56 protein-coding genes and 1 riboswitch are annotated in these 54,230 nt (G+C 47.2%); of the genes, 7 read left to right on the top strand and 49 right to left on the bottom strand.

What is annotated here, in order from left to right:
• From AC3WQ3_RS14345 to AC3WQ3_RS14225, 25 genes are all read right to left on the bottom strand, one after another.
• On the bottom strand, nt 1-2,952 hold a 2,952-nt coding region (locus AC3WQ3_RS14345), incomplete at its 3' end, for a collagen-like repeat preface domain-containing protein (RefSeq protein ID WP_492472594.1).
• Nucleotides 2,953-3,151: 199 nt separating this feature from the next.
• Complete coding sequence (locus tag AC3WQ3_RS14340) at nt 3,152-4,549, bottom strand: ATP-binding protein (RefSeq protein ID WP_492472593.1); 1,398 nt, start codon at nt 4,547-4,549, stop codon at nt 3,152-3,154.
• Between the two features lie 55 nt (nt 4,550-4,604).
• The gene (locus tag AC3WQ3_RS14335; RefSeq protein ID WP_017687664.1) at nt 4,605-5,321 is read right to left on the bottom strand and encodes a response regulator transcription factor; all 717 of its coding nucleotides are present in this window, start codon (nt 5,319-5,321) and stop codon (nt 4,605-4,607) included.
• Between the two features lie 142 nt (nt 5,322-5,463).
• Nucleotides 5,464-6,726, bottom strand: coding sequence for a cytochrome c biogenesis protein CcsA (gene ccsA / locus AC3WQ3_RS14330; RefSeq protein WP_492472592.1), 1,263 nt, complete (start codon nt 6,724-6,726; stop codon nt 5,464-5,466).
• Entirely contained in the window at nt 6,723-8,396 is a 1,674-nt protein-coding gene (resB, locus tag AC3WQ3_RS14325) for a cytochrome c biogenesis protein ResB (protein ID WP_492472591.1), read from the bottom strand. Before resB ends, ccsA begins: the two co-directional genes overlap by 4 nt.
• A gap of 14 nt (nt 8,397-8,410) precedes the next feature.
• Complete coding sequence (locus AC3WQ3_RS14320) at nt 8,411-8,938, bottom strand: redoxin domain-containing protein (RefSeq protein ID WP_336780719.1); 528 nt, start codon at nt 8,936-8,938, stop codon at nt 8,411-8,413.
• A 132-nt stretch (nt 8,939-9,070) separates the two neighbouring features.
• Nucleotides 9,071-9,820 carry a pseudouridine synthase gene (locus AC3WQ3_RS14315; RefSeq protein WP_095290531.1) on the bottom strand — a complete coding sequence of 250 codons (750 nt, stop codon included), beginning with the start codon at nt 9,818-9,820 and terminating at the stop codon, nt 9,071-9,073.
• A 230-nt stretch (nt 9,821-10,050) separates the two neighbouring features.
• Nucleotides 10,051-10,869: a S1 family peptidase gene (locus AC3WQ3_RS14310; RefSeq protein ID WP_492472590.1), complete on the bottom strand. Its 819-nt coding sequence runs from the start codon at nt 10,867-10,869 to the stop codon at nt 10,051-10,053.
• 66 nt (nt 10,870-10,935) lie between these two features.
• On the bottom strand, nt 10,936-11,469 hold the full coding sequence (locus AC3WQ3_RS14305; RefSeq protein ID WP_336780717.1) for a spore maturation protein: 534 nt from the start codon (nt 11,467-11,469) through the stop codon (nt 10,936-10,938).
• 7 nt (nt 11,470-11,476) lie between these two features.
• Nucleotides 11,477-12,082, bottom strand: a complete 606-nt coding sequence (locus tag AC3WQ3_RS14300; RefSeq protein ID WP_492472668.1) for a nucleoside recognition domain-containing protein — start codon at nt 12,080-12,082, stop codon at nt 11,477-11,479.
• Nucleotides 12,083-12,178: 96 nt separating this feature from the next.
• Nucleotides 12,179-13,366 carry a D-alanyl-D-alanine carboxypeptidase family protein gene (locus AC3WQ3_RS14295; RefSeq protein ID WP_492472589.1) on the bottom strand — a complete coding sequence of 396 codons (1,188 nt, stop codon included), beginning with the start codon at nt 13,364-13,366 and terminating at the stop codon, nt 12,179-12,181.
• Nucleotides 13,367-13,497: 131 nt separating this feature from the next.
• Complete coding sequence (ytfJ, locus tag AC3WQ3_RS14290; protein ID WP_095359243.1) at nt 13,498-13,983, bottom strand: GerW family sporulation protein; 486 nt, start codon at nt 13,981-13,983, stop codon at nt 13,498-13,500.
• Nucleotides 13,984-14,140: 157 nt separating this feature from the next.
• Nucleotides 14,141-14,878, bottom strand: coding sequence for a DUF2953 domain-containing protein (locus AC3WQ3_RS14285; RefSeq protein ID WP_492472588.1), 738 nt, complete (start codon nt 14,876-14,878; stop codon nt 14,141-14,143).
• 192 nt (nt 14,879-15,070) lie between these two features.
• Complete coding sequence (scpB, locus tag AC3WQ3_RS14280) at nt 15,071-15,736, bottom strand: SMC-Scp complex subunit ScpB (protein ID WP_492472587.1); 666 nt, start codon at nt 15,734-15,736, stop codon at nt 15,071-15,073.
• Entirely contained in the window at nt 15,705-16,505 is an 801-nt protein-coding gene (locus AC3WQ3_RS14275; protein ID WP_095290518.1) for a segregation and condensation protein A, read from the bottom strand. The genes scpB and AC3WQ3_RS14275 overlap by 32 nt, the downstream gene beginning before the upstream one ends.
• Before the next feature lie 102 nt (nt 16,506-16,607).
• Nucleotides 16,608-17,075 carry a 6,7-dimethyl-8-ribityllumazine synthase gene (ribH, locus tag AC3WQ3_RS14270; RefSeq protein WP_095290516.1) on the bottom strand — a complete coding sequence of 156 codons (468 nt, stop codon included), beginning with the start codon at nt 17,073-17,075 and terminating at the stop codon, nt 16,608-16,610.
• Nucleotides 17,076-17,162: 87 nt separating this feature from the next.
• Nucleotides 17,163-18,401 carry a bifunctional 3,4-dihydroxy-2-butanone-4-phosphate synthase/GTP cyclohydrolase II gene (locus AC3WQ3_RS14265; protein ID WP_127537963.1) on the bottom strand — a complete coding sequence of 413 codons (1,239 nt, stop codon included), beginning with the start codon at nt 18,399-18,401 and terminating at the stop codon, nt 17,163-17,165.
• Nucleotides 18,402-18,440: 39 nt separating this feature from the next.
• A complete protein-coding gene (ribE, locus tag AC3WQ3_RS14260; protein ID WP_095290513.1) occupies nt 18,441-19,109 on the bottom strand; it encodes a riboflavin synthase in 669 nt (222 codons plus the stop codon).
• Nucleotides 19,110-19,155: 46 nt separating this feature from the next.
• Nucleotides 19,156-20,259 carry a bifunctional diaminohydroxyphosphoribosylaminopyrimidine deaminase/5-amino-6-(5-phosphoribosylamino)uracil reductase RibD gene (gene ribD / locus AC3WQ3_RS14255; RefSeq protein WP_492472586.1) on the bottom strand — a complete coding sequence of 368 codons (1,104 nt, stop codon included), beginning with the start codon at nt 20,257-20,259 and terminating at the stop codon, nt 19,156-19,158.
• Between the two features lie 361 nt (nt 20,260-20,620).
• Nucleotides 20,621-20,785, bottom strand: a riboswitch (FMN riboswitch).
• A gap of 155 nt (nt 20,786-20,940) precedes the next feature.
• Nucleotides 20,941-21,372 carry a peptidylprolyl isomerase gene (locus tag AC3WQ3_RS14250; protein ID WP_095290511.1) on the bottom strand — a complete coding sequence of 144 codons (432 nt, stop codon included), beginning with the start codon at nt 21,370-21,372 and terminating at the stop codon, nt 20,941-20,943.
• Nucleotides 21,373-21,586: 214 nt separating this feature from the next.
• Nucleotides 21,587-22,918: a diaminopimelate decarboxylase gene (lysA, locus tag AC3WQ3_RS14245; protein WP_153979219.1), complete on the bottom strand. Its 1,332-nt coding sequence runs from the start codon at nt 22,916-22,918 to the stop codon at nt 21,587-21,589.
• 107 nt (nt 22,919-23,025) lie between these two features.
• Entirely contained in the window at nt 23,026-24,693 is a 1,668-nt protein-coding gene (locus tag AC3WQ3_RS14240; protein ID WP_492472585.1) for a spore germination protein, read from the bottom strand.
• A 26-nt stretch (nt 24,694-24,719) separates the two neighbouring features.
• Entirely contained in the window at nt 24,720-25,148 is a 429-nt protein-coding gene (locus AC3WQ3_RS14235) for a stage V sporulation protein AB (RefSeq protein WP_164764228.1), read from the bottom strand.
• A complete protein-coding gene (locus AC3WQ3_RS14230) occupies nt 25,129-25,785 on the bottom strand; it encodes a stage V sporulation protein AA (RefSeq protein ID WP_492472584.1) in 657 nt (218 codons plus the stop codon). The genes AC3WQ3_RS14235 and AC3WQ3_RS14230 overlap by 20 nt, the downstream gene beginning before the upstream one ends.
• A 516-nt stretch (nt 25,786-26,301) precedes the next feature.
• On the bottom strand, nt 26,302-27,213 hold the full coding sequence (locus AC3WQ3_RS14225; protein ID WP_492472583.1) for a helix-turn-helix domain-containing protein: 912 nt from the start codon (nt 27,211-27,213) through the stop codon (nt 26,302-26,304).
• Between the two features lie 108 nt (nt 27,214-27,321).
• Here AC3WQ3_RS14225 and AC3WQ3_RS14220 point away from each other — a divergent pair, with 108 nt between their 5' ends.
• A complete protein-coding gene (locus AC3WQ3_RS14220) occupies nt 27,322-28,269 on the top strand; it encodes an EamA family transporter (protein WP_492472582.1) in 948 nt (315 codons plus the stop codon).
• A gap of 73 nt (nt 28,270-28,342) precedes the next feature.
• Here AC3WQ3_RS14220 and sigF read toward each other — a convergent pair whose 3' ends face one another.
• From sigF to AC3WQ3_RS14160, 12 genes are all read right to left on the bottom strand, one after another.
• On the bottom strand, nt 28,343-29,098 hold the full coding sequence (sigF, locus tag AC3WQ3_RS14215; RefSeq protein WP_127537957.1) for an RNA polymerase sporulation sigma factor SigF: 756 nt from the start codon (nt 29,096-29,098) through the stop codon (nt 28,343-28,345).
• A gap of 11 nt (nt 29,099-29,109) precedes the next feature.
• Nucleotides 29,110-29,565 carry an anti-sigma F factor gene (gene spoIIAB, locus AC3WQ3_RS14210; RefSeq protein ID WP_095290499.1) on the bottom strand — a complete coding sequence of 152 codons (456 nt, stop codon included), beginning with the start codon at nt 29,563-29,565 and terminating at the stop codon, nt 29,110-29,112.
• Nucleotides 29,562-29,915 (bottom strand): anti-sigma F factor antagonist, encoded by a 354-nt coding sequence (gene spoIIAA / locus AC3WQ3_RS14205; RefSeq protein WP_036663380.1) that lies wholly within the window; start codon nt 29,913-29,915, stop codon nt 29,562-29,564. The genes spoIIAB and spoIIAA overlap by 4 nt, the downstream gene beginning before the upstream one ends.
• A gap of 143 nt (nt 29,916-30,058) precedes the next feature.
• Nucleotides 30,059-31,180: a D-alanyl-D-alanine carboxypeptidase family protein gene (locus AC3WQ3_RS14200; protein ID WP_261780046.1), complete on the bottom strand. Its 1,122-nt coding sequence runs from the start codon at nt 31,178-31,180 to the stop codon at nt 30,059-30,061.
• 254 nt (nt 31,181-31,434) lie between these two features.
• Nucleotides 31,435-31,656, bottom strand: coding sequence for a hypothetical protein (locus AC3WQ3_RS14195; RefSeq protein WP_154895559.1), 222 nt, complete (start codon nt 31,654-31,656; stop codon nt 31,435-31,437).
• Between the two features lie 184 nt (nt 31,657-31,840).
• Nucleotides 31,841-32,665: a purine-nucleoside phosphorylase gene (locus AC3WQ3_RS14190; protein WP_095359253.1), complete on the bottom strand. Its 825-nt coding sequence runs from the start codon at nt 32,663-32,665 to the stop codon at nt 31,841-31,843.
• Between the two features lie 182 nt (nt 32,666-32,847).
• A complete protein-coding gene (locus tag AC3WQ3_RS14185; RefSeq protein ID WP_127537953.1) occupies nt 32,848-33,738 on the bottom strand; it encodes a tyrosine recombinase in 891 nt (296 codons plus the stop codon).
• Nucleotides 33,739-33,812: 74 nt separating this feature from the next.
• Complete coding sequence (locus AC3WQ3_RS14180; protein ID WP_127537952.1) at nt 33,813-34,055, bottom strand: DUF4227 family protein; 243 nt, start codon at nt 34,053-34,055, stop codon at nt 33,813-33,815.
• Nucleotides 34,056-34,221: 166 nt separating this feature from the next.
• Nucleotides 34,222-34,689, bottom strand: a complete 468-nt coding sequence (gene fur, locus AC3WQ3_RS14175) for a ferric iron uptake transcriptional regulator (protein WP_024630961.1) — start codon at nt 34,687-34,689, stop codon at nt 34,222-34,224.
• Between the two features lie 108 nt (nt 34,690-34,797).
• On the bottom strand, nt 34,798-35,427 hold the full coding sequence (gene spoIIM, locus AC3WQ3_RS14170; RefSeq protein ID WP_127537951.1) for a stage II sporulation protein M: 630 nt from the start codon (nt 35,425-35,427) through the stop codon (nt 34,798-34,800).
• Nucleotides 35,428-35,560: 133 nt separating this feature from the next.
• Nucleotides 35,561-36,778 (bottom strand): endonuclease Q family protein, encoded by a 1,218-nt coding sequence (locus AC3WQ3_RS14165; RefSeq protein ID WP_261780029.1) that lies wholly within the window; start codon nt 36,776-36,778, stop codon nt 35,561-35,563.
• Nucleotides 36,778-37,362, bottom strand: coding sequence for an NUDIX domain-containing protein (locus tag AC3WQ3_RS14160; RefSeq protein ID WP_095290485.1), 585 nt, complete (start codon nt 37,360-37,362; stop codon nt 36,778-36,780). Before AC3WQ3_RS14160 ends, AC3WQ3_RS14165 begins: the two co-directional genes overlap by 1 nt.
• A 119-nt stretch (nt 37,363-37,481) precedes the next feature.
• Between AC3WQ3_RS14160 and AC3WQ3_RS14155 the strand changes: the two genes are divergently transcribed.
• Nucleotides 37,482-37,616 (top strand): Z-ring formation inhibitor MciZ, encoded by a 135-nt coding sequence (locus AC3WQ3_RS14155; protein ID WP_095290484.1) that lies wholly within the window; start codon nt 37,482-37,484, stop codon nt 37,614-37,616.
• 131 nt (nt 37,617-37,747) lie between these two features.
• Here AC3WQ3_RS14155 and AC3WQ3_RS14150 read toward each other — a convergent pair whose 3' ends face one another.
• Nucleotides 37,748-38,881, bottom strand: coding sequence for a M20/M25/M40 family metallo-hydrolase (locus AC3WQ3_RS14150; RefSeq protein ID WP_492472581.1), 1,134 nt, complete (start codon nt 38,879-38,881; stop codon nt 37,748-37,750).
• Between the two features lie 85 nt (nt 38,882-38,966).
• Here AC3WQ3_RS14150 and prli42 point away from each other — a divergent pair, with 85 nt between their 5' ends.
• On the top strand, nt 38,967-39,068 hold the full coding sequence (gene prli42, locus AC3WQ3_RS14145; RefSeq protein ID WP_095290480.1) for a stressosome-associated protein Prli42: 102 nt from the start codon (nt 38,967-38,969) through the stop codon (nt 39,066-39,068).
• A gap of 25 nt (nt 39,069-39,093) precedes the next feature.
• On the opposite strand, the gene lipB is transcribed toward prli42, so the two are convergent.
• The 5 genes from lipB to lpdA form a co-directional block, all read right to left on the bottom strand.
• Complete coding sequence (gene lipB, locus AC3WQ3_RS14140; protein WP_492472580.1) at nt 39,094-39,801, bottom strand: lipoyl(octanoyl) transferase LipB; 708 nt, start codon at nt 39,799-39,801, stop codon at nt 39,094-39,096.
• Between the two features lie 117 nt (nt 39,802-39,918).
• Entirely contained in the window at nt 39,919-41,322 is a 1,404-nt protein-coding gene (locus tag AC3WQ3_RS14135; RefSeq protein WP_336780705.1) for a dihydrolipoamide acetyltransferase family protein, read from the bottom strand.
• A 72-nt stretch (nt 41,323-41,394) separates the two neighbouring features.
• Complete coding sequence (locus tag AC3WQ3_RS14130) at nt 41,395-42,381, bottom strand: alpha-ketoacid dehydrogenase subunit beta (protein ID WP_095290475.1); 987 nt, start codon at nt 42,379-42,381, stop codon at nt 41,395-41,397.
• 2 nt (nt 42,382-42,383) lie between these two features.
• Entirely contained in the window at nt 42,384-43,412 is a 1,029-nt protein-coding gene (locus tag AC3WQ3_RS14125; protein WP_095290473.1) for a thiamine pyrophosphate-dependent dehydrogenase E1 component subunit alpha, read from the bottom strand.
• A gap of 140 nt (nt 43,413-43,552) precedes the next feature.
• Nucleotides 43,553-44,977, bottom strand: a complete 1,425-nt coding sequence (gene lpdA, locus AC3WQ3_RS14120; RefSeq protein ID WP_492472579.1) for a dihydrolipoyl dehydrogenase — start codon at nt 44,975-44,977, stop codon at nt 43,553-43,555.
• 230 nt (nt 44,978-45,207) lie between these two features.
• Between lpdA and AC3WQ3_RS14115 the strand changes: the two genes are divergently transcribed.
• Both AC3WQ3_RS14115 and AC3WQ3_RS14110 read left to right on the top strand, forming a co-directional pair.
• A complete protein-coding gene (locus tag AC3WQ3_RS14115) occupies nt 45,208-45,525 on the top strand; it encodes a DUF2627 domain-containing protein (RefSeq protein ID WP_095290469.1) in 318 nt (105 codons plus the stop codon).
• Between the two features lie 154 nt (nt 45,526-45,679).
• Nucleotides 45,680-46,027 (top strand): potassium channel family protein, encoded by a 348-nt coding sequence (locus AC3WQ3_RS14110; protein ID WP_095359262.1) that lies wholly within the window; start codon nt 45,680-45,682, stop codon nt 46,025-46,027.
• An 8-nt stretch (nt 46,028-46,035) separates the two neighbouring features.
• Here AC3WQ3_RS14110 and AC3WQ3_RS14105 read toward each other — a convergent pair whose 3' ends face one another.
• A complete protein-coding gene (locus tag AC3WQ3_RS14105; protein WP_492472578.1) occupies nt 46,036-46,248 on the bottom strand; it encodes a hypothetical protein in 213 nt (70 codons plus the stop codon).
• Nucleotides 46,249-46,426: 178 nt separating this feature from the next.
• Here AC3WQ3_RS14105 and AC3WQ3_RS14100 point away from each other — a divergent pair, with 178 nt between their 5' ends.
• On the top strand, nt 46,427-47,020 hold the full coding sequence (locus tag AC3WQ3_RS14100; protein WP_095290464.1) for a thymidine kinase: 594 nt from the start codon (nt 46,427-46,429) through the stop codon (nt 47,018-47,020).
• A gap of 179 nt (nt 47,021-47,199) precedes the next feature.
• Here the strand turns inward: AC3WQ3_RS14100 and AC3WQ3_RS14095 are convergent, their stop codons facing one another.
• The gene (locus AC3WQ3_RS14095; protein WP_336780703.1) at nt 47,200-47,676 is read right to left on the bottom strand and encodes a hypothetical protein; all 477 of its coding nucleotides are present in this window, start codon (nt 47,674-47,676) and stop codon (nt 47,200-47,202) included.
• A gap of 538 nt (nt 47,677-48,214) precedes the next feature.
• Nucleotides 48,215-48,853 carry a hypothetical protein gene (locus AC3WQ3_RS14090; RefSeq protein WP_492472577.1) on the bottom strand — a complete coding sequence of 213 codons (639 nt, stop codon included), beginning with the start codon at nt 48,851-48,853 and terminating at the stop codon, nt 48,215-48,217.
• 200 nt (nt 48,854-49,053) lie between these two features.
• On the opposite strand from AC3WQ3_RS14090, the gene AC3WQ3_RS14085 reads away from it, so the two are divergent.
• Nucleotides 49,054-49,827, top strand: coding sequence for a FlxA-like family protein (locus AC3WQ3_RS14085; RefSeq protein ID WP_492472576.1), 774 nt, complete (start codon nt 49,054-49,056; stop codon nt 49,825-49,827).
• An 88-nt stretch (nt 49,828-49,915) separates the two neighbouring features.
• Here AC3WQ3_RS14085 and AC3WQ3_RS14080 read toward each other — a convergent pair whose 3' ends face one another.
• The 3 genes from AC3WQ3_RS14080 to spo0A all read right to left on the bottom strand — a co-directional run bounded on the left by AC3WQ3_RS14080 (nt 49,916) and on the right by spo0A (nt 54,101).
• Nucleotides 49,916-50,953 (bottom strand): NAD(P)/FAD-dependent oxidoreductase, encoded by a 1,038-nt coding sequence (locus AC3WQ3_RS14080; protein WP_336780700.1) that lies wholly within the window; start codon nt 50,951-50,953, stop codon nt 49,916-49,918.
• Nucleotides 50,954-51,105: 152 nt separating this feature from the next.
• Nucleotides 51,106-53,082 (bottom strand): AraC family transcriptional regulator, encoded by a 1,977-nt coding sequence (locus AC3WQ3_RS14075; RefSeq protein WP_492472575.1) that lies wholly within the window; start codon nt 53,080-53,082, stop codon nt 51,106-51,108.
• Nucleotides 53,083-53,282: 200 nt separating this feature from the next.
• Entirely contained in the window at nt 53,283-54,101 is an 819-nt protein-coding gene (spo0A, locus tag AC3WQ3_RS14070; RefSeq protein ID WP_095290453.1) for a sporulation transcription factor Spo0A, read from the bottom strand.
• Nucleotides 54,102-54,230: the final 129 nt, after the last annotated feature.

Genomic DNA, 54,230 nt, shown 5'->3' with positions numbered 1-54,230 from the left:
GACCCCAGTCAATCCAGTAACTCCAGTAACTCCTGTCGCCCCTGCTCCCGCCAATAACGTATAGTCTGGGGATGTCCCCGGTGTTCCCGTTGGGGCTGCAACATTCGTAATATACGTGCTGCCGTTAAACGTAACTACCTGACCTGCTGGATATGTTGGTGCCACCGCCGGATCGAATGATACTACTCCGCTCAAACCGATACCCGTTGCACCCGTTATCCCCGTGATCCCTGTTGCTCCAGTTTCACCTGTAACTCCAGTTACTCCGGTCACACCTGTTGCCCCAGCTCCTGCCAACAACGTGTAGTCTACAGATGTGCCCGGTGTCCCAGTCGGTCCGGCAACATTGGCAATATACGTACTTCCGTTAAACGTAACCACTTGACCCGCCGGATACGTTGGAGCCACGGCTGGATCGAATGGTACCACTCCGCTCAAACCAATACCCGTTGCTCCCGTGATTCCTGTGGCTCCTGTTACGCCGGTTACCCCAGTTTCGCCTGTACCTCCGGTTGCTCCAGTTAATCCGGTAACACCTGTTGCACCAGCTCCTGCCAACAATGTGTAGTCTGCAGATGTGCCCGGTGTCCCAGCCGGTCCGGCAACATTCGCAATATACGTACTTCCGTTGAACGTAACTACCTGACCTGCTGGATATGTTGGTGCCACCGCCGGATCGAATGATACTACTCCGCTCAAACCGATACCCGTTGCTCCCGTCACCCCCGTGATCCCTGTTGCTCCAGTTTCACCTGTAACTCCAGTTACTCCGGTGAAACCTGTTGCCCCAGCTCCCGCCAACAACGTGTAGTCTGCAGATGTGCCCGGTGTCCCAGCCGGTCCGGCAACATTGGCAATATACGTACTTCCGTTGTACGTAACCACTTGACCTGCCGGGTACGTTGGAGCCACAGCCGGATCAAATGGTACTACTCCACTCAAACCGATTCCTGTTGCACCCGTGATCCCTGTTGCCCCAGTTATACCAGTGTCTCCGGTAATACCTGTGACCCCAGTCAATCCAGTAACTCCTGTCGCCCCTGCTCCCGCCAATAACGTGTAGTCCGGAGACGTTCCTGGTGTTCCTGTTGGGGATGCAACAGTAGCAATATACGTACTTCCATTAAACGTGACCACCTGACCTGCTGGATATGTTGGCGCAACGGCCGGATCAAATGGCAAGATCCCGCTTAATCCTACTCCTGTCGATCCTGTTGGACCTGTAGCTCCCGGACTTCCTGTGCTTCCTGTTATACTCACACCCGTTGCTCCAGTAACTCCTGTCGCCCCTGCTCCCGCCAATAACGTGTAGTCCGGAGACGTTCCTGGTGTTCCCGTTGGGGATGCAGCAGTAGCGATATACGTACTTCCGTTGAACGTGACTACTTGACCGGCGGGATATGTCGGAGCAACGGCTGGATCAAATGGCAAAATCCCGCTTAGTCCTACTCCTGTCGATCCTGTTGGACCTGTAGCTCCGGGATTTCCTGTACTTCCTGTTATACTTACGCCTGTTGCACCAGTAACTCCTGTAGCTCCTGCTCCTGCCAACAACGTGTAGTCTGGAGATGTCCCTGGTGTCCCCGTTGGGGATGCAACAGTGACGATATACGTACTACCATTAAAAGTAACGATCTGACCGGCTGGATATGTCGGGGCAACGGCCGGATCAAACGGCAAAACGCCAGTTAAACCTATTCCTGTTGCTCCCGTTGGACCCGCTGAACCAGTAGGTCCGGCACCCGCAAGCAATGTATAATCTGGAGAGGTATTTGGCGTTCCAGTCGGAGATGCCACATTCGTAATATAAGTACTGCCGTTAAACGTAACCACCTGACCTGAAGGATATGCCGGAGCCGCAGCAGGGTCAAATGGCACCGATCCTTCCAAACCTACGCCTGTTGCTCCAGTCGTGCCAGTTACTCCTGCACTCGCAAGCAATGTATAATCCGGAGAGGTATTTGGCGTTCCAGTCGGAGATGCCACATTCGTAATATATGTTCCACCTGCATAGGTTACAATTTGCCCGGAAGCATACGACGGAGCAAGCGCAGGATCAAAAGGAACGATGCCTGTTAATCCTGCACCTGTTGCTCCCGTAGCACCAGTTGTTCCACCCGATAACAATAATGTAAAATCTGGCGAAGTTCCCGGGATACCCGTTGGGCTATTTACATTAGCTGCATATAAATTCCCATCATAACTGACAACTTGGCCTTGAGAATAACTTGGACCTTGTGTTGGATCATATGGCGTTACATTATCAAACCCTGCTCCCGTTGGTCCTGCTGGACCCTGAGCACCTTGTGGTCCAGCGGGACCAATCGGACCTACTGGACCTGCTGGGCCTGCTGGGCCTACTGGACCTGCTGGACCCGCTAAGCCCGCCTCTCCAGGAGGCCCTGCCGGCCCCTGTACTCCAGGCACACCGGGCACTCCGGGTACTCCGGGCACCCCCGGTGGACCAGCAGGTCCGGTTATCCCGGACGAACCAATTCCTATGGTTGAACGGCTAAGTGATATAGACGTATTCCGAATCAATCCTACAAGCTTATCTTTCTCTGGCGGGGGTACCTCAAGCAACAAAGTCACACTCAACAGATCATCAAGCAGGTTCTGCAGATTGCCAGACAAGTTGACTAACGCAACAGGTACGACCTCTGAAGCTGCAATGGTTAATTCCAATACAGCTTGAAGCTCGGCTTTTACGCCAGCACGAAAACCTGACTCGTTCACAAAAGTAAGTACATTCCGTAATCCTGACTGCAGCGCAAGTATGTTAGCAGATGTAGGCTGACTAACTGCAGCGGGGATGGTGATTGCCAACGATTGAAGTAACGTTTCAAATTGCTCCTGCTCACCTGTTGTTATAGGAATGAAGGGCGATCCCGCCCTGAACGATCTACCTTCCAAAAAAGCTTTGATATTTACCCGTTTACGCCTATCGGACATGCTTTATCCAATCCTCCTTTAACTACCTTGTTTTTCAAGCTTATGTCACGTTGGAGGGAAAATTATCTTGGACAATAGAATTGTTTCGTTAATTTATCAACTTTTATATGTTCCACGTTGAACAAGATTAAACGGTACACTTCAACAAAAAAACACCCTCCTCAGGAGGGTGTTTCCACAATTTTCGTATGAAATCCGGCTATTTCGGGGAATTCACCGGAAATTGTAATATAAACTCTGTACCTTCGCCAAGCGTACTGTTCACATGAATGATACCATGATGTGCATCAACGATATTTTTCACGATCGCCAGACCCAGTCCAGTACCCACACTTTCTCCACGAACCCGAGCCTTATCCGCTTTGTAGAATCTTTCAAAGATAAATGGCAGATCGGAAGTAGGGATACCTGCACCCTCATCCTTAATCGACACTTTAGCCATGGACGTTCGATGATCTCCAGCCAATGTGGCCGCAATAATGACATTTTTGTCGGGAGGTGTATGACGAAATGCATTATCAAGCAGATTGGTAAATACCTGCTCAAGACGATCCTCATCAGCCTGCTGAAGCATAATGCTTGACTGACTACATTCAAAATGAAGCCGGATATCCTGTTCTTTGGAGCGTACGGAGAATTTCCGATACACCCGTTCCAGAAGTTCCACCAAATCGACTTCCTTCATCGCCATATCCGTATGCCCCGCTTCCATCCGGGCCAGATCCAGCAGATCCTTAACCAGTCTGCCCATCCGTAGGGATTCATCATGAATGACCTGAATCAATTCTTCACTTTCCTCGGGTGAAGCTGCCATGCCATCCAGAAGAGCTTCACTGTAACCTTGCATCATGGATAACGGCGTTCGTATTTCATGAGACACGTTGGCGACGAAATCACGACGCATTTTCTCCAAACGAACCTCTTCAGTCACATCACGCAAAACGGCAACCGCACCTCGAACAACACTATCTGCATATAGAGGTGTCATCTGAACAGACCACACTCCCTGCTGAACATGCACATTCGAGCTCTGATCGCCGCCATGCTCCATAACCAGTTTGAACAAAGGAATCAGTGGTTCGGGAACTTCCCGTGAAGACACACCCCCATTGTTTACTTCCTGCCCCTCTTCGTCCTGTGCCCAATCCAGGTTACACCAAGCCTGCATGATCTTTTCCCCTGGAGGATTCGTCAGAATAACCTTACCTTCACCATCAAAAGTAACAACGGCATCCGTCATGCTACGAAGCACACTCGCCAAATGCTCCTTTTCATGGTTCAGGTTCCGAATGTTGTCCTCCAGTTGAGCCGCCATGTGATTGAATGTGTTAGCCAGTTCACCAATCTCGTCGCTAGTCACGAGAGAGAGCCTAGTCCCATAATTTCCTTTGCGAATTGCGTTGGCTGCCTGAATCAGCTGCTGCATCGGCTGAGTGATCTTCGTGAACAAAAAGAGGGCGAAGAATGTCGTTAAACTGAACCCGATGATACAGACATACGTGAACAGGCGCTTGATGTCCCTGGACTCCGATTCCGCAAAGTTCGTATCGATATACGGTAGCAAAAAAAGACCCAGCGCGATGAGCACACAGCCCACGAGACATATAATCGTAATCCATAACTTCCCGACCAGTGATCTCCAGAAATTGAAACTATTTCGGTACTTCCAGTTTATAACCCACACCCCAAACTGTCGTAATCATAGCCGCCGATTCAGGCGACACCTTGTTCAGCTTTTCACGAAGACGCTTGACGTGTGTATCCACGGTGCGGAGATCACCGAAAAACTCATAATTCCAAACATCCTTGAGCAATTCCTCTCTGGAGAACACTTTGTCCGGAGAGGTCGCCAGGTAATGTAATAACTCATACTCTTTTGGTGTAAGACTTATCTCTTCCCCACCTGCAGTTACCCGATGAGCGTCATGCTCAATAACCAGATGAGGGAATACGATATTGTTGCTTGAGTTACTTTCTTTGGACAGATATGCAGTTGCCGAAGAACGACGCAGGATTGCCTTCACCCGATAAATCACTTCACGTGGGCTGAAAGGCTTCACCACATAGTCATCTGCGCCTACTTCAAATCCTTGAACACGGTTAATTTCTTCACCTTTTGCAGTAAGCATTAATACCGGAGTCGATTTCACCTGACGAAGACGAGTGCACACTTCTACACCATCCATGCCAGGCAGCATAACATCGAGCAAAATCAGGCCATAATCTCCAGCTGTTGCTTTTCGCAATGCTGTCTCGCCGTCTTCCGCTTCATCAATTTCATATCCTTCTTTTTCAAGATACATTTTCAAAAGTCTGCGGATCCGTTCCTCATCGTCCACGACCAGTATCCGGTTCTCATGTTCTGCCATTCCACTCCAGCCCCTTTGCAATAACTCCAATCACTTCTATTATGTTCGATCTGGCGAACAATATTTGAATGCCCACTTTTAATGCAGGGGCAATGCATGGTTTCATGGATTTTTCTCCAATACTTTAGCGAAACTGCCTATCCTAGTCGGATCCTGCATAAGAGTGCAGTCCGGCAATGATCAAGTTCACACCTACCAGGGTAAACATGACAACAAGGAATCCGAGCACGGCAAGCCAAGCAGATTTTCGGCCCTGCCACCCTTTGGATAAACGCAAATGCAGGTACACACTATAATAAAGCCATGTAATCAATGCCCACACTTCTTTGGGATCCCAGCCCCAGAAACGGCTCCAGGCAATCTGAGCCCAAATCATGGCAAAAATTAATGCCCCTAATGTAAATATCGGAAAACCGATGGCGATTGCACGATAACTGATTTCATCCAAATCATCAGCATCAATGCCGTCCAGCATAGGTTGCAGAGCTTGTCCGAGCGGTCTTCTTACGATTAATCGTATAATTCCGTAGAGAATCAAACCTACAATCAATGACCAGACTACCGTATTCAATTTGCGTCCGGCGTTAACTCCGTTCATCCAGGATGGCGTCTCAAGTAGAGGTTCCTTCATCCCAAGAAACGGTGTCATACTCTCCACTTCACTCTGATAAGGTGCAAAAATTGGAGGCATGCGATAAATCACTTTCTCTATTGTACTATCTTCCTGTACCTCTGTGTCAATGCTGGCCGTTTTCTGGACAAAAACCGTCTCGTACCCCGTCGCACGAAAGGCAAATACGGTTCCAATAAACCCGATTACAACGACAATCGTAACGAAGGTAAACTCCACCCAGCCGCGCTGACGTCTGGACGATTTGTCTTTCCCACTGAAATCAACGGTACGGAGCAAATACATGAAGCCTGCTGCAAACCCAACCGCGAAGAAGGCTTCACCTAGAGCAGCAAGCGTTACATGGATTTTAAGCCAAATCGATTGCAATGCGGGGATTAAAGGCTGTACTTCCTGTGGGAATACGGCGGCGTATGCCATAATAATAATGGTAAGTGGTAATGCAAACAGTCCAAGCAATGATTTTCGATAGATGGCATATACCACAATAAATGCGACCATGATCATCATGGATAAAAAAGTCATGAACTCATACATGTTACTGACAGGAATATGGCCTGCTCCAGCCCAGCGCGTAAAAAAGAAAACGAAATGCGCCGCGAGTGCAACGATCGAAGCGATAAATGCTCTTTTCCCCCATCTGGCTACATGAGCCAGAGGATCTCGATTACTCCACTTCTTGCCCATAACAGCAATAGCATATAACAAAAATGCAGCACAATAGAGAAAAAAAGATACAATAAATGCGTCGCTGCTGAAATCCAATAAACTCATCCTTGGTTCCCCCCGTTATCCAACGACTTCTCATCCACTTCAAGATTCATCTGTTTTAACACGGCTGATACTTCACGCCTGAAGCCAAACCAGTTTTTGTTGGTGTGTCCTCCCAGCGTGAGCTGACCATCATCAATTCGGATCCAGATACGACGGTGATGCCAGTAGAAGCCCATGACCAATCCCAACATCACAATTCCGGCTCCAACCCAGACAAATGGCATGGCCTTATCTACACGTATATTCAGATAACTTACGGATTGGATAATATCAACCTTATCCATGCTGTCCACTTCAAGCTGCAGAGGAATTTCTCCCCCTATCAGCTGCTGGTTTATTGAATCCTGTCTAAAACGCTGTTTATCCACCTGTTTTGCGAAATAAAGATATTGAATCCCTTCTTCAGGCAGCTCCGGGCCTTTAATTACAAATAAAAAGGCTGGAGCATTAGGTGAAGGGGACAAGGATTTGGGCTGACCGTTTTCATCAAGTCCAAAATCCATAAACTTGTCTTTTACGGTAAGTGAATATGGACCTACCTCGAAGGAGCGCTCTGTATCGACCATGTCAATCTGGAATGAACCGTACTTCTCCCCCGTTTTGGCATCGACCAAATCAGGAGTTACAGAGCGAATGGTAGGTGTAAGATCGTAATCGAACTGATACGCTTTCAACCCATGATAGTTTAATGGATGATTCACCTTTACATCATGACGGGCAACCTCATTTAATTGAGGCTTCTTGGATAGATCCGAGCAATCGGCGGTGCACTCATACAACACGACTTTGGTTTCGAACAGTTTTGGAACAATTTTGTTCAAATTTCGAAACTGCTCGGGAACTTCCTCTTCACTGTAAAATTCAACATTGAACTGTTCGTTTTTTAAGTACATAGAGGTATTAGGGATTTTCTTAATCTCGCCTTCCGGAAAGGCAACATGCTCGTCCAGATTAAGTCCGGGAAGGCCACGGGCCAACACAGCCAGAAGAAAAATAATTAAACCAATGTGAATAACATAGGGTCCCCACCGGGCGAATCGTTGCTTCTCGGCCAGCAGCGCACTTCCCTCTGTATGCACTCGATATCCCTTCTTTTTAAGCGGCGTAACCGCTTTCGTAATCCATTCTTCTGCCCCCTCTTCAATGGGACCTTGATATACCAGACGCTGCCTCGTTAGAAACTGCATGTGTTTACGGATTTTTTGCTTGTTGAGTGCCTTATAGAGCGGAAGCACCCGGTCTAAACTGCATATGACGAGTGAAGCCCCGATCATAACAAGCAATAGGATGAACCACCAGGATTCGTATGTATGGGACAGACCCAGCAGGTAATAGATATGGCCCAACTGTCCATAGGTTTCTTTGTAATACACAGATGGATCAATGTTGAGAAACGTACTCTCTTGAGGGTAGATGGTTCCCAACATGGACCCTACAAGGGTAAATACAATCAGATAGACCGCAATCTTCACGGATGAAAAAAAGTTCCACACACGATCAATGATATTCGGGTTGCTGCGCTGCGAACGACGGGCCCTGCCATCATAGCGCATTTCCAGAACTTCTTTCGATTTAGCCTCAGCTTCGAGCAGCGGTTTACCACATGCTTCACAGAGTACGGTACCGACCGGGTTCTGATGTCCACATTCACATTTGGTATTCTGGAACACGACTAGACCTCCTGTCAGGGCTGCTTCGCCAGTTGTGAAATTTGAGCGTCAAGCGTATCCAAATCAAGTTGACCGATATGAATGGTAGAGATTTTGCCCGTATTCGATACGAAAAAGGTTGTAGGCATCGGCGAGATTCCGAAATCCCGAATCGAAGTTTTGTCCTGGTCGAGCATAATCGGAAAATTGACGCCCACCTGACGAACAAAATTATCCACGGTCATCTGATCTTCTCCAGCATTAATGCCGATAAATTGAACACCCTGATCTTTCCACTTGTCTGCTTGAGCTTGAAGCGCTGGCATCTCTTTCACACAGGGCTCACACCAAGTGCCCCAAAAATTGATCACCATGGCCTTACCTTCATATTCTTCAGACGTATGCACTTGACCATCCAGGCCCAGCAATTCAAAAGAAGGAGCCTTGTCCCCTTCTTTCGGCTTGCCATTCGAGCCGGATACCGATGTGGTGATCGCATATCCGCCCAACACCAGGATCAATAACAAAATGACGATTTGCACCGTTCTTCTTGATTTCCCCATGTGCTGCTCCCCTTTGCAGTGACTGATTCGTAATTGTTCATCGTCTCTCCCAACTGTGAACATCCTATGAACAATTATAGCGAATTTCGTCACAAAACTGCGGCGGTTTTATGAAAATTATGTGTCCTCAGATTACCTTTTTTTCATTTTTTTGGCGGGTTCCGATTTTGCGAGTGTAATCAGGTTATTGACTTCCTCTTTCGTTAAATTACGAGTTAGTCCCCGTTTCAGGTTTTGCAGCAAAATACCTCCAAATGAAATCCGTTTCAAGCGAGTTACTGGGTGGTTAATCGCCTCAAACATACGTCTTACCTGGCGGTTACGACCTTCGTAGATGGTAATGGAAATGACAGCTTCATTGTTAGCTGTGTCCACATCCTTGTACTCCACCTCTGCCGGAGCCGTCATCCCGTCATCCAGCATAATGCCTGTCTTTAATTTCTCCAGGGCAGTACCATGCGGAACGCCTTTGACCGTTGCCAGGTACGTTTTGGGTACATGGTGTTTTGGGTGCGTCAGCAAGTGAGCGAACTCACCATCATTGGTCAAAATGAGCAGACCCTCTGTGTCGTAGTCCAGTCGTCCCACCGGATATACACGTTCTTTGACACCTTTAAGATAGTCGGATACAATTTTCCGTCCTTCCGGGTCAGATGCACTCGTGATCACACCTTTGGGCTTGTTCAACATCAAGTACACTTTCTTTTCACTGCGAATCGGTTTTCCATTAACCGTAATCATATCCTCTTCGGGGTTCGCTTTTGTACCCAGTTCGGTTACGACCTCCCCGTTAACTTCCACTTTGCCGGACAGGATCAGTTCCTCGCTCTTACGGCGAGATGCAATACCTGCCTGTGCGATAATTTTTTGTAATCTTTCCATGTTTGTCATGTCACCTCACACTAATGATACCCATCAAGGCGGGAAATCACAAGGATAATCCAAGGAAAATGTAAACAGGAGGCGATAATGCCCTTTTTCAGCCACGATCTCGTGCATATTTAATTAAAAAAGGCCCATCTTCCCATTTCCTGCACCATGACAGGAACTACGAAGATGAGCATGTTTAGTTTTGTGAATATGTATATTCACTTGACGTTAACGACGAAGAATTAACTGGTTACCTTGCCTGCGACAGCAATCTGTTTCTTGGCAGGTGATGTGGTTTCTTTGATGAAAGACTGCAATGTTTTCGACGTAATATAATAGGTTTTTCCGCCATATACAAATGTCATCATACCAATGACCCGATTATTCTGATCGAGTACTGGCCCTCCGGAATTGCCTTGTGCCATGGCTTTCACAATACTGCCAATTCCCTTTTTGCCCGGCACATCCGAAGCTTGGCTGCTGTATACCCGGCTTTTGGCAATCGTATTATAGGTTGAAGGAAACTCTTCGTCCAGCAGCACCAGATCACCGGCAGGATTCTTCGGAAATCCAATCGTATATACAATCTGGTTATCCCTCGCGCTTGCAAACGTAACCGGCTCAGCATCCATATCCTTGTCCAGCTTCAGCAAGGCCATATCAGTTACGGGGTCTGTCTTGATAATCTTTGCTTTAATGGGGCGTTCCAAGTGACCTGGACTCGCTACGGTTAACGTACCTTCGTCTCCATCCATTAGTTCAGCAAACTCCTGAACGACATGGTAGTTGGTCAGAACCTCATCCTTGGAAATCAGTATGGAAGTTCCCACGTCATAGTACACCATATCCGGCTCATCCTGCTTGACCAGACGAACGTTCACCACAGGGAATGAATCTGCAGTAACCGCCATTTGTGCACGCAGTTGTTTGTCAAAGTAACCTGTAAAATGAATCGTATTGACCGCCTGAGCAGCCGCCATGCCTGTCTGTCCAGCAAGCAAAGAAACAGCAATGATGCTTGACATACCTAAGCGGAGCATTTGTTTTATCCTTTTATGCATGTGTCACTCTCCTCCTCCGCTATCATTCTAGCATATCTAGTATATCGGAAGGAGAGTCGTTATATTTTAACCAAAGACAATCAAACAAATAGCCAGAGCAGCAATAAATCCGACCAGGTCAGAGAACAATCCGACTTTGAGTGCATATCGGCCATTTCGTATGCCAACGGCTCCAAAATATACCGTCAGTACATATAAGGTTGTATCTGTGCTCCCTTGGATTGTGGAAGCCATACGTCCGATCATAGAATCCGGGCCATATGTTTTGATTAAATCCGTTGTAAAAGCAAGAGAGCCTGTCCCGGTTAACGGACGTAATATGCCGAGTGGCAGTACTTCTCCGGGAACGCCCATCCAGGATACAAGCGGAGCGAACAGACTGATAACATAATCCAGTGCGCCTGAAGCCCGGAAAACACTGATTGCTACCATCATTCCCACCAGATGCGGGATAATGGTGATCGCCGTGGAAAATCCATCTTTTGCTCCATCAACAAAGGATTCATATACCGGAACTTTTTTAGTAAACGCATATAAGGGAACGAACGCGATAATAACCGGAATGGCCCAGACGGAAATCCAGTTGATGAAGGTTAACATGATGGATTCATCCTTTCATGCTGGAATTACCGCTCTTTACAACACGTGGCGGTCTGTTTAAGGTCCTGTTCCTATACCAGCGATCTGCCAAAATGGCGGCGAGCGTGGCAATAATCGTTGCCATCAGCGTGGTGCCCACAATCTCTGTTGCATTGGCTGAATGGTAGTTCAAACGAATGGCGATAAGGGTGGTCGGGATAATGGTTATACTTGCCGTATTTAGTGCGAGCAATGTACACATTGCAGGGGAAGCTGTTTGTTTATCGGGATTCAGCTCCTGCAGCTGCTGCATGGCCTTGATTCCCATTGGCGTTGCCGCATTGCCGAGACCAAGCAGATTAGCGCTCATGTTGGACAAAATATAACCCATAGCTGGATGATTTCGGGGCACATCAGGAAACAAAAAGGCAACGACTGGACCCAGCAGTTTGGCTATTTTGCCAAGCAATCCCGCATCTTCTGCCATTTTCATCATCCCCATCCAGAACACAAGCACACTTATTAATCCAAAACACACGGTTACACCCGTTGCTGCCCCATCAAAAGCAGCCTGGGTAACGACTTCAATATTTCCTTTCGCGGCTGCAAAACCAAACCCGACAACAATCATCATAAGCCAGATTACGTTAATCAAGACGTTAAAACCTCCTCTGGAAGCACAATACATCATGCTGTACCACATGAATGACGTACTCATGCTTCCTGATGATTATGGAGATAACAAATGACTCAGCACCGCCCGCCATGCAGTTACCCAGGTTGAAACTTTACCGATCTCGCCAAGAGCTGCGTCATCTGACTTCGGCTCAGGTGGAATGTAGCTGCCTTTGCGATACACCGGGATTGAACCAATAAACTCCCCTTTGAGCTCCAGATCAATGCGCCCAGCGAGGCCGAAGGATGGATCCAGTTGCTCCTCATTCTTTTCGCCTCTTGTCTCTGCTGGATTGGTCGTTAACACCAGCCTTTTGGTTACGCCCGACTTCTCACTCTCCGCAAGTGGATACGTAAATCCACGCCCCGTAATAACATCCGTGTTAGCCACTGGCTGCTCTTTTTGAGCAATCTCCACCAAAGGGAAATTCTCAAATCCAAAATCAAGCATGCGCGCATGATCATTCCAGTCATTTCCATCATTTAACGTGACAGCAGCCAGCTGCTGACCATTCCGGGTTGCGGAGCTAACCAGGCACCTAAACGCCTTTTTGGTATATCCGGTTTTCACCCCATCAGCGCCTTCATACAATCGCAGCATTTTATTTTTGTTGTGCCAGGAGTACTCCCAACTCTCATTCGGATTAGGCGCTGATTTGTCCTCGGTAGCAACGATTCGTTTAAAAACAGGATTGTGCAGTGCATAAGCCGTTAAACGGGCCAAGTCATTGGCTGTGGAATAGTGTCCATCTGCATCAAGACCGTGTGGATTCATAAAATGGGAATGCTTAAGTCCAATTTCCTCTGCCTTTTGGTTCATTAACAGGACGAAGCCTTCTTCTGATCCACCAACATGCTCTGCGATAGCAGAAGCCGCGTCATTCCCTGACCTCAGCATTAAACCGTATAACATGTTTTCCAGTGTCATTTCTTCTCCCAATTTGAGATAAAGGGATGACCCTTCCTTGGCAAAAGCAGTTGAGGATACTTTTACTTTGTCATCAAGTTTCCCTTGTTCGATGGCGACAATGGCTGTCATGATTTTGGTCAAACTGGCAATGCGCAGTTCCTTATCCCCGTCCTTGCTGTATAGGATTCTTCCAGAAGTCACATCAATGAGCGCTGCGCTCTGCGCATGGGTTGATGGGCCAGGGATCGTTCCTTGTGCTTCAGCAACCTGTATGAAAGGCAGAAGCAGCAATGGTACAAGCAAACTAATCATTACTTTCTTAAACATTCGCATCAATTCATTCCTCCGGGTCACTGGAATCTTGTACTAACTTATGTTCGGACAACCTAAAGTATGTCCCATCTTTCCAAACAGCAAAAATCCCTCTCACAAAGATCTGTGATAAGGGATCCAGATAAAACGGCTTAGCTGTAAGTGGTATGATCTGGTGTAACACGTACGCCAGAGTCATCATTCTGCGAAGTATTACGCTGGAACATCCCCTGTATTCTGTCAAGAACATAAGGTGTAGAATCAATGAGTTTCTCAAACAGATGAGTGGAGTTGTCCAGTGGCACGATGTGCACGCCTTGTTTTCCAACAACAAGGAAGGCAATCGGACGGATGGATACGCCGCCACCACTACCTCCACCGAATGGTGAAGCAACGTTGGCTGAATGAGCACTCTCAGTCTTTGCACCAGGAACGGAGCTGCCTTCTTTGCTCTTTCCATCATTCACATGAAAATCGCTGCCTCCAGCGGCGAATCCAAAACCGACTTTACTGATCGGCAGAATAACCGTGCCGTCTGGTGTTTCGACCGCATCGCCAACAATGGTATTAACATCCACCATGGCCTTGATATTCTCCATTGCGGTTTCCATTAAGCCTTGAATTGGATGATCTGACATCTTGAATTCCCTCCAGTTTCAATTTAAACTAGGTTTGATCTAACCATATCATCCCCAAACTTGATCAGACTATGTAAGTCTCAGTGCAGAACAAGCAAGGAAACAGCACCCAACATTCTTGGAGGACTCATCAAACAAAAGCAACCGAAATAGCATGTTACTGGGTTTGCCCGCGTTCAACCTTGCTGTTTTTTAATTTTTGCTTATGTCTGCGCCGTTGTTCCCGCAGTATTCTCAGCCACATTCGCCATCCGCCATCCACTTCAAGAACCCGTGTCATCAGCCTCACTCCTGCGAGCATAACCGCCGTAATGCGAATTCTCATTCTGCAGTTCAGCTCGGTTTGAAACTCCATTTCATCTTCCCAAACGGGAACCACTTCAAGCATGGGCGGACGTTTAAATTGAATCTGATACGACAAAAAACCGATGATAATCGACTTGATGCTCCATACCCAGCCCGTAAGAATAGCGGTGTGCGCTGCATCTCCGATACCTATTCGGGTTGACCAGGACAGCTGGGTCATATGTACACGGCTTAGCGTTTGTTGAACCCAAATTTTAAGCGCATCCGTAGCCCTCATCATGATTTTTACTTCTTTTGCCCACTTTTGGACTTTACGTTTGTTGACACGCTCGTGACCCTCGGCTTCTCCGTGCTTATGGTTCACATGCTGTTCGGTTTTTACCAAAAAACCTTCTTTCATATTACGAAAGACGATGCTTGGTATTTCATAGTTAATTCGCACAATACCGTAAAGGAGACGAACATTAATCCGAGCGTAATCATCACTTTTATGTTTACGGAACGTAAAATGCACATGAACATTCGAGATGAGAACAGCGGCAAGCAGCAGTGCGGCGAACAAGCCGATTCCTCCAAGCCAAATCCACACAGGCCTTACCTCCAAGCCCTCAATTCTTTACACGTCTAGTATGACACTCTATATAGGAAATAATTCACGGCTGACCTGAAAATTCCATTCATAGTTGAAATTCCCCACGTTTGCTAAGGGTTCATGGTATGCAAAAAAACCGCCACCTTATCAGGCACCGGTTTATTACTGTTTCCTATGGACAATTCGAGCTTACGAGTCCAGATCCTCGTCATGAACCTCATAATTGTTATCCATATTTTCATGGTCAAACTCATTCTGATCCGTGCTTCCCGAGTCCACCTGTTGTCCATCCAGCTTGTTGAACAGCATCTGTGTCTCTTCTTCCAGATTCTCAGAATCTTCAAACAAACCCGGTTCAGGAAGATCTTTAAGTGAAGCAAGTCCAAAATAGTCAAGAAACGATTTGGTTGTTCCGTACAATATAGGTCGTCCAATCGCCTCAGCTCGTCCTACTTCTTCAATTAAATCCTTATTGACCAGTGTATGGATGGCCCGTTCGGATTTCACACCGCGAATCTCTTCGATCTCGACCCGTGTAATGGGCTGACGATACGCCACAATGGCTAGTGTTTCAAGTGCAGCCTGAGATAATGAGGTCCGTGCAGGAGAGTAAGCCAGCTTTTCAAAGTACGCAGCATGCTCCGGCAGCGTTCCCAACTGGACCACTCCCGCAATTTTGAGAATTTGAACGCCTCGCCCCTGGTTCATGAAGTCAGCGATCATTTCCTCTACGGCATCTGATACCAGTTCTACCCGCTGATCCACGATCTCGGCAATTTGTTTGATGCTTAGACCTTCCTCTCCGGACAAAAAGAGCAGCCCCTCAATAATCGACTTCAATTTCGGAAAATCCATGATTCCTTGCTTCCCCTCTCCACTCCATAACGATATCCTCAAACATCCGCTCCTGGTAACAGACAATCTGTTTCATCTTCATCAGTTCCAGTACAGCCAAAAATGTGACTACAATTTCATGCCGGTAAATCTGATCATCCAGCAGTTTGGAAAATAACAGCCTTCCTCCCGGTCCCATACTCTCCAGAGCTCCAACGACATCACGTATACGATCCTTCACCGAGATCTCATCGCGCTGAATTCGTGTAACCGTTGTACGCTTCTCTGCCTTGCGCAGTGCCTTCTGAAAAGCGGCAATCAGATCCGAAGTATGCAATCCCTCTACCGGATTTGATTGGGTCTCCACAGGCATATACGGCCTCAGGTCCTCAGGCTCTTTGGAGAAGATAAGGCTCCGTTCCCATTCCCGCTCATGCAGATGACGGGCTATTCCTTTGTATTTGCGATATTCTATCAGACGTGCAATCAGCTCCGCACGTGGATCATAATCTTCTTCTTCCATATAATCATAATCCTCAAAGTCTTCAATCACCGGTGGTTTGGGCAGTAAAAGTTTGCTCTTGATGGACAGAAGCGTTGCTGCCATTACCAAAAACTCACTCGTAATATCCAGCTCCAATTCCTGCATCGAATGCAGATACGCCATATATTGATCGGTAATATCGCTGATGGGAATATCCTGGATATGAATTTCTGCCTTATCGATCAGATGAAGCAGCAGATCCAAAGGCCCTTCAAAAGTTTCCAGTTTATATGTAACTACCGTCACTAGACGAATCCTCCCGCCAGAAAAATACAAAACCCCGCTAAGCCGCCGAATCCGGTCTCCCGAATTCGTCTGCGCAGAGCAGGGCACTACATTAAATAAGCACTATTTTAGCTGTTTCGTCAAGTTCGCCATTTCAATTGCAGCCGTGGCAGCATCCCAACCTTTGTTACCAGCCTTCGTACCAGCACGTTCAATCGCCTGTTCAATATTCTCCGTTGTAACCAGACCAAAGATCGTTGGCACGCCAGTTTTGAGGTTAATAGCCGCCACTCCTTTTGCCATTTCATTGCACACATAATCATAATGTGTCGTTGAGCCACGAATAACCGTTCCCAGTGTAATGACAGCGTCATATTTGCCGCTCTCCGCCATTTTCTGTGCAATCAGCGGGATTTCGAATGCTCCTGGAACCCAGGCTACGTCGACTTCACTGTCCTGCACCCCGTGACGTTTGAACGCATCGAGTGCTCCGCTGAGCAATTTGCTTGTAATAAATTCATTAAAACGTCCTACAACCACTCCATATTTTAAACCTTCCGATACCAAATGTCCTTCAAAAAAGTTCGGCATTTAAGTCATCTCCTCTAATGTATAATGTAATGTAATTAACCGATTTGTGAGCATTTATTTTTCCATAAATTACATGAGAAAAAAGATTTAATTTTTCTCTTCGTTCTGTTCGATATCATCGAACTTCAACATATGCCCCAGCTTCGCCTGCTTGGTATGCAGGTAAAGCGTATTATCCTCGTTCTCTTCCATCTGGATGGGAACACGCTCCACCACTTCAAGACCATAACCTTCAAGGCCTTTGATTTTGCGGGGATTATTCGTTAACAGACGAATTTGGCGAACGCCGAGATCCTTCAGAATCTGTGCACCAATACCATAATCACGCAGATCAGCGGCAAACCCCAGTTTCAGGTTGGCATCTACAGTGTCCAGACCTTCCTCCTGCAGCTTATAGGCTTTGAGTTTGTTAATCAGTCCAATGCCCCGGCCTTCCTGTCTCATATAGAGCAGAACGCCATTGCCTTCATCATGAATCTGTTTGAGTGCTGCATCGAATTGCGGTCCGCAGTCACAGCGATGGGAGTGGAATACGTCGCCTGTAAGACATTCGGAGTGAACACGAACCAATACGGGCTTGGAAGAGTCGATTTCACCTTTGACCAAGGCTACATGCTCTTTGTTGTCCACTGCATTCGTATAGGCCACTGCTTGAAACTCGCCAAAATCCGTAGGCATGCGGACAGCCACTTCACGTTGAACCAGCTGTTCCTTCTCATTACGGTAACGGATCATGTCCTGAATACTAATCAGTTTCAGGTCATGCTTGCGGGCAATCTCCTGCAGATCAGGCAGTCTCGCCATCGTGCCATCTTCCTTGATGACCTCACAGATCACACCAGCCGGATAGGAACCGCACATGATCGCCAGATCAACAGCAGCTTCCGTGTGCCCGGCGCGGCGGAGCACTCCTCCGTCTTTGGCAATGAGCGGGAACATATGCCCCGGCTTGCGGAAATCACTGCTTTTGGCTTCCGGATCAATTAGACCCTTCACCGTAATGGATCGTTCATGTGCAGATATGCCTGTTGTTGTATCCTTGTGATCCACGGAAACTGTAAATGCCGTTCCATGGAAGTCCGTATTTTGCTGAACCATCGGTTTCAGATTGAGCTCATCCGCACGCTGCTGCGTAATGGGAACACAGACCAGACCTCTGCCCTCGGTAATCATGAAGTTGATGACTTCAGGTGTAGCCTTCTCTGCCAGCGCAATAAAGTCCCCTTCATTCTCCCGATCCTCATCATCCACAACAATGACGGGTTTGCCGCGCATCAAATCGTATATCGCTTCCTCTATGGGATCTAATATGGATTGATCTGACATAAGTTCCCCTCCAGTCTCTCTTTGTAATGGTTATGCTCCTTATGCAAAGCCATGGTTGGCCAAAAACTCTTCACTGATGCTTTTCGGTTTGCCAGCACCCGTTTCGGGATGCCCTTTGCCGTAATGGAGCAGATGGTCCACATATTTCCCCAAAATGTCACATTCAATGTTGATGGTATCCCCCGGCTTTTTCACCTGAAGCACCGTTTCTCCAATGGTATGGGGAATAATCGATACGGTAAACGAGGCTTCTGTCGTCTTCACCACGGTGAGACTAATGCCATCGAGGGTTACCGAACCCTTTGGAATTAAATATTTGAACAGTTCGTGGTCGTCAGGTTTGATCTCAAAAACAACCGCATTCTGATCACGTGTGATCCCGCCAATGACTCCCGTACCATCTACGTGTCCTTGTACGATGTGGCCACCAAAACGCCCACCCGACTGCATCGCCCGTTCCAGGTTCACTTTACTGCCCGATTGCAGCTGACTCAGATTGGTATGACGGTAGGTTTCAGGCATGACATCTGCGGTAAACCCTCCGCTTTCCAGCGTCGTTGCCGTAAGACATACTCCGTTTACAGATACACTGTCACCAATCTTCAGATCGTCCATGATGGCGGAAGCTCCGATATTCAGGACCAATGCTTCGCCTTTTCGACCGATACGCCGAATCTGACCGACCTCTTCCACCAAACCGGTAAACATGCTGCCGCCTCCTTATGCTTATATCTTGCCTTGCTTATTCGATCCGTTATTCAGGCCAGACAGGGATTCCGCCAATACTGATATTATCTCCAACTTGCTCAATTTCCAGCTGATTCAATTGAATGGCCTGACTCATGCGCTCCACCCCTTCAAATCGGAAGCTTCCCGGTGTGTCGTATCCGCCCACAATCTTTGGAGCGATAAACATCAACAGCCGATCGACCAATTTGGCTTCCAGCATGGCACCATTCAATGTGCCTCCACCTTCAAGCAGGATGGAGCCGATTTCCCGTTCTCCCAGCTTGCTAAGCGCACTCAGCAAATCCACACGTGGTCCAGGACCACAGCGAATAATTTCAACACCGTAGGCTTCTAGACGTTCGGCCGCCTCAGGGCTCGCCTCATCGGTCGTAAGTACCCATGTCGGTGCTAGTCCATCCTTGACCATCTTGGCCCCAACCGGGAGACGCAGCTTCGAATCGACAACAATTCGCACAGGACTGATCCCTTCCACTTGGAGGCGGGTGGTCAGCTCCGGATTGTCTGCAATAACCGTATCTACACCAACCATGATGCCCTGATGACGATGGCGAAGTACATGTACGATTTCCCGTGCGGGTTCGTTGGAGATCCATTTGCTGTCTCCGCTGCGGGTTGCAATTTTACCATCCAGCGTGGATGCCGTTTTTAAGGTGACAAACGGCAAACCGGTGGTAATGTACTTAATGAATTTTTCATTCAGACGTCTTCCGCGCTCACGCAGAACGCCAACTTCAACCTCAATGCCTTGTTGACGCAGCATACTGATTCCTCTGCCGGATACCTGCGGATTTGGATCCTCACAACACACCACGACACGATTCACTTTCTCGTGAATCAAACGTTCGCTGCATGGCGGCGTCTTGCCATAGTGGCTGCACGGCTCCAACGTAACATAGACCGTACTGCCCTCAGCATCGCTGCCAGCCATATTCAATGCGTGTACCTCCGCATGGCCCGTACCCCGCTTGAGATGACTTCCCAGACCTACAACCCGGCCTTCTTTTACAACAACACATCCGACGACAGGGTTAATCCCCGTTTGCCCTTGTGCACGTTCTGCCATATCCAACGCAAGCCCCATATAAAATTCATCATTGATTATTTCCAAGTCCGGTCACCCCACGGTTAGAATCTTAGATTATAGGCCTCCCATCGAGCAGAGAGGCGGTTATACCATATCCAAATAAAAAATCCCCACTCGAACTATCGTTCGGGTAGGGATGATGAGAGACATGTGTCACCAGCAGGATGTCGTTGATACGATTGCCAACAGCACTCCGCCATAATTCCATTTCAGGCAAGTGAAAGCAAACACATACCTAAAGATCACAATTACAGGTAAAGAGCTTCTATGATGTGGCATATGTATGGAAACCGCCGGATAACCGACATTCCCTGCACAGAAATAAAACCTCGTCTCATGCTGTGCAGCAACGCATCTGCGGAATGCAGTCCAATTAGGGCTGCATCCTCTCCTTCTCCCATCCAGACTATACTGTCGGTTCTGGAATTGCACCAGATCAGCCATCTGCCACAGGCAGACAGGTCACGGACTTTGCAACAGTGCTGGATAAATATCCTCACACAGGTGCATCACCGCCGGTAGGGAATTGCACCCTGCCCTGAAGGATCGCTTTCGTTATTAATTGGATGTTAGCACTTTAACGCCGAAAAATCAATTGTTTTTTGTTCCTTTTTGTCACATACTAACTTTTAATAAGCAAAAGGATATAAAAAAACCGCTTCGTCTTATCAACGAAACGGCCATTTTTATCGATTAAGAAAACGATTAAACTTCTACGACTTCAACAGTTTCCATTTTGTCGCGACCTTCGAAAGCATCTACGAACTCCATACCTTTGGTTACTTTACCAAATACGGTATGTTGCCCATCCAGATGCGGCTGTGGCTGGTAGCAGATGTAGAACTGGCTTCCACCTGTGTTACGGCCTGCATGTGCCATTGCAAGTGTTCCGCGCTCATGTTTGTTCGGGTTGATCTCACAGTTGATTGTGTATCCTGGGCCACCTGCACCCGTTCCGTTAGGGCATCCGCCTTGTGCGACGAAGCCTGGAATTACGCGGTGGAATACAAGACCGTTGTAGAAGCCGGAGTTAGCCAGTTTCTCAAAGTTTGCCACTGTGTTTGGAGCTTCTTGATCGAACAGGTCGATTAGAACTTCTCCGCCGTTTGCCATTTTGATTTTCGCTTGTTTCGCCATATGTAAATGACTCCTTTCGTATTGACCATCGTTAGTGGTGCCATCCTGCATGACCCTGGGCCAAGCTCTATAGCACTTTTCTTAGTGTACACCGAAATGAGTCCAACCGCAAAATAAACCGCATTTTTTTTCAAAAATGTTGGGTCTAAAGGCAAAAAAAAGACAAAAAGGAATGTTCCTTTTTGTCTTTTTTACTATTTAGTATTTCTTAACATTAACGGGTTACAGGCTGTTTAGCGATACGCTCAGGCACGAGGTCATTCTGAATGATGTCCTGGTACGTTTCGCGACGTACAACAACATCACCTTGGCCGTCTTTAACAAACACGACTGCCGGACGGCGAATTCGGTTATAGTTGCTTGCCATGGAGTAGTTGTACGCACCTGTGCAGGCAACGGCAAGCAGATCCCCGCTCTGAACTTTAGGCAGGTCCAGATCCCAGATCAACATATCGCCGCTCTCGCAGCATTTGCCGGCAATCGACACGGTCTCCTGAGCAGACTCATTAGCGCGGTTGGCGAGTACAGCTTCATATTTGGATTCATACAGTGCTGGACGCGGGTTGTCCGTCATCCCGCCATCAACTGCAACATATTTGCGTACACCAGGGATATCTTTGCTCGTACCAACGGTGTACAGTGTCGTACCTGCTTCACCAACAATACTGCGGCCTGGTTCTACCCAGATTTCCGGAACGTCATATCCAATTTGGGCAAAGTGATTTTTAACAGCATCCGTGATGGCTTTTACATACTGAGCCACTTCAAGCGGAGTATCCCCTTCTGTATAGCGGATACCGAATCCACCGCCCAGGTTAACCACTTTGAACGCTACGTTAATACGCTCATATACACTCGCAGCGAATTCAGCTACACGCTGAATCGCCATTTGGAAACCTTCCACCTCAAAGATTTGAGAACCGATGTGGGAGTGCACACCCAGCAATACCAGGTTGGACTGTTTGGAAGCGAGTTCAATCGCTTCAAATGCCGTTCCGTTACCGATATCGAATCCAAATTTCGAATCCGTTTGACCTGTGGAAATATATTCATGCGTATGCGCCTCAACACCAGGCGTCACACGAAGCAGGATGTTCACTTGACGATTCTTCTCTGCGGCTACAGCCTGCAGCAAGTGTAATTCATTGAAGTTATCCACAACGAAGCAGCCGATCTCGGCATCAAGTGCCATTTCGATCTCTTCCAATGTTTTGTTATTGCCGTGGAAATGAATGCGTTCAGCAGGGAATCCTGCTTGCAGTGCTGTAAACAGTTCACCGTCCGAAACCACATCCAGTGAGAGCCCTTCTTCCGCAGCCAGAGCACACATCGCCATTACGCAAAACGCTTTGCTTGCATATGCGACTTGGAAACCCAGCCCAGATGCACGGAATGCATCCATGTATTCTCTGCAGCGGTCGCGAACCAATTGCTCGTCCACAACATACAGTGGTGTTCCAAATTGTTCTTTCAAGTCCGTTGCATCTACTCCGCCAATTTCCAGATGGCCTTGAGCATTTATTTTACTTGTACCATGTAAATACATAATCAGCATTCCTCACTTTTTTATATACTGGAACAGCTTCTTCTATTCCAATGATTTTACACCAGTATATCAAATTCGTCAGCGAGAAGAATGGATTTTTAGGCAGATCATTTGTGTTTTTTACTTTTTCGCTTTTCACCGTCCGGATCATCGGGCATTTTGGTGTTATCTCTTGTTTTGTTGAATGATGGACGTTTCTTATTTTCAAGCAGAGGCATACGGAACAGGAAGTTCCCCAGGGCCTTTGCATTAAAAGGTATAAACGGCCATAAGTAAGAGGAATTATAGGATCGGTGTATAGTCAGCGCTATAACAAGCAGTGTTGTACCTACCACAAACCCCGGCACCTTAAAAATGGCAACAGCGATCAGCAGAAACAGCCTCACCAGCCGATTCGCAAGCCCAAGCTCATAGCTTGGTGTCGCAAACATACCGATGGCAGCAATAGCCATGTACAGAACGACCTCATTGACAAAATATCCTGTTTTTACAGCGATATCCCCGACCAATATTGCTGCAATCAAGCCCATTGCCGATGCAAGAGGTGTAGGAGTATGAACTGCCGCCATACGTAACAAATCGACCCCAAGCTCAATTAACAGGAACTGCAAAATGATGGGCAGCTTCACATTCTCTTGTGGACCAATAAAATCCAGTCCCGCTGGTTTGAGCGCAGGATCAATAACCATCAGCATCCATAGCGGCAGCAAAAACAACGAGATTAATATGCCAGCAAAGCGCACCCAACGCAAGTAAGTCCCCATAAACGCAGTCTGTCTGTTCTCTTCTGCATGTTCACACAGATCGAAGAAAGTTGTAGGCAAAATCATCACACTTGGCGATGTATCGACGAAAATGACGACCCTGCCCTCAAGCAGATGAGATGCCGTAACATCAGGCCGTTCCGAGTAGCGCACCAGAGGGAAAGGGTTCCATCCCTTATTGATAATCGCTTCCTCCAGCTGTTTATCTGCTGCCGGTATACCGTCGATATCTACCCGTTTGATTTTTTCGCGGACTGAATCCACCTGCACTTTATCGACGATATCATCGATGTACACCACGCAAACATCGGTTTGAGTTCTCCGGCCCACTTGCATGATCTCGAACTTCAATCCAGGGTCGCGAATCCTGCGTCTCACCAAGGTCACGTTGGTCAGAAGTGTTTCGGTGAAGCCGTCCCTTGACCCCCGGACAACGCGTTCGAGAGAAGGTTCTTCGGGTGAGCGAACCGGATAACTCCGTGTATCCATCACTAATACGGAGCGGTCCCCTTCAACAAATAAAGCACTCATACCCGTAAGAACCTTGTTGATGACAGCACTCATTTTATCGACTTTCTCTACCTGGATATGTGGAATGTAGCAATCGAAATACGACTTAAGCGCATGGCCTGATATTTGATCAGGGGTTAGATAGGTCAGCCTTTTCAACACTTCCAGCAAAATTTCATCTTTTGCAAATCCTGTCAGCATCAATAATCCGACATTTTTGCCTCCAAGGGTCATCTCTCTCATATTGACATCAAAGGACTCCCCGAGGCCCAAAACCTGCTTCAATGTATACTTGTTGTCACTCATGCGAGCGGAGATATCATCCCTGTCCTGCCAGTACTGCACCGATTCTTCAACACTATCGGACATCTCATCCTGCTTCTTTTTTTCGTACGCCCTGCGCTCCTCTTCCTTTTGAATTTCATAGGGCGTCTTGTGTATCAGCTCTTCGGGTACTCCCTCACCTGAACCATGTCCAGCATTGTCAGATCTCACATCCATTTTCTTTCCTCCTTCGATTCCTTGACCTAACGCTGATATACAAAAAAGTCAAACAAGGAACCTGTCATTTTGCCCAAAATCATGGCCAGCAGCAGTCCAAACAAATACGATTTCATGCCCAGACGTTTAGCAAGTACTGGCAGCACATTTAATACCTCGGTCAGTGCAGCGGCAAGCAGGCCGATAAACACACCGCAAAAGCACCCAATTATTGGACTCAGGATCAATATTCCATGTACCTTCCAATGCCAGAAATCAGCAATGGTTCCAACGAGCGACCCTCCGATCAATGCTCCCTCATACCAATGCGTTTTGTCATAAGAACGGGTGAGCTGCGCCAATCTGGGGATCATATCAAGCACGAGAATGAGGGCGATCACGCCGCTTCCTACGGCAACTCCTCCCGCAATCCCAAGTACAATACTGATCGCTCCATTAAGAACGCTCATCGGCATTCATCTCCCCGCGTTCCTGCTCATGCATTCGTTCGATTTCCTCAATGACGACAAACTTGTCTACATTTTGCTGATATAAAAACATTTCCACTTCAAGCGGAGTAGGTTCCTCATTCCACTTTTTCTTGAATAAATGATTAAAGAATACAGCCATACCAAACCCGATTCCGATGGAGTATGCCACCTGAAACAAATAAGGATGCTCGTCCCGGCGACCCGTTATCATTTCCACGATTCGAATCTGAACTTCCTGCATGTTCACATCTGCATGGAAATTCATGATGGTCAGGGCCGATCCAAAGAACAACAGCAGCCAGACCAGGATGAACAGCGATTTGGAAGGTTTGCCCGTGCCCGCAACGACCTCAACCAGCGTATGCCCCGAACCAATGAGTTCGACGGTAACTTCCGGCAGCAGGCGCCGTATCTGAGGGATGATCTGCAAAATGTCAATCAGGATCAGATTGCCGTCCTCCGGTCCCGGGCGCAGCAGTTCAAGCTCAAGCAGCCTTCGTTCCCCATCTTCCGGAGAGGTTAACACATGAGCGATATCACCAAGCTTGACGCCTCTGCCCCTCTGGATGCGGATACGGCTGCGCAGACGAATATAGACCGTTGGAGTGGGTGTCAGAGACATCCGAAACACTCCTTTACTGCGTAATTTAGGTTAGTATTTGAAGAATGTGCAAATTTATTACATTCCGGTTGGAAAAAGGTTCGGTAACCTGCTGACGCTCCGGGATGGATCGGTCACTGGCCGCTGTTCTTCGAATGTTAAAGAATAGAACTGACACGCGGGCACTTCGGCGGCAGACCAACCTTGCGATCGCTGTTGTCTCCAAATTTCCCTTATTAAATTTTCTGTTGTAGAAATTCGGAGTCAAAGGCGAACGCTTCGCTTCTTCAGGTTTATTCTGCCGCCTGCGTTGCTAGTGTAAGCATGAAGTAAACCTCCTGCGCTTCGCTCCCTTGACCGATTCCATCCCTCCGCTGCATGTGTCCCCGCTTTCCAAAAGACTGAAAAAATATGCTGGAGGGTGGGTAGTCGAGAGGAAGACTGTTTTCAATTGATCAACACTTTAAAAGCTAGCCTATTCCACAACAAAAAAGCCGCCATCTGGCGACTGGACTGGATAACCTGGCAGAAAGACGGTTAATCGATTCGTTCCTCTTGTTTCTTCTCGGCGAGCTCTCTTCTGAATCGTAAAGGTGTCTTTTTCATGCTTTTCCGAAACTGGTTAATGTAATAGCTCGTGCTGTTAAAACCGACCTCATACGCGATTTCGGTGATACTGCGGTCGGAGAGCCGCAGAAGTTCAATGCTTTTCTGGATCCGGTAATCCATAACATATTGCATGGGTGTAGTTCGCAGGATTTGCTTAAAATACCGACATGTCTCCGATCGGCTTAACTGTCCCATCCTTGCAATATCCTCCAACCTGACCGGATCGGCATAGTTCAGATGAATCCACTGCAGCATATCCTTCATTCTTCTGCTCCTGGTCATCTCGGATGCATCATGCTCCAACGCATATCCGTTCTTAATGAGAAGCGTCCACATATCCAGCATCGCTGAAGCAACCTTCAATTCGTAATAGGGCGCTTGACTTACAAGCTCCGTTCTAATTAACCTGATGGTCTCCAAAATCAGTGCTCCCCAGGCAATGCCCCCATCTATATAGAGAAAAGGCAAATTGGTAGCCGTTATATAGGGGTGTACATACTTTACGTACAGTTCTGAAGGCGCTGCAAGTTGGGGCGTCAAATTCAGACATAGATAGATGCAGTTATTGTTCCCTCCATGATCTTCGGCCATATGCAGAACTCCACTGTTAATAAAAATACCATCACCTTTGGATACACGAATTATTTGGTCGTTAATATGGAACAACACTGTCCCCTGGAGAACCGCAACAAACTGCAATTCATCATGCCAGTGCAGGGGGATGTGTCCGTGTATATTATTCACAATGGTTGTTTCATAACAGGCAACAGGTAAAGTATCGGTCCGATGCTTCGTCATTTCCTTCAAATTTTGATCAATGATAAATTCAGTCTTTTGCATAAGCCTCATCTCAATATATTTATATTTTTACGTGTAATATTGATATTAATATATCGCATTTCTCCTTAATATAGCACTATTCTTATATTTAAGGTGAGGCGATCAAGAGTGACAACATCTGCAAGTTCCAAGCTATCGGGTTTCCTGCTCGTTCTAACAGGGGCCATCTGCTGGGGGATCGGAGGAACCGTATCCCAAAAACTGTTTCAACTGGATGGTATTGAAGTCAATTTGTATGTAACTGTTCGATTGCTGAGCGCGGGTACCCTGCTTCTGGTTATTCAATCTTTTACACACAGCAGATCTCAGATTATTGATGTATGGAGAAATAAAAAGACAGCTGTACAACTGATCCTATTTGGATTAGCAGGTATGCTCGCCGTTCAGTATACGTATATGGCTTCCATTAAACACGGTAACTCGGCTGTGGCGACTCTGCTTCAGTACCTTTCCCCCATCATGATCATGATTTACATTGCACTGCGGAAGCAGTCTGCACTCACGCGCAAGGACCTTGCATGCGGCATCCTCGCACTCCTGGGCTGTTTTCTACTGCTGACGAATGGCTCGGTTACACAGTTATCTGTCTCCTGGCTTGCGGTGATCTTCGGGTTATTGTCCGGGGTAGCTGCTGCATTCTATACACTTTATGCTGTACAGCTGATTAAGAAATTTGACTCACTTGTTATCGTTGGCTGGGCCATGATTATTGGTGGTCTGGGCCTTAGTTTGATTCACCCGCCATGGAAAGCGAACTTTGCCAGCATCTCTACTGAAACATACGGGTATTTGGTATTTACGATTATCTTCGGGACGATGATTGCTTTTTGGTTCTACATTGCGAGTTTAAAAAGCCTTACACCCAAAGAGACCAGCCTGCTTGGTAGTGCTGAACCTCTGGCTGCCGTTGCTACAACCGTCGTGTGGCTCCATGAACCCTTTGGTTTCTATCAATGGCTGGGTACTGCCTGTATTATCGGGTTGATTCTGGTCATGCAATACAATCGCTCAGGATCATCTAAACGGTTGAACGACAAACAACCTCACTCGCGTTAGATGCGCGACGAAAGGTTGTTAGTTGTCGTATATTGGCGATTCGGCAACCGTGTTGGAGTCCGCACTCCATCATCTACTGCGCGATCTGATCGCGAATCGATTGAAGTATCTTTTTCTCCAGCCGGGAAACCTGAACTTGAGAAATCCCCAGCCTAGTAGCGACCTCCGACTGCGTCTGATCCCTGTAATACCGTAGATAAACGATCAGTCGTTCCCGCTCACTAAGGCCGCCGATCGCTTCATTGAGCGCCAGCTTATCAAACCAGCGTTCCTGAGATTCGTCGGCAATCTGGTCCATCAATGTAATCGGATCCCCGTCGTTCTCAAACACGGTCTCATGAATAGACGTCGGCGGTTTGTTCGCTTCCTGGGCAAAAACAACCTCCTCCGGGGTCACCCCCAGCTGTTCAGCCACTTCCTTGATCGTTGGCAGACGGTCAAGATGTTTGGACAGTTCGTCCCTTTTTTTGCGGACTTTATTCGCCATTTCCTTCAGGGAACGACTAACCTTGAGGGTTCCGTCATCCCGCAGGAAACGTTGAATCTCTCCGATGATCATCGGTACCGCATAGGTAGAGAACTTCACGTCATAACTAAGGTCGAATTTGTCCACCGATTTGAGCAGGCCGATACAACCAATCTGGAACAGATCCTCCGGTTCATATCCCCTGTTCATAAAACGCTGAACGACAGACCAGACTAGTCTGATGTTGCAGTTCACCAGCGTATCCCGTGCGACATGGTCACCCGACTGACTGAGCGCAATCAGCCGTTTGACCTCGGCATCGTCCAAATAGGTCTGTGAAGATGGTTTCACTTCAGCATCCATTAGACCAACCCCTAATTATACATTGCTTTCTTGGATTCAATCCTCTTCTTCATCTTGATGGAGGTGCCTCTGCCGGGCTCGCTGCTGACTTCGAATTCATCCATGAAGTTTTCCATAATGGTGAAGCCCATGCCCGACCGCTCAAGTTCGGGTTTGGATGTATATAGCGGCTGTTTGGCCAGTTCCAGGTCTTCGATTCCTTCTCCGCGATCTTCCACAATAATTGTAATCATGTCTTCGCGAATTTGCGCCTGAATGGACACGACACCCTCGGGATTGTTGTTATACCCGTGGATGATACTGTTCGTCACCGCTTCCGAGACAACCGTCTTCAGATCGCTGAGCTCGTCCATTGTGGGATCAAGTTGGGAGATAAATGCCGCGACAGTCACCCTTGCGAACGATTCGTTCTCCGACTTGGCCGCAAATTGCAAATTCATGAAATTTGTTCCCGTACCTTCACTCATGAGACGACCTCCAGACCCGAGAGAGCTGTTCCCTCATTTTCGTAAATCGGCATGATCTTGAACAAACCCGACATTTCCAGCAAACGATAGACCGGCGGATTAACATCACATACAACCATCTTGCCGCCTTTATTTTTAATGAGTTTGTATCTGCCCAATATAACACCCAGACCCGAACTGTCCATGAATTGAAGATCTTTCAGGCTAAGCACCAGATGTTCACACTGTCTGCGTTGGATGGCCTCATCCATTTGCATTCGAACCATATCGGCTGTATGGTGATCCAGCTCCCCGGATAATCGCACAATCAGAATCCCGCGGTGATGTTCCATTTCCACATGCAAGTTCACGTTTGCTCACTCTCCTCCCAGTCTTGAACAAGGATTTCTACGTTTCCGAAGGCTTTTCCTGCCCCCCGACAAAACTAGAAGAAAACCCCTATTTAACTACAAAATACGTTCAAGGAATGTATGCAGAACGCGCAAATCGGCGTTTAATCAAACAGGTTCGATGTTGTTCGTTTAAACAGCTTCCACCAGCCAGCCTTATTCACATCCTGAGGGGCCTGGATATCGAACTCCTTGATGACCTCGTTTCCTTGGTATACGACAAGCTTACCTACGCTCTGACCAGCCTTGACGGGTGCTTTCACTTCTTTTGCCATTAACAGCTCATGGCGGAACTCATCGGATTTGGCGCCTTTGCGCATCAGCACACTATAATTTTGCGTAGCCGTCAGCGGCAGCTCAGCGACTTCCCCTTTTTCAATTTTAAGACTGCCGAGCTGATCCCCTGCTTTGTACAAAGGTTTCATTGTGTATTGTCCGAACGCATAGTCGAACATCGAAGACACTTCAGCATTTCGAGTTTTCGTATTCGGTTCACCCAGCACTACAGCAACCGTACGCAGTCCGTCCTTCATAGCGGTAGCCGACAAGCAGAATTTGGCTTCTGATGTATAACCCGTTTTCAGACCGTCTGCGCCTGAGTAGAAACGGACCAGTTTATTCGTATTCACCAGCCAGAAGGGCTTTTCCGTATCTTTACGAAGGTAGTCCTGGTATGCTCCCGTGTATTTGGTAATGCCTGAATGTTTCAGCAGTTCACGACTCATCAGCGCAATGTCATGTGCGGAAGAATAATGATTCTCCACTGGCAGTCCGTTACAATTGGCAAAGTGAGTATCTTTCATACCGAGCTCTTTCGCCCGTTCATTCATCAGCTGTACAAAAGCTTCTTCTGATCCGGCAATTTTCTCTGCCATTGCAACAGATGCATCATTACCGGAAGCCATGGCGATTCCTTTTAACATGTCATCAACTGTCATCTCTTCGCCAGGTTCAAGGAAAATCTGTGAACCACCCATGGATGCAGCATATTCACTCGTTCTCACCTTATCCGTCAGCTTCAGCTTGCCGGAATCAATGGCTTCGATCGTCAGCAGCATGGTCATAATCTTTGTAATACTCGCCGGAGGCAGCTGATCATGACTGTTTTTCTCAAAAATAACCGTTCCCGTATCGGCATCCATCAATATGGCAGAACGAGCGGACGGGGCAAGATCTGTCCCTCCTGCCGTTTTGGGTGCTTCCTCCGCCAGCGCTGTTGTCGCCATAAGGGGTAGCAAAATACATAGGGTCATGAACGATGCCATTATTCGTTTCTTCACTAGGGTTAACCTCCTCAAATGACTTGCTTACTGCATGCTCCATGCATGTACTGCTAATCATTGTCGGCGCGTTTTCAGTAAATTATTCCATCCCATGAATGATTTCCCGAACTTTTTCTATTCTCAAACAAATGTACAAAAAAACGTGCCCCTCCTGAAGAGAGAACACGTAAGCTGCCCACTGTTGTGTAGCGAGGGAATCATCCCCCTAAATCCCAGGAATAGATATTCCAGAAGATAAGAAACGAAGTTAATACGACAGATATACGGATGTTCCACTTTGTCGGAGCGGTATAGGTTTGATAAATCATGATCAAAACGATAATGATACTGGCAGCCAAAAACGCAATATTCGTTTTAACAAAGAAAAGCAGCAGCAGCACTCCAATATGTATGACTCCGATAAGACGGTCAATATTCATATCAAACCTCCTTACATCACATATAGATCGTTATAACTCCACTGAATGTTTTTTCCTTAGGCAGAACATTTTCATGTTACTCTTTCTATATTTTCTGAATTTCACTTTTTTGTAAAAAATTAAAAAGACAACCTCTTGAATGATCCCAAGGACCACCATAGGTTGTCTTACTGTAGCTTACGATTTACATTTGCGGAATGACGGCCAGAACAAGCGCAAGGAATGATTCACGAACACGCTCAGTCGTTTCCATGACCTCATCATGGGACAGCGGCTGATCAAGGATTCCAGCTGCCATGTTACTGATGCAGGAAATGCCGAGCACTTCCAGACCAGCATGACGTGCCACAATAACCTCGGATACCGTAGACATCCCCACCGCGTCTGCACCCAGCGTACGCAGCATCACGATCTCAGCAGGTGTCTCATAGTTAGGACCCAGCAAGCCTGCGTATACACCTTCACGCACATTAAAGCCTTGCGAAGCCGCTGTATCTTTCGCCAGTGCGCGCAAACGGCGGCTGTAGGCTTCAGACAGGTCAGGGAAGCGCACGCCCATTGCCGGGTCATTAGGCCCGATCAACGGATTTTTGCCCGTCATATTCAAATGATCCGAGATCAGCATCAGATCGCCCGGCTCGTACGAAGTGTTCACACCGCCGGCCGCGTTGGTTACGAGCAGTGAAGATACACCAAGTTCTTTCATGACACGTACAGGAAACGCTGTGAGCTCGGGGCCATATCCTTCGTACATATGGAACCGGCCTTTCATCATAACAACCGGGCGGCCTTTAATGGTGCCGACCAGCAATTCCCCTTCATGCCCTTCTACCGTGGAGACCGGGAAGTGAGGAATATCCTGATAGGCAATACTTACGCCATCTTCGATAAGATCGGCCAGAATGCCAAGACCCGAACCCAAAATCAAACCGACTTCCGGCTTGATGGAGCTTTTGCTTTGAATGTAAGAAGCAGCTTCCTGAATCATCTGTTGATTTAATGCTGTCATTTCAAATGTTCCCCCTTGAGTTGAAACTTCCGTCTATGTCAGCTAGGTGCATCGTTCAGGTATATTGCTCCTGACCGATGCACTCGCTTATGTATAACGGCGTTTAAATGTGTACAGTTTATTTTATCCTAAATCAGCTATCTGTTCCGCATCAATTATTGAAATTTTAACGTTAAAGCCAATTATTTGGCTCGCGGATGATGAGTTTCATAGATCTCCTTCATCGTTTTGCGGCCATGATTCCCATATTGTTGTCCTGCCTGCTCTACATGGCCCAGCATGTCCTGTACTGCACGAGTATCCGCCCCGCTAGCAATCAGGTGGGCCGCAAAGGAATGGCGCAGCGTGTGCGGTGTAATCTCTTCCGAAATCCCTGCATCCATCGCCGCTTTTTTGAGCAGCTTCCAGAAGCCCTGGCGGGTTAAACGTCTTCCGGACACGTTGACGAACAGGGCCTGCTCGTCCGAGTCTGTTTTGAGCAGGTGGTTACGAAAATCGTTAACATACACACTTGCCCAATGTGCTGCCGGTGCGCCAATCGGCAAAATCCGTTCTTTGCCTGCACCTCCGCATCGAATAAACCGCATGCCAGGTTGAACATCCCGTATATCCAGTGCGATCAATTCCGAGACCCGAATACCGGTAGCATACAAAAGCTCAAGCATGGCACGATCACGCACCCCTTGGGCAGAGCGAGTATCGGGCGAGGCCAGAAGGAGTTCAATTTCATCCACCGTCAATACCTGTGGCGGCGTTTTGTCTGCTTTCGGAGCCTCGACATCAAACGTTGGGTCCTGCAGAATCTCGCCACGACGCATTAAAAAATGAAAATAGGAACGCAAGGATACCACGCTGCGAGCAATGGTCGCATTGGCACGCCCCGCCTGCTTCAGCTTGCCGATAAACAAGATAACATGAGTACGACGCACCTGCCCTGCCTCACGAATACCGTATTCCTTATCTGCAAATTCGATGAACTTGTCCACGTCCCGAAGATACGACTCCAGCGTACTGCTTGACATCCCTTTATCTTCTTCCAAGTATAAGGCATAGGGGTGTATCGTCTGTCTCATGTACAACGCTCCTCATCTGACAGCATTGCCGAACTGGCAACCTGCTTCCGTATTTGCATCCCTGGCTGTCCGGACTACTCCCCATACCAATAAAACAAACGGAGTCTCTCCGCCAGCGTAAGACGTGCTTCTCCATTGCCTGGCCAAACCGTCTCCTGAAAGACTTTGACTGCATTTCCTGTGGGCATCTGATACTGATCCACAGGTGAGATCCAGCCGTTGAACAAATCCAGAACATGATAGAACAGATAAACCAATCCTGCAAAAACTATAATAAATCGTATAAAACGAAGCCCTTGGCGCAGTGAAATAATCATGGGTTGTCCCCCTCCTGGTTTGAATCCCTTCATCTAGAATCAGGGTATGACGACAAACGCAGGAATATGACATTTGAGATGACATCAGAGGTAACCTCACATCATGTACTGGACCAAAAAAGCTCTCCCGTCAAAACCGCCGGTGAGAGCTTGAAGATATGCTATGTTATTCTTCATCTTTGGGCTTCTGGTCATTTTTAGCTTTGCAACGATAACAAATCCCATGAAAATCCAGTCGGTGATCTACTACCGAAAAGTTAAATTCCCGCTCCAGACGCTCTTCAAGCGGTCCAAGCCAGTCTTCACGTATTTCATCCATACTTCCGCATTGAACGCAAATTAAGTGATGATGGTGATGCTTGGATGTATCTCCGCGCAGATCATAACGCGCTACACCGTCGCCGAAGTTGATTTTCTCTACAACATGCAGCTCACTCAGCAGTTCGAGGGTACGGTACACGGTTGCCAGACCGATTTCGGGAGCTTTTTCTTTAACGAGCATGAATACGTCTTCCGCACTCAGATGATCTTCTTCATTCTCAAGAAGTACTCTTACGGTGGCTTCCCGCTGGGGCGTTAATTTATAACCTTGGGACTGTAGTTGCTGCTTAATTTTATCGATCCGTGCTTCCATTTTCTCCCTCCCCCTAGGAAATCACTGCACACTGCAACTTAACCCACTTCTTTCATTATAGGGGGAGTGCGTAATTAAAGTCAACATTTTACACGGTCCGTTACGGCGCTACGCCGGGAGCAGCATTGGCGTTACCCAGCGCATCATCGCAGGTGTTACCCAAGTTTCAAAAGACGCGACGCCTAACAGCAGTCCAGCCATAACCAGTGTCAGCAGCACATAAGAGGCAAACGGCCTTTGTCCACCCGGCGCCCGCTGCATGAGTACACGATTCCGAATGATATATAAGGAAAAGGTCATGGCCGACACACTGCAGATCAGCAATACCGGAATGACGAACAAATTATGCGGCGCGACGGATACCAGGGCAAACAGCAGCCCTTTCCAGGAATACTGTCCGACGAGATATCCAACGGTAAATCCGATCAGCACTCCTTTTAGAAAATCCAAAACCAATATACCCGGCAATCCGATGACGGACAGGCCCAGTATCCAGATAAGTCCAACCCATTTCAGATGTAGTATCGCTATATCCCAATAGGTTCCGGATTCGACGATCTGCCCGCTGTGCTGGACTGTCATGAAAAAATTGCCCAGATAGCCCTCCAGATCCTGACGCTGTTCAAGAGACAGGGCATTAACCATCAAGGCGCCAAAAATGACACCGACCAGAAACAAGACAGCTACAAATACATATAACGAGGTTTGACCTTTGAACGTGAAATAGGAAGAACGCATACAGGAACGGGTCCCCTTTCCGGTTATCATGCTGCAGGATCTCTAAGAAATCCACACAGTCATTCTATGAACCGAAGTACGTGGGTATGACTCCTTGTCCCGATACGCTCCCTATCCTTCCCTTCTACCTGTCTTAGTCCATTTCCTTACCAGAGACCTTGCCATAGGTTCCCCCGCCTCCGGATGACAACTCCAGTCGACCATTTCGAGCAGAAACGATAAGACTGGCCAGAACGGGTCCCACAACACTCGCAAGCTCCTCTTCACTTGTTCTATGAAGGACATTCATTTCGGTGCCAAAGTGTTCCAAAAGCTGACGCAGCTTTGCCTTGCCCAGTCCCGGGATAAACTCAAGCGGTACCTGATAGTGGTACGGTGGCCTGAATTCTGGAACGTGAGGGCTCTCCCGATCTGCAATGGCCAGTATACGATCCAGAACGCCCTGCACCAGCTTCGTACTGCCGCAATAGGGGCAGCGTTCTGCTGACATCGCCTGTTCATCCATGATGCTGCCACAGGCTGCACAATACGTGCGGTGGTATTTGCCAAGCCTCGGGTTCAAGCCGTAATTGGCCTTGATACTTCTTCCAGCCTGCCCCTTCAATGCCATGCTGAATTCTTCAAATGAAGGATGGGCAATCTGCAGCTCATTATACTCGCGTCCGATTTTACCAAGGGAATGTGCATCCGAATTGGTTAGAAAAGGGAGCTGGTCAAGCTCCTGAATGTAGCTGGCCATAGATGAGTCTGAGCTTAATCCTAGCTCCACCGCATCAATCAGGCTTGTATCCAGCACATCTGCCATACGCGGAGCCGTGCTGCCATAGATGCCTTTATGAGGTGTAAAGGCATGTGCGGGCACGATGAGCCCGCCACGGGCTTTTATCTCGGCCTGCATTTCGAGGGATGAGACATATACCCGTTGTGAACTGAGATTCACATTTTTCATATAACGCTGCATCCACTCCGTAAATGACTTCATCGTTGTCAAATCACGAAAGTAGGCCAGCATGTGATATTCTCTCATCTCCGGTTCGCGCAGCTCGATTTCGGTACCGAGAAGAATCGTGGTGTCCTGGTAGGCAATGCCTCCATCCTTCAGCTCGGACATCGTGCCATTCTCAAGCAGCTGCTCGATATCCATCTGTACCACTGGTGAATGGCAGTCTATGACGCCGAGCAGATGAATTCCCTTGCGCTCTGACGCTTCACGAGCAATATTCTCGAAGGTCAGATCCCGGCTGCCACTGATTTTAACAGCTTCACCGCGGGACGTACGCCCAATGTGGATATGCAGGTCTGCGTAACAGGAATCCCACGTGTTAGACGTTGTCTGCTGATCTGCCATCATTAAAACCGCCCTGTTGTTCTGTACAGATCCCATGCGTACACAGCCATCATCGTTTTTGCATCACTGATCCGGTTCTGATCCATGAGCTGATAAGCTTCCTCAAGCGTGATTTCAGATACCTCGAGAAATTCATCTTCATCCAGTGCCATGTCTCCGGCTTCGAGCTCCTCGGCAATATACAAGTGAATGATCTCGTCTGCGAAACCAGGTGATGTATAGAAAGAACGCAGATGACGCAGCGACTTGGCTGCATAGCCGGTTTCTTCTCGTAATTCACGAGCGGCCGCAGCCTCCGGCTCTTCTCCCGGATCAAGTTTGCCTGCAGGTATTTCCACCTCGGTACGCCCCATCGCCTGACGATACTGATCAACCACCAGCATGCGATCCCCATTCAGGGCAAGCACAGCTACGGCCCCGGGGTGACGAATAATCTCACGTGAAGCTGTCTGTCCATTAGGCAGCTTGACCGTATCGACCTGAAGAGAAATGACTTTTCCTTCAAAGATTGGCTTCGTCGAGACTGTTACTTCATCGAGCTTGGGATTAGACGGGTGGTTAGAGCCCGTTTGGTTGGTAGGATTCATATAGGATCAACTCCATTTTTTAAGATTTTATATTCACAATACGTATAATCCCCCGTTTTTTGGCATATCGTGAGCCTATAACCTTTCGAGAAATATAAAACAAATCAGGGGGATATCCAATGAACAGTTATGTGACATCTCAATCGGTACATGTGGTCGGACAAGCAAGGCAAGTCCAGCTTATACTCAAGCAATGGCTGCGTGAATGGGGTCCTGATGCCAAACTAAGTGAACTGATTGCGGGACGAAAGTAATCCTTGTTTACTTTCATTTCTCCCATGAAATATAACATGAATTCACAAAAAGTCCGAATCCGATGCTAACCGGTTTCGGACTTTTACGTAGAGAGGTGCTTGCTCCCAAATAAATACCTCTCAATATATGCTTACTTGCTGCCAGAAGCGGTCTCCTGAATGATGGCTACGACAACCTGGGACAGTTTAACGATATCTTCCGCACGAATGCGCTCTTTTGTCGTATGAATATCCTCATAACCTACCGCCAGATTGACGGTCGGAATGTTGAAGCCATTGAAGATGTTGGCATCACTGCCACCACCCGAAGCAAACGTACTTGTTTCCAGACCCAGGCCGCGAATCGCACGCTGCGCAAGCTGCACAACCTCATGCTCATCGTGGAACCCGAAGGCAGGATACAAAATCTCGCTGCGGAATTCGGCTGTGGCACCGTATTTGCGGCAGGTTGTTTCAAGAGCTTCACGCATCTGAGCAATTTGCTTTTCCACTTTTTCCTGTACAATACTGCGTGCTTCCGCTTCAATCTGTACAAAATCACACACAACGTTCAGTGCAGATCCGCCCTGAAACTTGCCAATATTGGCTGTGGTCTCATCATCAATCCGTCCCAGTGTCATTGCTGCAATGGCCTTCGCCGCCACTTGGATGGCACTGATGCCATCTTCGGGGTTCACACCTGCATGTGCAGATTTCCCATAAATGTTCATCTGAATCTCGGCTCTCGCCGGGGCAGCCACACAAATTGTTCCCACTGCACCATTGGAATCAAGTGCATAACCGAATTCAGCCTCAATATCTTTTGGATTCATTGCACGGGCACCGACCAGACCGGATTCTTCGCCAACGGTAATGACGAACTGAATTTTCCCGTGTGGAACCTTGTTCTCCTGGATCGCCCGAATCGCTTCAAGCAGAGCAGCAATACCTGCCTTGTCGTCTGCTCCGAGGATCGTTGTTCCATCGCTGCGAATCCAACCATCTTCCCCAAGCTCGGGTTTAATTCCCTGTCCAGGAGTTACAGTATCCATGTGGCAGGTAAAAAAGATCGGCGCTGCCTCCGGTGCACCATCCGCTTCCCAGGTAACAATCAGGTTACCTGCTCCATGCCCGGTTTTCTCCATGGTGTCGTCCTCATAAATGCTGAGACCCAGCTGGGTAAACTGCTCCTTCAATACGTTGGAGATGTTATGTTCATTCTTCGTTTCACTGTCGATCTGCACCAGTTCCATAAACTGATGTACAACACGTTCCTGTTTAATCATAGGACTTTCCTCCCTCTCATGGATACGGTACAATACAATTAATATGCTTGTTTATTTTTCATTTGTTGAAAGGAGTTCTCTCTTCATGCAAAAAAAGAAATGGTTCAAAATCGTGATCTATCTCATGCTGATTGCCATGATCGGGTCTACCCTTTTCATTGCTCTTGAACCTCTACTATTTGGATAGAATCTGAAGCCCTTGACTGTCTGAACTAGAGACGGACAATGGCTTCTTTTTCGGTTCTCCAAGTCATCTCGTATGGAAAAATACGTCCGAAATAGGGGACAATCTGCTGGGCAACTTGCTCCACGGTGTAGGTTCTGCCGGTGATGTCCTCGAGAGAGGTTACGCCGTACTGCTCTATGCCACAAGGGATAATCCCCTGAAATCCTTCATCCTGAATACCTGAAGTAATATTAAAAGCAAAACCATGACTCGTCACGAATCCTCGCCGATGTTTACAACGGTTGAACTTTACCCCGATGGCAGCGATCTTCATATCTCCGATCCATACTCCGGTGTATGCCTCTTTCCGGCCTGCCTCAATTCCCTCATCTGCCAGGTAATCAATGATGACCTGCTCCAGATTGCGCAAATACCCATGTAAATCAAGAGCTTCATCACGGCCGAGAACGAGCAGCGGATAACCAACAAGCTGGCCTGGACCATGATATGTAATATCACCGCCACGATCAATTTGAAACAAGGTAATCCCCTTTGCCTCGAGCTCCTCCTTGCTGAGAAGCAGATGCTCCGGATGATTCTGAGATCCGATTGTATACGTGGGAGGATGCTGCAGCAGAAGCATCTGCTCGACTCCCTCACCTTCGTCCAGCTGCTGTACAATTGCTTTTTGGCGGTTCCAAGCCTGTTCATAATCAAGCATCGGTATGTATGTCACATCCAGCGGCTTGTTCATGATTTCCCCACACCCTTCCGCTTCATTGTCCAAACCATATTTGATCGTTTAACCGCAGACAGTGGGAAAAGTGCACGGCCTTTGGCACATACACTTTCCCTTGACAACTCTATTTCATTAATACACCTTTGTTTCCATATTATAACCCTCAAGGTTTTCCTTGACCCGCTGCAAGAACCTGCCGCAGATGACGCCATCCAGTATCCGATGATCCAGAGACAGACACAGGTTGGCCATCGAACGAACGGCAATCATGTCATTAATGACTACAGGCTTCTTCACGATCGACTCAAACGTGAGAATTGCCGCTTGTGGATAGTTAATAATCGGTTGCGAAAGAATTGAACCAAAGGAACCGGTATTATTGACTGTAAACGTACCACCTTGCATATGATCCAGCTTCAGGGTACCTTCACGGGTTTTGCGTGCCAAATCATCGATTTCCCGGGCCAGACCTGCGATATTACGCTGATCCGCATGCTTGATCACAGGTGTCAGCACAGAGTCTTCCGTACCTACCGCCATGGACAAGTTAATATCCCGTTTAACGATAATTTTGTCGACAGCCCAAACCGAGTTCATAATCGGGTAATCCTTAATCGCATTTACAACACCCTTCATCATGAAGGAGAGGTACGTCAGATTAATGCCTTCTTTACGCTTGAACTCATCCTTGAGCTTATTGCGCAGCATGACCAGGTTGGTAACATCCACTTCAATCATGGTCCATGCGTGAGGGATCTCCGATACGCTCTGACGCATGTTCCGGGCAATGGCATTACGCACAGGAGTAACATCGATAAAATATTCCGATCTTCCCTGGCCGCCACCTTCTACTTCAATCTGCGGGATTTTCGGAGATTCCGTCAAATGAATCCCTGAATGTCTCACGGGAACGCCAGCATCCTGCGCAGAAACCGCTTCTCTTGCGGAGATTCCCGTTTCTGCCCCGTTTTTGTTCAAACCGCTAAACGGTGAAGCAGATGGACTAGCTTCAGAGGAAGGTTGTGCTGACGGTATACTTGTTTGGCCACCTTGAGCGATAATAGCAAGCACATCCTTGCGTGTGATGCGTCCGCCTGCTCCTGTTCCTTGAATGGCCTGCAAGTTGAGACCATGTTCTGCTGCAAGTGACTGTACCGCAGGAGAGTAGCGATTACGCATAGGCTGATTGGGATCATGACCTGCTGGAGTCACGGATCCTTGCTGTGCATTGTTCTGCTGGGATACTTGTGTCACTTGCTCTGCCACTTGCTCATCATCCGCAGCTGCTACCTGCATCCGGCAGATGGCTTCGCCAACAGCAATCGTCGTACCTTCTTCTACCAGAAGGTCGCCCATGATTCCATCCACTGTCGATGGAATCTCTGCATTGACCTTATCGGTGATTACTTCACAGATTGGCTCGTATTGTTCAACCCGGTCGCCCGGTTTTTTTAACCATTTTCCAATGGTAGCCGAGACCAGCGATTCTGCCAGCTGCGGCATAATGACCTCGATCCATTTCATACGTTCAGCCATTTGTTATATCACTCCAAACTTTGCTTTTAACCTTTTTTTCGAACAGATTGTCGAAACTTATGATCAACCGAATTAATACTCCGCAAGGGTGCGCATCGCTTCCTTCGCTTTATCCTTGCTAAGCATGTAGAATTTCTCCAGTGTCGGGCTGATTGGCATCGCCGGTACGTCCGGTCCGCAAAGACGCTGAATAGGTGCATCCAGATCGAACAGGCACTCTTCGCTGATAATAGCCGCAACTTCGGCACCAACACCACCTGTTTTGTTGTCCTCATGAACAATGAGCACCTTGCCTGTCTGACGAGCGGAAGCAATGATCGCTTCACGGTCAAGCGGCTGCAATGTACGCAGATCCAGAACGTGGGAAGTAATCCCTTCTTCTCGCTCCAGCTCTTCCGCAGCCTGCATTACAAAATGCAGCGGCTGGCTGTACCCGATAACCGTGATATCCGCACCTTCGCGAAGCACATTTGCTTTGCCGATCGGAACGATGTAATCATCCTCTGGTACGTCTTCTTTAATCAGCTTGTAACACTTCTTATTTTCGAAGAACAGTACCGGATCCGGGTCGCGGACGGCAGCTTTGAGCAAACCTTTGGCGTCGTATGCCGAGTAAGGAGCGATGATTTTCAAACCAGGTGTACCAAAGAAAATGGATTCCGGACATTGTGAATGATACAATCCTCCGAAGATCCCTCCGCCAATCGGCGCACGGATAACAATCGGACAGCTCCAGTCATTGTTGGAACGATAGCGGATTTTGGCCGCTTCACTAATGATCTGATTGGTTGCCGGCAGCATAAAGTCTGAATATTGCATCTCCGCAATGGGCTTCATGCCATACATAGCCGCCCCAATGGCTACCCCTGCAATGGCCGATTCGGACAAAGGTGTATCCATCACACGCATCTCGCCGAATTGCTCTTGCAAGCCTTTGGTTGTGGTAAACACGCCGCCTTTGACACCGACGTCTTCACCCAGTACAAAGACATTCTCGTCTCGCTCCATCTCTTCTTTCATCGCAAGACGGATCGCATCGATATATTCCATAACCGCCATGATTACCGTCCCCCTTCTTCGCTGTCCGCGTAAACGTGCGTCAGAGTATCCTCAGGTTTCGGATATGGCGCGTTGTCTGCATATTCAGTCGCTTCTTTCATTTCCAGCGCGAGCTGGGAAGCCAGATCCGCATCCCGGGCTTCGTCCCAGATGCCGCAATCAATCAAATAATTTTTCATCCGAAGAACGCCGTCCTTCTTCCAATTCTCGTCAACCTCTTCCTTGGTCCGGTAAGCCAGATCATTGTCGGAAGTGGAGTGAGGAGATAAACGGTACATCATGGCTTCAATCAGGGTAGGGCCTTCACCGGCAATGGCACGGCGGCGCGCTTCTTTGACGGCAGCATATACTTCAAGCGCATCATTGCCGTCAACCCGTAATCCAGGGAAGCCGTACCCCAGTGCGCGATCCGATATCTTGCCGCTAAGCTGCTTATGGACCGGAACCGAGATGGCGTATTGGTTGTTCTCACACATAATAATGACAGGCAGCTTGTGAACTCCAGCGAAGTTAGCTCCTTCGTGGAAGTCTCCCTGGTTGCTTGAGCCTTCACCAAACGTAACAAATGAAACAAATTCCTTTTTCTGCATTTTTGCTGCCAGTGCAAAACCTACGGCATGAGGTACTTGAGTAGTAACCGGGCTTGAGCCCGTAACAATTCGCAGCTTTTTATGACCAAAATGCCCTGGCATCTGACGGCCGCCGCTATTCGGATCTTCCGCCTTGGCAAATGCAGAGAGCATCAGCTCGCGAGGCGTCATGCCTACCGCCAATACGAAGCCGTAATCGCGGTAATAAGGTAAGTAATAATCGTGATCCCGGTCCAGTCCAAAAGCAGCACCCACTTGCGCAGCTTCCTGACCTACACCGGATACGTGAAAGTTAATTTTGCCGGCCCGCTGCAAGAGCAAGCAACGTTCATCGAACTTGCGTGCAAGCAGCATGTATTTGTACATGTCCAATACTTCTCCATCGCTAAGTCCCAGCTGTTCATGGCGGTGGACCGCATCTGCAGTACCTTGTGAACTCATATGAGGTACCTCCTTTTAATCAGAGCCTGTGCCCGTCTTACAACCCGATCTTATAACCTGGTACTAAGACTTGGCTTAACCTTATTATAATCCCTTTTGCCCAAAAAAGGAAAGGACCTTTCTTATAAGCCTGATCAGACTTACATTCCAATGGCCTTTCCGTCTACGGCCAACATCGCTTCACCCATAATTTCGGACAGGGAAGGATGGGGATGGATCGTCTGGCCTACTTCCCAAGGCGTCGCGTCCAGCATTTGTGCAAGTGAAGCCTCTGCAATCAGTTCCGTCACATGGGTACCAATCATATGTACACCCAATATATCATTCGTCTTGGCATCGGCGATTACCTTCACAAAACCGTCCCTGTTTCCATGAACGAGCGATTTGCCAATCGCCTGAAACGGAAACTTGCCGGTCTTGACATCGAAGCCGCGCTCTTTCGCTTCACGCTCCGTGAAACCAATGCTTGCAGCCTCAGGACGAGTGTACACACACCGCGGAATACGGTGGGATTCGACTGCATGAACGGTTTCATCTGCCAGATGATTCACGGCCAGAATGCCTTCATGACTCGCTGCATGCGCAAGCTGTAATCCACCAATAACATCTCCAATGGCGTAAATATGCCCTTCACCGGTCTGCAGATGTTTGTTTACCGCGATGAATCCACGTTCCAGTTTGATATCCGTGTTTTCGAGTCCAATATTCTCAACATTAGCCTGCCGCCCGACGGATATCAGCATTTTGTCCGCACTGAGCGTCTCCTGCTGATCGTCATTAATCTGAACATCAATTCGAACGCCTTCTTGACCAGCCTCATATGATTCTGGCATGATTTTAGCCTTTGTCAGGAAGCGTACTCCGCGTTTGCCGAGCAACCGCTGCATCTCCCTTGCCACGTCCTCGTCTTCTGCGGGTAACACATGATCTGCAGCCTCGACAACCGTAATGTCCACCCCGAAGTCATTCAGCATGGATGCCCATTCCAGCCCAATCACGCCACCACCCACGATGATGAGTGATGTTGGCAGTTCATCCATCCGCAGAGCTTCGTCACTGCTCATGATATACCGGCCATCCGGCTCCAGGCCCGGAAGTACGCGCGGACGTGACCCGGTAGCAATGATGAGATTGGTCGGCACAACCGTATCCATCTCTCCATCTTCAAACTCCACAGCTACGGCTCCGCTCTGCGGCGAGAAAATGGATGGTCCGATGACACGGCCTTTGGCCTGTACGACCTGAATCTTATTTTTTTTCATCAAATATTGGACGCCCTGATGAAGCTGTTCTACAATGGCATCCTTACGGGCCTGCACTTTGGGAAATACCAGCGTTGCTCCAGCTGTCTCAATTCCATACGATTCGCTCTCTTGAATCTCTGCGTACACTTCTGCACTTCTTAGCAGCGCCTTGCTAGGAATACATCCGCGATGCAGGCAGGTGCCCCCAAGCTTGTCCTTCTCGATAATGACGACCTGTTTACCCAACTGGGCAGCACGAATTGCGGCAACGTAACCTCCGGTTCCTCCTCCGAGAATGGCAACATCACATGTAATTGGCATCTTTTATGTTCTCCTCTATCAATATGATTTCGTTATGAATGGAACGATGTTGATGATGATGAAAAGCCTTTTGCAGAACTTTACTATATTCCATTGTACTCCCCTTGGGCAGTCAACTCAAAGTTTGTCCTAACACATGGACAGCGTGCACAAACCAAGCTATGATGGAATCAGGCATGACCTGTAAGCGCAACCTTTATTTTACGTCGACATTTGGCAGAAGGGGTTAAATGGTGATGAATACTAGACTGGTCTTTGCACGGTTTTTGGCGATTTTGGTCCTGGTTATTCCCGGACTAATGGCCATGAAAGGTTTTTTGATGATGAAAGACGCCCTTTTCCTATATTATGCTGAGCACGGGAATGATCAGATCTCACCAGGATTCCAGTGGCTTTCCTTTGGAGGCGGGCTTCTCTTGTTTGCTGCAGGCATGAGTTTCTTGGGGGGCTGGATTTTGTTCCGTGACCGTAAACGCAATTATGTGGGTCCCCGTTTCCGTTCCAAAAACACAACCGAACAGGCAGAGACACCCGGCAAGCTTTCATAAGTCCGGGCTTTTTGCTGTTCTCCCCAGCTTTATCATTCATGCAGGATCAGGTATAATGCTTATTTATTCACATGGATGTCTCAGCATCATCCCGCACGTAACTAAAGAAAACGATGCGAATGATCGACATCAAAAAAAGACAGGATGGTTTAACATGATATCGTTTCTCATGACGCTGCAAAGATTGCTCAAGGGCATTTTCCACGCGTTCAAGGACCCCAAGTTTCTCGCACTCTTTATCTTGACTGCAGCAACACTGCTGTCAGGAACGTTGTTCTATACCCGTGTGGAAGGGCTGCACTGGATCGATGCGCTTTATTTCTGTGCCGTGACTCTGACGACGGTGGGGCATCCTGAATTTGTGCCTACCACCGGTTTCAGCAAAGCATTTACCGTGATCTACATGTATGCTGGCATTGGCCTTACCTTTGCCATGATTGCCAGAATTACAGCAGGTATTCTATTTCCTCGCAAATTGCAGACAGAAGAGAACCCGGAGTGATCTCCGGGTTATTCGTATAATGCATCCCTCAGCTTTGTTGACATCCGGGACTCTTTGGAAGAAGACTTCAGAATGGTTCTGCGCAGGGTTAAATTGCTGGCCTGCAGCCGCTCTATTTCCGCAAACAGATCGGCAATCAGTGCCTCCGCGCATTCATGAAGGACAGCCTGTCCCTTTAATTCCTCATACCGCTGCTGCATTTCATTTATCGCTTCATTCACTTGTAAAACACCTCTTTTCCAATACTACAGCTTCACAACTGCCGTTACCAACAGTGTAATAATCCATATAGTAACACAAAGCAGCTTGGATTAGTTCTAGCTCTGAACGGAGATTTTGTGGTACTCTGTAATGGTCGCTTTTTTTGTTGAATCCGTATGTGAGAGGAGTAGCAGCACCGTGCAAACAGGACGTATTACCGTAATTACTGGACCCATGTTCAGTGAAAAATCCGGTGAACTCATTCGCCGTTGTCAGAAATTGATTCAATTTGGCCGTAAAAAGGTCGTTGCTTACAAACCAGCCGAAGATGATCGGTTTGCTCAGGACGAGATTGTCAGCCGAATCGGATATCGCCTTCCCGCCCATTCCATCCCCCGACAATTAACTCCGGAATCCGTGGAGATGATTCTTGCCCAGACCAAAGATGCTGATGTGGTTGCTTTTGATGAAGTGCAATTTTTCAGCAGTGCCATTATGGACCTGGTCTCCGAGCTTGCCTATTGCGGCAAACACGTGATTGTAGATGGTCTTAATATGGATTATCGAGGCAAGGAATTCGGATATATTGGGGGTCTGCTCGCCATGGCCGATGACATTGAGAAACTCTCCGCATTCTGTGCAGTTTGCGGAAGCCCTGATGCTGCCTTCACTCAACGTATTGTGAATGGAGAGCCAGTCACTCTTGGCCCGGTTGTCATGATTGGCGATTCGGAAGCTTACGAACCACGCTGCCGCTGCTGTTTCATTCCTCCTCACAAAGTAGAATGCTAGTTCAGCTTTTATTATATATTCGGCAGGTTCTCTGATACAGATCTCTGAGTCAGACCTGCCTGTTCTTAAAAAGCCCTGAAGGGCTTTTTTTGCTTAACCACTGCATTCGCTCTACCCGGTTCAACATTCATTACAAAAAAGCACCGCTTCAAAGCGATGCTCTAATTCGTAGTCTCCCACTATTCGCGGGAAACAAAATATTTGTTGGTCATGTAGTATGCGTCACCGCGGGACGTTTCTACCATTCCTTTTTTGGCGTCCAGAAATACGATCTCTTTACACTTCGTACAATACCATTTGGTTCGCTTATATGGAGATTCCGTTACATATGCCGTACCGCATTTGCAATCAATTTTCATCAATAGCTCGGTTGATTTATATGCACTGGACAAGCGTTCCAGATTATCCTGCTGCTGTGTGGGCATGATGGTCTGTTGATAATCGGATAAATGATTTTGAACTTTGAAATCTGCCACGAGGCCTGCATTCAATCCAAAGAACTCTTTCCCAATCTCGGTCACGAAGCGCTTCTCATTTCTGTAGCAATCCAGCCACTCAACAATCTGCTTATTAGACAGTGGAACCGTACCCTTGATACCGCTGTTTAAGGTGTAGGTCATGATGTATAAAGTATCGTCTTGTCTACCTGAGTACATTAGAATCCTCCTTCGAATACATTTGCTAATGTACTACAAAAATGCTCATAAATCAAAGCAATGTTATTTCCTGAGCATGATTCTTCCTATTAAATGGGGTACATTCCACGTTCATCCGCCAACAGCTTACAGGAACTGCATACACCTGCAACATTTCCCTGAGGCGCTGCGTAATGAACAACTGATTCAACTTTTTTCTTGCAAATGGAGCAGTAGTGCCTCCTTTCTTTTTTAGGTATGTAGTCCGATAGCTTCACTACGTTTTGTTTGCGTCTGAATCCGCGTAAGAAGCCCAGCCATTTCATCTCACTCTCACTCTTTCTCTAGACTTAAATTACAGCCATTCTTCGTCGTTCTCCGGTCAAATTGAACTTGCCGGTATTATGTATACCATTCCCAGTTGTGCACGTCTATCTCATAATCTATTCGACGTTTTAGAGCCTTTTCCTGTCTTTAATCGGTACACATATCAAAAAAAACCGACAAAAGCTATCCGCCCTTGACACAGAACGAAGGATAGCCCTGTCAGCGTTAATCTTTATTTATAAAACGTACCCAGCACTTCCAGCGCTGGCGAACGCTCAATTCGAAATGGATAAATGTATCCTTGATTCAGCCTGGTAAACCTGCGGCTCCACAAATCCAAGCCGGAGGTAAATTGATAGGCCTGGTATACAAATTTAGAGCAATAATTTCGTTCAATGCTTCGCAAATTGGTCTGCAATCGATAAAACTTAACCTGCTTGTAGTGTTCGTGCACCCACTCGGCCGCACGCTGCCCAGCCTCGTTTAAATGTGAACGAAATACAATGAAACGATCTCCTTCATAGAACCTGGTAAGATACCACTCTAGGGAATCGGCGAACACGGGTCCATAAGGATGAACATGATACACTTTGCCGTCCAGTCCAATAATCCCCATGTGTCCTGCATAATAGGTCGATTCCGAACTTGGCGTGTAAACGATATCTCCCGGTTCCAGCTTCATTTGCCCAAGTTCTGCGACAGGAAGATCCTGCTGCAGTCGTTTGGCTGCGGATCGCTCACGCCTACTCTCAACCAGTAATCGATGCAAAGCACCGGCAACAGCAAGATAAATGGCTGCGTATTTGATTCGTTTCTTTCCTTTGGTAACCCTGAGGACAGAGGAAATGAAACTCCGAAACATTTTAGACATACCCCACCCCGTATTCTCCACTCTGTCAGATTTATTCGTCTATTTTCATATTATAGTTTTCACTTCGGAACTGATCAAACTGCCATACATCTTAGCTACTGCATGTTTCAGTGTCTCTTAACAGAATAACCCAAAATTCCGATATTATAATAAGTATGATTAAAAAATCATGCGACTATCACACCCAGGAGGAATATCCTATGTTATCCGTTTCATCATCGAACAGAAGCACCGGAACCAATCAGAGCAGCAGTAATACAGCTACCAAAACGGACAAGATCATCCAGGACCTAATGAAACAAAAAGCAAGACTAAGCGAAGAAATTCAAACAGTGAGATCCAATGAAAAACTGGATACTAAAACGAAAATGCAGCGCATTCAAACCCTGAACTCCAGTATCCAGGAAATTGACGCTCAAATTGCTCAAATTAAAGCAGAAGAGATTCAGGAAAAGACACGTCAAAAAGAGAATGAAAAGCCCAAGAGTTCTGAATCTCAACCTGAAGATACGGTCTCACTCGGTTCTGTAATCAAGAATAGCAATACATACGATCAATTGGGAAAGCTGGTTGGATCCCGTGAGAAAATGCAAGGTTCAATCAACACGCTTGAGGGCGGCGTTCGATTTGATCGCACCTTATTAGACAGTAATCCTCATGCAGATAACGGCAAATCGGTAATGCTTGAAAATGCAGAGCATACCGTTTTTCAGATGAAACGAGAAATGGTTCAGGAAGTTAAATCCCACATTAGAAATACGGATAAGAAAATTGGGGAATTACTCCAAGATATAAACGAAACAGCTCCACGCAATGAACCGACTGCTGAGAAAGCTTCTACAGAAGAGGTGAAAGCGGAAAAGGAAAATAAAGACCATATCCTTTCGGATAACAACGAGGTTACGGACAAAAACAAACATTCCAATTCTTCAACAATGTTAACCCCCAATACATCAATTGACATTTTAGCTTAATAAATTTAGACACACAAAAAATAAACCACAACCCTAATACCTGATATTCAGTCAAGGTAATTAAGGTTATGGTTTTTTGATTTGGTATTTATTCTTCTACAACACCGAGAGCTTTGTTTTTCTCTTTGAATCGGCTGTTATGAGAAGATACATAGGCAACTTTTTCTGCCTCAGGATCCATGTAAAGTTTGGCACTGTTGACCGCTAGGGCAGCATCCGTGAAAGTTCCTGCAATAAGATATAGCTTGCTGCCATAATCCACAAAGTCGCCTGCCGCGAATACACCCGGAATATTGGTTTGAAGCTTCTCTGTTGTGGTTACATGCCACTCTCCAAGATCCAATCCCCAGTCCCGAATGGGGCCAAAGTCACTCTTCATGCCGTGATTAACGATAATTGCATCGACTTCCAGCAGTTCACTTTCACCTGTTTCCACGTGGGATATCGTCACTTGTTCAATTACTTCGCCACTAACACTGTGCAGCGTATTCACTGCATAGGGTGTACGAACATCCACCGAGGATTCTCTCATACGAATGACATTTCGCTCCAGTCCGCCGAAGTGATCGCGTCGATGTACAACCGTGACTTGTTCTGCCAGAGCTTCAAGCTCGTTGGCCCAGTCGACTGCAGAATCGCCTCCCCCAGAGATAAGCACACGTTTGCCCCGGAAAGGTTCCAATTCCTGCACCGTGTAGTGCAGATTCGTTACCTCGTAACGGTCAGCTCCCTCAAGTTCCAGCTTCGCCATTTTGTATATTCCATAACCGATTGCCATAATGACGGTCCGAGTCCAGTGTTTCTCACCCGTAGCAGCCGTCAGAATAATCGTACCGTCAGGCTGACGTTCAAAACCTTCAATTTGCTGTTCAAACACAATCGTAGGGTCAAACGTTCTCGCCTGCTCTTCCAACTGCTTAATCAAATTTGCGCATAAAATCGGTGTTACACCACCCACGTCCCAGATCATCTTCTCCGGATAAAAGAGCATGCGTCCGCCGAGTCTGTCCCGTGCTTCAATCAATTTTGTTTTCATATCCCGCATACCGCTATAAAAGGCAGAGTACATCCCGGCGGGACCTCCGCCGATAATGGTTACATCATATAGTTCCAACTGCTGATCCATATTAAGGTTACCTCCGTTAATTCGATCCATAACATCGATTATTTGATATCGATTCTCATTATCACTTAATCCCTAGTTTAATGGGAATCTTATCAAAATACAATGGATAAAAATAAAACAATTTTCTCAAAACAAAGATGATCCAATAAGGGTCATTTTGTTTTTACTGTATCCAATAAATGTTCCACAACATAATCGAGCTGTTTGTTGATGGAATATACATCCGAATAATAGAAGAAATCAAAGTCAATTTCAATTAAACGTCCTTCTTTTACCGCGGGTACACTGCTCCAAACCGGATTATCAGACAGATCGTCTGCTCCTTCATATACAGATCGGAACACGTACTCCCCCAAATACTCGGGGAGAACTTCCATGGATACAGTTGAACCTGCAGCAGCGGTTACTGTATCTATTTTTTGCTGAACAGCTTTTGGCGCTTTCATGCCCAAGTACTCATAAATCACCTGAGAACCCCGTCCATATTGCTTGCTCTCCGCAACGGACATCTCCTTCAGACCACCTTCGACGATGGAAACCGTTTTGTCCAGTATGCCTGCATCAGCAAGTTTTTTCTTGCCTGCTTCAACTTTACTGTTTAATTCAACAATTAGCTTCTCGGCTTCCTGCTCTTTCCCAAAAATATTTGCGATATCCCGAAGTCTTTCTTCAGTGGTCATTTTCTCGTATGGAATGTAAATCGTAGGTGCAATATCTTTTAATAACGTATACGTTGCTTCCGAAGGTACAATAATCAGATCAGGATCCAGATCAATGACAGCCTCCGCATTTGGTTCAAACCAGCTCCCCAGTGAATTTACCCCGTCAAGCTCACCTTTGTACGCCGCTCCATCGAATACTTCCGAAGTGCCGATTGGTTTCACCCCAAGAGCAACAACATCTCCCTGGAGATAAAGCACCACGACACGTTTGGGATTTGCAGGTACAACCACTTCTCCCTTCACCGTCGAGATCGTACGCGTTTCGTTATCCTGATTCGTCTGTGCACTTGCATCCGTGGTGGTTGAGGCTGCAGTGTTAGTGTTCGAACTGCTACCCGTTGCTTCGCTGGCAGTCGGCGCTGCTGTTGATCCTGCCCCGCAGGCGGATAACATCATGGTCAAACTTAATATGGCAATGAATATCATGCTGGAGCTAGCTTTTCTTTTTTTCATTCGTGTAGACCCTCCGTTAATATATTGATAATGATTATCATAATCAATATATCTTTGGTTACGTCTACTGCCAATGGACAATTCAGAGACATCTAATGGACGATCCTCTATTATCCTTTGTTCTCTAACTTTTTGCTGATAACGGATCGGCGGCATGCCTACATGTTTTTTGAATAGGCGGCTAAAATAATATACATCGGAGTAACCGACCTCTGCTGCAATGTCCCTCAAGGTAGTGTCCGAATAACCCAGCAATTTTTTCGCTTCTGTCAGCCGTAACTGGATCAAATAATCGATCGGGCTAGAACCCGTCTTCCGTTTAAACTGCATGGACAGATGACGTGAGCTGTAATTGAAATGATGTGCCAACGTATCAAGGGTCATGTGCTCCCTATAATGGACTTGTATGTACTGAAGCACCTGTTTCACTGGATCTGGACGTGCTGTACGTATTTCCTGCTCAGCCAGTTGAGACATAAGTTCGTAGACAAATTGATAAAATAGGCTTTTGATTTGAAGTTGATCCAGATGGCTTGCGTGAATCCAGGCCTTTTCCATTTCATTAAGATAACGCAGCAATAGAAGAGGTTTGTCCGGCAAAAATGTATATTGAAGCGCAAATGGTGTAACCGAAGCCTGTTCTAAGCGCCATACATACCTCGGTTTCGGGAAGGCAAGAATTGCTCTGTAAAACAGCATAATATATTCGAACTCATCTTTGGCTTCGATATCAAGTCTTGACCCCTTAGTTCCATGCAGCAAGTTAAATTCCGTCGTCACATGCTTTTGTCCATCCATTTCAACGAGAGCATTTCCCCTCAAACTGTACATAAAACTGTTCGCAGGGAGATAATAGGCTTGAATTCGCTCTCCTGCTTCCAGAACAACCCGGCGAACATCCAGAATTTTGACCGCAGCCTGATTCCAAAGTTGTATCTGATCATTTGATTGCATGAATCTCTCCCCAATCTTACCTTCCAAATCAAACTTTCTAATTATCTCTCTATTATAAATGATAATAATTTTCATTATCAATAAAAAATAAATTAGAAAACAAAAAATAATGCCGCAATCTATAGGACGCTAATCGACCCGTAAATCGCGGCATTTAGTATGCTGTTGCTTTCATAATTACCTAACTACTCCCGGTCCTTTCAAGACACCTTATGCTCGATTCTCAGCTTGTCGGCAACCATCGCGATGAACTCGGAATTCGTCGGTTTCGACTTGCTGATGTTAATCGTGTAGCCAAACAGGTGGCTGATGCTGTCGATGTTTCCGCGTGTCCATGCCACTTCAATCGCATGGCGGATAGCCCGTTCTACGCGGGACGGCGTTGTTTTGAATTTCTCGGCAATCGCAGGGTACAGCGTTTTGGTAATCGCACCTAAAATTTCGATATTGTTATATACCATGGTGATGGCTTCACGTAAATACTGATATCCTTTAATATGCGCAGGAACGCCGATTTCATGTATGATGGACGTGATGCTGGCATCCAAATTTTTGTGTTTGCCCATTGGCACTACATTAGATTTGTTGGTCATAAACATGGATGAACCACTGTTCGTGCTTGAAGAGACGGTTGTCTGGGATCCTACAAGCTGGCGAACTCGGTTAGCGAGCACTTCCATGTCAAAAGGTTTGAGGATGTAATAAGAAGCACCGAGCTGCACGGCACGCTGTGTGATGTTCTCTTGACCGAATGCCGTAAGCATGATCACTTTCGGTTGTGGATTCAGGTTCAGGTTGCGCAGACGCTCCAATACACCCAGCCCATCCAGATGAGGCATAATAATATCCAGAATCAATACATCCGGCACATCACGGCTTTGCTCCAACAACTGCAGTACTTCTTCCCCGTTGTAGGCAATTCCGGTAACTTCCATATCTTCCTGTTCGGATATATATTCGGCAAGCAAATTCGTAAATTCACGATTATCATCAGCCAGCAATACCTCAATTTTTTGCAAAACGGTATCCTCCTTTGGTTTAACCACTGTTTCGTACATTTCCTTACAGGTTAAATTTTCGACACAGGCGAGGAAATTCCTTCTGTCGAAAATTATTTTTCTTTATTTTTTTTTCGCATTGCTATATAA

Source organism: Paenibacillus sp. FW104-T2, from assembly GCF_058789975.1.
This window is presented reverse-complemented; position numbering and strand designations above follow the sequence as displayed.

What these genes read in the sequence shown, in the direction of transcription:
- sigF (WP_127537957.1), bottom strand. Translation starts at nt 29,098, where the DNA reads ATGGATGCTGAAGTGAAACCATCTTCACAGACCTATTTGGACGATGCC.
- lysA (WP_153979219.1), bottom strand. Translation starts at nt 22,918, where the DNA reads ATGTATTTACATGGTACAAGTAAAATAAATGCTCAAGGCCATCTGGAA.
- AC3WQ3_RS14155 (WP_095290484.1), top strand. Translation starts at nt 37,482, where the DNA reads ATGAACAGTTATGTGACATCTCAATCGGTACATGTGGTCGGACAAGCA.
- ccsA (WP_492472592.1), bottom strand. Translation starts at nt 6,726, where the DNA reads ATGAGTTTATTGGATTTCAGCAGCGACGCATTTATTGTATCTTTTTTT.
- AC3WQ3_RS14150 (WP_492472581.1), bottom strand. Translation starts at nt 38,881, where the DNA reads ATGATTAAACAGGAACGTGTTGTACATCAGTTTATGGAACTGGTGCAG.
- AC3WQ3_RS14160 (WP_095290485.1), bottom strand. Translation starts at nt 37,362, where the DNA reads ATGAATCCTACCAACCAAACGGGCTCTAACCACCCGTCTAATCCCAAG.
- scpB (WP_492472587.1), bottom strand. Translation starts at nt 15,736, where the DNA reads ATGGATTTTCCGAAATTGAAGTCGATTATTGAGGGGCTGCTCTTTTTG.
- AC3WQ3_RS14085 (WP_492472576.1), top strand. Translation starts at nt 49,054, where the DNA reads ATGTTATCCGTTTCATCATCGAACAGAAGCACCGGAACCAATCAGAGC.
- AC3WQ3_RS14165 (WP_261780029.1), bottom strand. Translation starts at nt 36,778, where the DNA reads ATGATGGCAGATCAGCAGACAACGTCTAACACGTGGGATTCCTGTTAC.
- AC3WQ3_RS14075 (WP_492472575.1), bottom strand. Translation starts at nt 53,082, where the DNA reads ATGCAATCAAATGATCAGATACAACTTTGGAATCAGGCTGCGGTCAAA.
- AC3WQ3_RS14115 (WP_095290469.1), top strand. Translation starts at nt 45,208, where the DNA reads ATGGTGATGAATACTAGACTGGTCTTTGCACGGTTTTTGGCGATTTTG.
- AC3WQ3_RS14135 (WP_336780705.1), bottom strand. Translation starts at nt 41,322, where the DNA reads ATGGCTGAACGTATGAAATGGATCGAGGTCATTATGCCGCAGCTGGCA.
- AC3WQ3_RS14250 (WP_095290511.1), bottom strand. Translation starts at nt 21,372, where the DNA reads ATGGCGAAACAAGCGAAAATCAAAATGGCAAACGGCGGAGAAGTTCTA.
- AC3WQ3_RS14315 (WP_095290531.1), bottom strand. Translation starts at nt 9,820, where the DNA reads ATGGAAAGATTACAAAAAATTATCGCACAGGCAGGTATTGCATCTCGC.
- AC3WQ3_RS14090 (WP_492472577.1), bottom strand. Translation starts at nt 48,853, where the DNA reads ATGTCTAAAATGTTTCGGAGTTTCATTTCCTCTGTCCTCAGGGTTACC.
- AC3WQ3_RS14320 (WP_336780719.1), bottom strand. Translation starts at nt 8,938, where the DNA reads ATGGGGAAATCAAGAAGAACGGTGCAAATCGTCATTTTGTTATTGATC.
- AC3WQ3_RS14180 (WP_127537952.1), bottom strand. Translation starts at nt 34,055, where the DNA reads ATGATTATTTCACTGCGCCAAGGGCTTCGTTTTATACGATTTATTATA.
- AC3WQ3_RS14095 (WP_336780703.1), bottom strand. Translation starts at nt 47,676, where the DNA reads ATGTACTCAGGTAGACAAGACGATACTTTATACATCATGACCTACACC.
- ribH (WP_095290516.1), bottom strand. Translation starts at nt 17,075, where the DNA reads ATGCCGAACTTTTTTGAAGGACATTTGGTATCGGAAGGTTTAAAATAT.
- AC3WQ3_RS14190 (WP_095359253.1), bottom strand. Translation starts at nt 32,665, where the DNA reads ATGACAGCATTAAATCAACAGATGATTCAGGAAGCTGCTTCTTACATT.
- ytfJ (WP_095359243.1), bottom strand. Translation starts at nt 13,983, where the DNA reads ATGTCAGATCATCCAATTCAAGGCTTAATGGAAACCGCAATGGAGAAT.
- AC3WQ3_RS14240 (WP_492472585.1), bottom strand. Translation starts at nt 24,693, where the DNA reads ATGGATGTGAGATCTGACAATGCTGGACATGGTTCAGGTGAGGGAGTA.
- AC3WQ3_RS14310 (WP_492472590.1), bottom strand. Translation starts at nt 10,869, where the DNA reads ATGCATAAAAGGATAAAACAAATGCTCCGCTTAGGTATGTCAAGCATC.
- AC3WQ3_RS14110 (WP_095359262.1), top strand. Translation starts at nt 45,680, where the DNA reads ATGATATCGTTTCTCATGACGCTGCAAAGATTGCTCAAGGGCATTTTC.
- AC3WQ3_RS14225 (WP_492472583.1), bottom strand. Translation starts at nt 27,213, where the DNA reads ATGCAAAAGACTGAATTTATCATTGATCAAAATTTGAAGGAAATGACG.
- AC3WQ3_RS14200 (WP_261780046.1), bottom strand. Translation starts at nt 31,180, where the DNA reads ATGGCGACAACAGCGCTGGCGGAGGAAGCACCCAAAACGGCAGGAGGG.
- AC3WQ3_RS14295 (WP_492472589.1), bottom strand. Translation starts at nt 13,366, where the DNA reads ATGCGAATGTTTAAGAAAGTAATGATTAGTTTGCTTGTACCATTGCTG.
- spoIIAB (WP_095290499.1), bottom strand. Translation starts at nt 29,565, where the DNA reads ATGAGTGAAGGTACGGGAACAAATTTCATGAATTTGCAATTTGCGGCC.
- spoIIM (WP_127537951.1), bottom strand. Translation starts at nt 35,427, where the DNA reads ATGCGTTCTTCCTATTTCACGTTCAAAGGTCAAACCTCGTTATATGTA.
- AC3WQ3_RS14230 (WP_492472584.1), bottom strand. Translation starts at nt 25,785, where the DNA reads ATGTCTCTGACACCCACTCCAACGGTCTATATTCGTCTGCGCAGCCGT.
- fur (WP_024630961.1), bottom strand. Translation starts at nt 34,689, where the DNA reads ATGGAAGCACGGATCGATAAAATTAAGCAGCAACTACAGTCCCAAGGT.
- AC3WQ3_RS14130 (WP_095290475.1), bottom strand. Translation starts at nt 42,381, where the DNA reads ATGGCGGTTATGGAATATATCGATGCGATCCGTCTTGCGATGAAAGAA.
- ribE (WP_095290513.1), bottom strand. Translation starts at nt 19,109, where the DNA reads ATGTTTACCGGTTTGGTGGAAGAGGTCGGTCAGATTCGGCGTATCGGT.
- AC3WQ3_RS14265 (WP_127537963.1), bottom strand. Translation starts at nt 18,401, where the DNA reads ATGTCAGATCAATCCATATTAGATCCCATAGAGGAAGCGATATACGAT.
- AC3WQ3_RS14125 (WP_095290473.1), bottom strand. Translation starts at nt 43,412, where the DNA reads ATGAGTTCACAAGGTACTGCAGATGCGGTCCACCGCCATGAACAGCTG.
- AC3WQ3_RS14235 (WP_164764228.1), bottom strand. Translation starts at nt 25,148, where the DNA reads ATGCCGATGAGCGTTCTTAATGGAGCGATCAGTATTGTACTTGGGATT.
- lpdA (WP_492472579.1), bottom strand. Translation starts at nt 44,977, where the DNA reads ATGCCAATTACATGTGATGTTGCCATTCTCGGAGGAGGAACCGGAGGT.
- prli42 (WP_095290480.1), top strand. Translation starts at nt 38,967, where the DNA reads ATGCAAAAAAAGAAATGGTTCAAAATCGTGATCTATCTCATGCTGATT.
- AC3WQ3_RS14185 (WP_127537953.1), bottom strand. Translation starts at nt 33,738, where the DNA reads ATGAGACAGACGATACACCCCTATGCCTTATACTTGGAAGAAGATAAA.
- AC3WQ3_RS14305 (WP_336780717.1), bottom strand. Translation starts at nt 11,469, where the DNA reads ATGTTAACCTTCATCAACTGGATTTCCGTCTGGGCCATTCCGGTTATT.
- AC3WQ3_RS14195 (WP_154895559.1), bottom strand. Translation starts at nt 31,656, where the DNA reads ATGAATATTGACCGTCTTATCGGAGTCATACATATTGGAGTGCTGCTG.
- lipB (WP_492472580.1), bottom strand. Translation starts at nt 39,801, where the DNA reads ATGAACAAGCCGCTGGATGTGACATACATACCGATGCTTGATTATGAA.
- AC3WQ3_RS14335 (WP_017687664.1), bottom strand. Translation starts at nt 5,321, where the DNA reads ATGGCAGAACATGAGAACCGGATACTGGTCGTGGACGATGAGGAACGG.
- AC3WQ3_RS14080 (WP_336780700.1), bottom strand. Translation starts at nt 50,953, where the DNA reads ATGGATCAGCAGTTGGAACTATATGATGTAACCATTATCGGCGGAGGT.
- AC3WQ3_RS14300 (WP_492472668.1), bottom strand. Translation starts at nt 12,082, where the DNA reads ATGATGATTGTTGTCGGGTTTGGTTTTGCAGCCGCGAAAGGAAATATT.